We start from the raw sequence: 56,841 nt of genomic DNA on the forward strand, positions 1-56,841 counted from the left end.
TCTCTCAATGAACTTTCCGTGTTTTGCGGGGTGCAAATGTAACATCCGTTTTCTAATCTCACAAGCTTTTTTGAATCTTTTTTGAAAAAATTTTTTCAGTCTTAATTCGTATTGCTTGTCAGTAAATCAGGGAACGTGTGTCGTTGTTGCGGGTGCAAAAGTAGCACCTTTATTTACATTTACAAGGGTTTTTATTATATTTTTTTCATGTTTTTCCACGCTTTTTCTTAACTCACTGATAACAGATTCTTTACAATCAAACTTTTTTTGAGTCATTGTCAGTTTTTTCTTCATCAGGCTGATATTTCTGTATTTTAAGTCTTTTTCGAAACGACGTTTTTGCGGAATTTATAGATTTTTGCAGGAATTTGATTCATTCTGCCATCAAGGTGCAAGGTTTGCTTCTTCTTTTGGATTATGAATCTCAAAAGTTCTTTTGAAAACAAGTGTCCTAGCCCCGATAGAAGTGGAAATCCTTTTGTGTCTCGTTTCTTTAACGAGACACAAAAGATTGCAGCGGATAGCGGGAATAGCTCCTTATTAAAACTAAACTCCCTTTTTTAAAATTCAAATTCTAAACCAGAAAAGAGGCTTCGGCTTCGCTCAGCTGACAATGGGTATTTAAATCTGAAATAGAATACCAACCTATTCTACTCTTATATATTATAGTAAAGTTTTCTACTTATTATATAATAAAAGAATCTTGTACATATATATATTGTATGTGTTTTAGTAATCACTTATATTTGCATTCACAAAATTATAAACAATGATCAAGATTACTTTACCCGATGGGTCAATTAGAGAGTTCGCTTCGGGCGTAACTCCAATGGAGGTCGCTAAAAACATTAGCGAAGGTTTTGCAAGAAATGTTATTTCTGCATCTTTTAATGGTACAACTATTGAAACCGAAACTCCATTAACGACCGATGGTAATCTTATATTATATACTTGGAATGATGCTGAAGGTAAAAAGGCTTTCTGGCATTCGACTTCGCACGTAATGGCTCAGGCTCTTGAGGAATTGTACCCAGGGATTAAATTAACTCTTGGACCTGCAATTGCTAACGGGTTTTATTATGACGTAGATTTTGAAGACCAGAAGATTTCTGAAGCTGATTTTAAAAAGATTGAAGATCGTGTTCTTGAGATTTCGAGAGGTAAACATGAATTTAAAATGCGTCCGGTTAGTAAAGCGGAAGCATTGGAAATGTATAAAGACAATGTTTACAAGACTGAATTGATTTCTAATCTTGAAGATGGGACTATTACTTTCTGCGACCACTCTACATTTACTGATTTATGTCGTGGTGGGCATATCCCGAATACAGGGATCATCAAGGCTTTTAAAGTTATGAGTGTTGCGGGTGCTTACTGGAGAGGTGACGAGAAAAACAAACAGTTGACTCGTGTTTACGGAACTTCTTTTCCTAAACAAAAAGACTTAACCGAATATCTTGAACTTCTGGAAGAAGCTAAACGTCGTGATCACCGCAAACTTGGCAAAGAGCTTGAATTGTTTGCTTTTTCTCAAAAAGTTGGACAAGGTTTGCCTTTATGGTTGCCTAAGGGAGCTGCGCTTAGAGATCGTTTAGAACAGTTTTTAAAGAAAGCTCAAAAGAAAGCCGGATACGAACAAGTTGTTACTCCTCATATTGGTCAAAAAGAACTTTATGTAACTTCTGGACATTATGCAAAATATGGCGCTGATAGTTTTCAGCCAATCAATACTCCTGCTGAAGGTGAAGAGTTTTTATTGAAACCTATGAACTGTCCTCACCATTGTGAGATTTACAATGTAAGACCTTGGTCGTATAAAGATTTACCAAAGCGTTATGCTGAATTTGGTACTGTATATAGATACGAGCAATCCGGGGAATTGCATGGTTTGACTCGTGTGAGAGGGTTTACTCAGGATGATGCACATATTTTCTGTACTCCGGAGCAGTTGGATGAAGAGTTTAAAAAAGTAATTGACCTTGTACTATATGTATTTGGTTCTTTAGGATTTGAAAACTTTACTGCTCAAATTTCGTTGAGGGATCAGGAAAACAGAGAAAAATATATCGGTTCTGACGAAAATTGGGAAAAAGCAGAGAATGCAATTATCAATGCTGCGAAAGATAAAGGATTGAATACTGTAGTAGAATATGGCGAGGCTGCTTTTTATGGTCCAAAGCTTGACTTCATGGTTAAGGATGCTTTGGGAAGGCAATGGCAATTAGGAACTATTCAAGTGGATTATAATCTGCCTGAGCGTTTTGAATTGACTTACAAAGGTGCTGATAACGAATTACACAGACCTGTAATGATTCATAGGGCTCCTTTTGGATCTATGGAGCGTTTTATAGCAATTTTACTGGAACATACAGCTGGAAATTTCCCACTTTGGTTAATGCCTGAGCAAGCTATAATATTGTCTTTGAGCGAGAAATACGAAATTTATGCTAAAAAAGTTTTAGATTTGCTAGAAAATCACGAAATTCGCGCCCTAATTGATAACCGAAATGAGACTATCGGTAAAAAAATCAGGGATGCAGAAATGCAGAAAATACCATTTATGCTGATTGTAGGGGAGGAAGAAGAGAAAAATAATACTATTTCAATTCGTCGTCACGGACAAGAAGGAAAAGGGAATATTACAGTTACAATTGACGAATTTGTCAGAATTGTAAACGAAGAAATAAATAAAACATTAAAAGTTTTTACAGTTTAACTTAAATTATAAAGTCATAGCAATAAGAAGCAACAGAGGTTTTCAACCTCGCGTAGAAAAAAAAGATGCACACAGAATAAACAACAATATTCGTGGTGTACAGGAAGTAAGACTAGTTGGTGAAAACATCGAGCCTGGTGTATTTAAACTAGCAGATGCATTACGTTTAGCTGATCAGTTCGAATTGGATCTAGTTGAGATTTCGCCGAATGCTGAGCCGCCGGTTTGTAAAATCATGGATTACAAGAAATTTGTTTACGAACAAAAGAAACGTGATAAGGTGTTGAAAGCTAAATCGTCTCAGGTTGTAGTAAAAGAAATTAGATTTGGTCCACAAACCGACGAGCATGATTACGAGTTTAAAAGAAAGAATGCTGAAAAGTTCCTTAAAGAAGGTGCCAAACTAAAAGCTTTCGTTTTCTTTAAAGGCCGTTCTATCATCTATAAGGATCAAGGTCAGATTTTGTTATTACGTTTAGCTACAGATTTAGAAGAACATGGTAAAGTAGAAGCTATGCCAGTTTTAGAAGGTAAGAGAATGATTATGTTCATTGCTCCTAAGAAGAAAAAGTAATCAGTTTGCAGTTTCAGTAATCAGTCTTGGAAACCTGAAAGTTGTAACCTGAAACAAAATAAGTAAGTAAGAATAAATTAAAACACTAGGAAAAATGCCTAAAATGAAAACAAAATCTAGCGCCAAGAAACGTTTCAAAGTTACTGGTTCTGGAAAGATTAAAAGAAAGCATGCTTTTAAAAGTCACATCTTGACTAAAAAATCTAAAAAACGTAAGTTAGCTTTGACACACTCAGCGCTAGTTCACTCTACAGATATGAAAAGCATTAAACAACAATTAAGAATTATCTAATAATTCTTTAGGTTAAAAAATTATTTATATAACCTTGGAGTATGGCTTTTAAGTTCCTTTGATTCAATTCAGGACGCCTGCTACAAAAACACATTAAAATTATGCCAAGATCGGTAAATTCAGTTGCTAAAAGAGCAAGAAGAAAAAAAATAATGAAGCAAGCCAAAGGTTTCTTTGGCAGACGTAAAAACGTTTGGACAGTTGCTAAGAATGCAGTAGAGAAAGCAATGTGCTACGCTTACCGCGATAGAAAACAAAACAAAAGAAATTTCCGTGCATTATGGATTCAACGTATCAACGCTGGAGCTAGATTGGAAGGAATGTCTTATTCTCAATTCATGGGGAAAGTTAAAGCTAACGGAATCGAATTGAACCGTAAAGTTCTTGCAGATTTGGCTATGAACCACCCAGAAGCTTTCAAAGCTATTCTTAATAAAGTAAAATAAACGTTTTATAAACTCAATTTAAGATTACTTACTTATCATAGAACCCAGTCAAACGACTGGGTTTTTGTTTTGTGATAGTTTGTAAAATCATGTTTAAGAAATTGAATATAAAAAGTACATTTGTATAGCTAGTAAATTAAATGATGTATAAATCTCTTTTTGATCATATAGAAAAATTTGTAACGTTAGAATCTTCAGAAATTGATATACTCGAGTCATGTCTTTCTACATTTACAATAAAAAAGAAAGAACATGTCTTACAGGAAGGACAGGTTTGCAACACATTATATTTTATTATAAAAGGTTGTATGAGGCAATACATTATCAATTCTAAGGGAACAGAACAAACACTGCAATTTGGTATTGAAAATTGGTGGATAACCGATTATCTGAGTTATCATAATCATACTCCTTCTCATTTTTATATTCAGGCTGTAGAAAACTCAGAAGTTATTGCTATAGAAAAATCAAGTCTCGAGACTATCTTACTTCAAATCCCAAAACTGGAGCGATATTTTAGAATTGTTTCTCAAAAATCATTTGGAGCTGCACAAATGCGCATCAAGTTTTTATTTACAATGTCTGCAGAAGAAAGGTTTCATCATATGAACAATCTGTTTCCTGAATTTGTACAGCGGGTACCACAATATATGCTTGCCTCCTATTTGGATTTTTCTGCTGAGTTTATGAGTAAAATCAGAGCCGGAAAAGTCTAGGAGTATTTCTTGAAGCAGTTCAAGTTTTTTAAGGCAGATATACAAGAACTTTGTATTAAACTTTAAAAATATAAATAAAATGAAACCAAGAATTGTTATTCCGAAAGTAGCTCCTGAAGCGTATCAAGCCATGCTAAGTTTAGAAAAATACATTGCTACAACATCAATTACTCCTGTCCTTAAAGAGCTAATCAAAATCAGAGCATCACAAGTTAATGGTTGTGCTTATTGTATTAATATGCATACTGCAGATGCTCGAAAATTGGGTGTTACAGAACAACGCATCTATTTATTAAGTGCATGGCGTGAAGCTGATGTATATACAGAAGAAGAAAAAGCTGTTTTGGCATTAACAGAAGAAATTACTTTAATTAGTAATCATGTCTCTGAAGAAACCTATGAGAATGCAGCAAAATATTATGATGAAAAATCCCTTGCTGAAATTATAATGATGATTATTACAATTAATGCGTGGAACAGAATTGGAATTGCTACAGGAATGAGAGCTGTATAAGCTTCCAGATCTTTTTATACAAACAAACCGTAGAAACCCTCCCAAAAGAGGGTTTTGCTTTTGCAAGCAATTTTAAAAATAAAAGTCTTTGATTTAAATCCTATAAAAATACCGTATTTATACCCTGTTTTCAAGTTTTACTATTCTTTACTTTTGGCTTGTGAGATATAAATGATATTTTAATTTTAAATATCATCCAGATTTTACAAATAAATAACCACATCGGACAGATAAAAAAGTTTCTAATTAATTTAGTATGTTACGAATTTCGTACACAAAAACTTTTTAAGAAGTCTATTTTAAAAACTAATTAACAAGACCAGATGAAACCAAAATACGAAATATCATTACAAAAGAACCACAATCGAAAATTCTCTTCAAGAATTAATACTACTCACAATAAAATTATAATAAAAACAATGTTACTTTGCCTTTTCCTATCTATAAGTTTTGTTTTCGTATCCGAGAAAACAGGCTGGCTAGAAGTAAATTGGAATGTTATTTTCATCCCTGCGCTTCTGGTTTTGCAAATAATAATTATTAGCACAGCATTGAAAAACAGATATAGAAAACTTTAAAATAAGTTATTGAAATTTATTTTTTAGCATAGATTGCCCAGTTTTGAAATGCATATATTTGGCAATTTAAATATTGCATGAAAAATATTCTTAGTTTTTTTATTTTATTATTTACTGTCAATTCTTTTTGCCAGATTAGGATTCTATCATGGAATCTTGAAAACTTCGGTAAATCCAAAACAGAATCTGATCTCAGTTTTACTGCCAATATTATTCAGGAATATGATATTATAGCTATTCAGGAAGTTGTTGCGGGCTATGGTGGGGCACAGTCCATAACAAAATTAGCCGGAATCTTAAATAAAAAGGGGACAAAATGGGATTATAGTATAAGTAATCCGACAAGCAGCAGCAGTTATAAAAGAGAACGTTATGCTTTTTTATGGAAAGTGAGCAAAGTTAGCCTACAAGGAAACACATGGCTAGAGAAAAAATACAATTTGGAGATTGATCGTGAACCTTATTTTGCAACTTTTAAAATTGATAAGAAAACAATCACTTTGGTAAACTTTCATGCTATCACAAAAAGCAGGCAGCCTGAAACCGAGATAAAATATTTCAAGTTTTTACCTCAGGAATATTCTAATCTAAACTTAATTTTTGTCGGAGATTTTAATTGTCCACAATCGCATACTGTTTTTAATCCACTTAAAAAGATGGGATACTTTCCTGTTTTTCAAAATCAGAAAACAACATTGAAACAAAAGTGCAAGGATGATAATTGCTTAGCATCTGAATTTGACAATATATTATATAAAACAACAACTATAAACTATATTAATTCTGGTGTGGTTTCATTTTATAAAAAATTCAATTCTTTAAAAGAGGCAAGAAAAATTTCCGACCACATTCCTATTTGGTTTGAATTTTCGATTAAATAATTATGTTTTAAGTTTTTTCTTTTTGGCTGCGGGAAATAAAACATTATTAAGAATTAGTCTGTATCCCGGAGAATTAGGATGCAAATCCAAAACTGTTGGAGGATCTCCTACCTGATGTTGAAAATCTTCGGGATCATGTCCTCCAAAAAAAGTAAACATACCTTTTCCTTTTTCTCCATGAATATACCTTGATTCACCATTAAGTTCGCACACGCCCATTACTAAAATATTTGATTTTATCAGCGATGAATCAAATGATGTAGTTTGTCCCATAAAGCCTTTTACTAATTGAGTATGATTTTGACACAGCATACTGGGAATCGGATCCCATTTTGCAGAAAATTCCATTAGAGAAAAATAATCTTTTTCCATTACTATTCTGCGTTTGGTGGTCATATCTATATCAGAAAACTCATATACATCCGGTTTTCTTTCTAATGTAAAATTTTTAAACGCAAATGAATTCGCAAAATTCAATTTTGACTGGTAATTTGATTCACTAGGGTCTCCATCAAACATAGCCTCACAAATATCCACTCCATCTGCTGCAAGCGCTATGTCAAAACTATCAGTCGCTGAACACATGGCAAACATAAACCCGCCGCCAATAACAAAATCCCTGATTTTTTTTGCAACTGCGCCTTTTTCTTGTGAAACTTTAGAGTAACCTAATTTTGAGGCCAATGCTTCTGCATCTTTTTTCTGGTCGATATACCAGGGTGTATTTTTATAAGCAGCATAAAATTTACCATACTGCCCTGTAAAATCTTCATGATGCAAGTGCAGCCAATCATACAGAAGCAATTGATCGCTGAGAACTTCTTCGTCGTAAATTGGTGTAAAAGGGATTTCAGCATAAGTGAGAACTAATGTTACTGCATCGTCCCAAGGCTGTTTCCCTTTTGGAGTATAAACAGCAATTTTTGGAGCTTTCTCAAGAATTACCGATTCCATATTTTGTGAAGGACTTGAGATTTCATTTAAAATTGAAGCTTCTTCACTATCAGAAATTATTTCAAAACTTACACCACGAATTTTACATTCTTTACGAATTTCCTCAGCATCCGGCAATAAAAATGAGCCTCCACGATAATTTAATAACCAGCTTGCCTTATAATCTTTGCTTAAACACCAATAGGTAATTCCGTATGCTTTAAGATGATTTTGCTGTGTAGTTTCGTCCATTGGGATTAAAAGAAACGAAGCTTTGGCTGTGAAAGAAAACAGAAGTATGAAAATATATGCTAGCCCTTTATTCATTAGAAAATTATTTTAGTAAAGATATAAAGGAACCTCCAAAAAACACAATTGGCTGACTATTTTATTATTTAAAATCTATTATAAATTCATACCGAAAATATTTACAAAAAAACACGTATAAACACTTGGTATGTAAAAGTGGATTCTAATTAAATTTGTTAGTGAAATAACCAATTATATAATCAATGAAAATTTAACCATGAAAACAAATGAAAGCAACAATGAACCAAAGGGCTTAAAATTAGTACAAAAGATAGGAATCTGTTTACTTGTGTTAACTATAATTTTATATTACGTCTTATCAATACAGTTTTTAGCCAGCTAAAATTAAAATGTCAGTACAGCTATATCATTTTGAATCGCATAAACTACTAATCCGGCAATATTTCTGGATTCGGTTTTAAGTAATAAATTATTACGATGACCTTCTACTGTCCTAGGACTTAAAAAAAGTTGATCAGCAATTTCTGAAGTTGTTTTTTGCTGACAAATGAGTTGAAGAATTTCTATTTCGCGAGGGGACAGAAAACCGGTTTCTAAGTTTCCTTTGTTATTTTTTAATGAAATAATGGTATCCTGAATAGTTTTTAAAACTGTCTGACTGTAATAAAATCCTTTTCGGGATACTTCATTTATTGTATGAATTAAATCTTTTGGAGTTGTATTTTTTATTAAATAAGCAACGGCTCCTACCTGAATCATATTTGCTACAAATGATTTTGTATCGTAACTTGTCAAGGCAATAATTTTAATGGCAGGATACGATTTTCTTATAATTTTGGTGGCTTCAACACCGTTTAAGATCGGCATCTTCAAATCCATAACAATAATATCGGGCTTTATCGGATTATCATTGAGCTTCACAATAAGTTCTTCTCCATTTGATGCCTCAAAAATAATTTCGATATTCTCCTCCCGTTGTAATAAAAAAGAGATTCCTTTCCGAAATAAAACTTCGTCATCGACTAAAGCAATTTTTATGGCGCCACTCATTTTATTTTGTGTATTTGGTTTTTGGATGTTTCGAATTTACAAAATATGCTTTACAAAACAGAAAAAACATTTTATTTTATTAATAATTTTATTTTCTTAATAAAATTATCTAAACGCTAAAAGGTGAACATGACATCAATACCATGATTTATTTCTGAATTTATTTTTATTGTTCCGTCCAAAAATAAGATTCTGCTTTCAATATTTTTCATACCAAGTCCTTTTTGATTTTCAATACATTTAGCATCAAAACCAACTCCGTTATCTTCATAATTACAACAATTTACGCCATTCTGATTTTTAAAAGCAATCCAAATTTCACTTGCTTTTCCGTGTCTTAGAGAATTATTCATCAATTCCTGAAGAATTCTAAAAATATGTAAATGTCTATCAATTTCGTTTTCATGAAAATCAATCTCATTTTTATAATACACTTTTACAGCTTTAGAACTTTCAAATTCTTCACATATTTCTTCGATAGCTGCATTAAGCCCAAATTTCTCAAAAACTGGTGGCAATAAATTATGCGCTATTTTCCTTGAATTTTCTAAGGCTTTTGTAGTGAGATTAATAATGTTATCCGTTATTTCTGCTGTTTCGCTTTCTGTTAAGTTTGGCGAGTTTAACAAATGACTGTTTAGTGATACTATATTCAGTTTAGAACTGATATCATCATGCAAATCCTGAGCAATTCGTTTTCGTTCTTCTTCCTGTGTGATTATTACGGCGTATAATTGCTCTTTTTGGTATTGCAAGATCAAATCTTTCTTTTCGAGTTCTTTTTCTATAATTTTTTTTCTGGAAAAATAGAAAAAAACAACCAATACAATAGCCATAACCACAAAAAAAAGAGAGGTATATAATATTATTATAACAATTTCTTTTTCAGGAACTGAATGTATGTTCATAAACTATGGTATTAATTAAGTTATAGATTCAAATCAAATATATTGTTTTTCTATAAATCTAAGTATAATATTAAAAATTCTAAAAAGTAAAATCTCTATCAAAATTAATTTCGATAGAGATTTTTATTAAAAATACTTGCTTTTTTTAAATATTAATATGGTGGAGATGGACGAGTTCCATCTAAAACATCATCTAAAACATTTTCACCGTCGTCTTTTGACGTGGCTGATGTTTTTTTGATTGAATTATTTTTATCCAAACCAATCAAAATTGTTGTTACTTTTCCTTTAGGATTAAGTCCAAAAAATACGCCGATGTTTGCTGTATTTGCTTTATTAACCATAGTTTCGATAATAGAAGATTCTAAACTAAAATGACGAAAACGTAATCCATTATAAGAAGTTACTTCATCTAAACCTGTAACAGAATTCAGTTTTTCCTGCCAACCTAAAATTCCTGCATAAGCATCTTTTGGCAACAATAAATGTTCGGTTACTAAAGGTGTCCTTTTATTAGTCTTGCTAACTGATACCTCATTTAATTTACTAAGTTTAGCCGCGTAATTTGACTCTTTAAGTATTTTAGAATTAATCTTTCCAAGCTCTTTTCCTGATTTGTCAACCCCAACTATACTAACCTGTATAGTGTTATTTTCGTAACCGAGAACAAAACGAACCTCTTTGATATTTGGTGTTTTCACTAATTTGGACATTTCATCATTTGCAAATAAATAAGCCGAAACTTGTTTTTGCGAATTTGCAAATTTTGAATCTAAATCAGCTGTCAACCAATTTTCTTTTTGGGCCGCAGATACTGCCCCACTTTCTTCTTGCGAGTTATCTTTTTGGCATGAAATCATCGAAAACATCGCTGCAATAGCGCATAAAATAGTTTTTTTCATAGTGATTTATTGATTAAAGTTATATAAATATTTTAAAAGATGTAGACGGACAAAGAAAATCTATTCATCTGTTTCAGGATCACCATTTGGCGGACATGGGCGCGTAGCGTCATAAACATCTGACGTTGCGGTTTTTGAAGCTAAAGATGTTTTTTTAATTGTATTACTTTTATCCAGGCTAATCAAAATTGTCGTAACCTTACCTACAGGGTTAAGCCCTAAAAACAAACCAATGTTTGCTGTACCAGACTTATCAACCATTGCTTTTACGATATCCGATTCTAAGCTAAAATAACGAAAACGTGATCCTTCATGAGAAGTGATTTCATCAAGATCAGAAACTGAACTTAGTTTTTTCTGCCAAGCCTCAATTCCTTTGAAAGCATCTTTTGGTGATAACAAATGCGCATTTAATAATGCTGTTCTTTTATTGGTTGTACTTACAGATACATCGTTAAGTTCGTCGAGTTTTTTACTGTAATTTGAGTCCTTTAAAATTGTTGAACTAACTGTGCCCAGTTTTTTTCCGGATTTATCCACACCAACAACGTCTATTTGAATTGTATTATCAGAATAACCAAGAACAAAGCGTACTTCGTTAATGTTTGGTGTTTTTACTAATTTTGACATTTCATCATTGTCAAACAAATAAGCGGTAACCTGTTTTTGCGAGTTTGCAAATTTTGAATCTAAATCAGCTGTAAGCCAATTTTCTTTTTGTATCGCTGATACTGAGACGCTATCTTCCTGCGAGTTATCCTTTTGACATGAAAAGATCAAAAACATCGCCGATATTGTTGCGTATAAAATAGTTTTCTTCATAGTTGGTTTGGTTTTATCAATATTTAAAAGTGCTTTTTTTATTGCTTCTTATTTTCTAAAAAGATTCTTTTGCATTCATACAAATACAAGGACTGCTGTAAAATAACTAAAAGTGCATTGAGTTGCCATGAGATATATTTAAAATCATCGCTCAAATTCTTTGTCAAACTACCTACCAAATACAAAACAGCACTAGATAACATGTACATAATAATAGCTATAGTTATAAAATAATACATTTTTTCAGTAGTTAGCTGATTATATAAATTCATTAAAGCATAACAAACTAATAAAAGTGAAGTAAGTGTGATTACAAACAAATTAAATTCAAACAATAAATGATAATCATAGGCACACTGACAAACAATTAAAAACAGCGCTAAATACATACTAAATTGTATATATTTTATTTGTTTCTTATTTGAAAAAAGCGATTTAAAAAACAGTCCTAACAAAATAAATTGTCCGAGAAAAAAGAAATTTACAAGTAATAAATTATGAATACTTAGTCGATATAAAATTTCCATAGAAAATTGCATACAAAAACTAAAGACAATATATGACACAAAAAAAGCATTAGCTTTTTTCTTTTGAAAAAAGCTAATGCTGTAGAAAATGAGATTTAAGAATAAAATTGCATAAACTAAGTATATTAAAAAATTATCCATATTTATACGTATTCTTTTAAAAATCAATAAGGTGGACTAGGGCGTACTCCATCATAAACTATATCATCAGTCGCAGCCTCAGATCTTAGTAGTGTCGACGGTGCTCCGTAAACATCATTATATGTACCCGTTTCTTTATCATACCCTGCTCCAACAAAAAAAAGAGTCTTTTCTTTTTTGTCATTAATACCAATATAGGCACGAACGGCTTCGGTATTAAGTTGCAAAACTGCTTCTAAACTTTCTCGTGGTATTAAAAAAGATTTTACTTTAGTCTTACTGTCTTCAACAGTATTTTCATCCTGATACCTTTTCTCCCATTCTTTAGCAGTCGCTAATGAAATTTGGAATGGTCCTGGAAATGTGTCTTCGCTCATAGTTTAATTTTTTTTTTTGAATTAGTTAATAGTATAAATTTTGTTAATGGTTTTGCTAAACTACCGAATTAATTTTACATAAAAGATATAATGCATAAAATTACTTATGAAATTTAAGTTATGATTTTAGATAAAAAAAAATCTTCATCAGCTTATGCTTATGAAGATTTTTTTGCTTATTCAGTTTTTATTTAATTAAAATGGAACATCACTGTCATCATCGTCATCATTGAGATTACTGCCAAAAGCCTCATTTGCTGACGGCAGGTTTTTGGTGATAAACGGATTGTCATCATGATTCATTTTTGATGGTAAGTCATCATAACCTCCGGTAAAATCTTCAAGATTATCAAATTTACCTAAATGACCTACGAATTTTAGACGAATATTCTCCAAACTACCATTACGGTGTTTTGCTATAATAAATTCAGCCTGTCCTGCAGTTGGCGATTGTTCATCATCATCCCACTCTTCAATTTTATAATATTCAGGACGGTAAATAAACGAAACGATATCGGCATCCTGCTCAATAGCTCCAGATTCACGAAGGTCAGAAAGCAAAGGCCTTTTACTGGATCCACGCGTTTCAACGGCACGGGATAACTGCGAAAGTGCAATTACCGGAACGTTTAACTCTTTTGCTAAAGCTTTTAAGTTTCGGGAAATGGTAGAAATCTCCTGCTCACGGTTTCCTCCCCCTTTACCGTTACCCCCAGCTGTCATTAACTGCAAGTAGTCAATAATAATCAATTTAATTCCGTGTTGTGAAGCCAAACGACGGCATTTTGCACGTAAATCAAATATCGAAAGCGAAGGCGTATCATCAATAAACAAAGGAGCTTTTTCTAAATCTTTAACTTTAGTACTTAGCTGCTCCCATTCATGTTTTTCAAGTTTTCCTGTTCTTAATTTTTCTGATGACAATCCTGTTTCTGATGAAATAAGCCTCGTAATTAACTGAACTGACGCCATCTCAAGTGAGAAAACTGCCACTGCATGTCCAAACTGAATAGCAACATTTCGTGCCATAGATAGTACAAAAGCCGTTTTACCCATACCAGGACGAGCTGCAATAATAATTAAATCCGAAGGCTGCCACCCAGAAGTTACCTGATCCAACTTCTCAAAACCAGTAGCAATTCCGCTTAATCCCTCTTTACCTGCAATTTCTTCAATACGCTTTTTTGCCTGAAGCACTAAACTCTGTGCAGTTTCAGAACTACGTTTAATATTTCCCTGCGTCACTTCATATAGTTTTGACTCAGCTTTATCCAGCAAGTCAAACACATCTGTAGTTTCATCATAAGATTCTTCAATTATTTCAGAAGAAATTCGAATCAAACTTCTTTGAATAAATTTTTGAAGAATAATACGTGAGTGGAATTCGATATGCGCAGAAGAAGCAATTTTTTGCGTAAGCTGAATCAAATAAAAATCTCCTCCTGCTAATTCAAGCTTTCCATTTTTCTTTAACTGACTAGAAACTGTCAATAAATCAATTGGCTGTGTCTCAGTAAAAAGCTGCAGAATGGCTTCAAAAATATGCTTGTGTGCGTCTTTGTAAAAAGCATCTGGCTGTAAAATATCAATTACATCATCTACTCCTTTTTTATCAATCATCATCGCTCCAAGAACGGCCTCTTCCATATCTATTACCTGTGGAGGTAATTTACCTTTTTCCAGGTTTATAATAGTGGTTTTATCGACTTTTATAGGGTTTACGTTTTTGAAATTTTCCATATAGCGAAAGTAGCGAATTTTAAAAAAAATAAGCTATCTAGTTATAACTAATAATTGTTTATAAATATGACTTTTTTGTTCATAACCAAAAAAAAATCCGAAACGGTAAGGCTTCGGATTTTAATTCATTTTTTATGAATTTATTCTTTATACTCACCCATATTGCTGTATTTGTCCATTCTTTGGGCAATTAAGTCAGCTGTTGATAAGTCTTTTAACTCATTATAACCTTTGGTAATATATTCGGCAACTGTTTTAAAAGTAGTTTCGCGGTCATAATGCGCCCCACCAAGTGGTTCCGGGATTACATCATCAACTAATTTTTGTCTTTTCATGTCAGATGAAGTCAATTTAAGTGCATCAGCAGCACGTTCTTTGTACTCCCAGCTTTTCCATAAAATAGAAGAACATGATTCTGGAGAAATTACAGAATACCATGTATTCTCTAACATATAAACTTTATCCCCAACACCTATTCCCAAAGCTCCACCAGAAGCACCTTCACCTACAATAATAGTAATGATAGGCACTTTTAAACGAACCATTTCAAAAATATTTCTGGCAATAGCTTCTCCCTGTCCTCTTTCTTCAGCTTCTAGTCCCGGATATGCACCTGGAGTGTCTACAAGAGTTAAAACCGGAATTCCGAATTTCTCTGCCATTTTCATCAAACGCAAAGCTTTACGATATCCTTCCGGGTTTGCCATACCAAAATTTCGGTATTGACGTGTTTTAGTATTATAACCTTTTTGCTGGCCCACAATCATAAAAGATTGTCCGTTAACTTTTCCTAAACCACCAACCATTGCTTTATCATCTTTAAAACCTCTGTCTCCGTGAAGTTCTAAGAATGTTTCACCGCAAATAGCTCTGATATAGTCTAAGGTATAAGGCCTGTTCGGGTGTCTTGACAATTGTACTCGCTGCCAAGCCGTAAGGTTTTTATATATATCTTTTTTAGTTTGTTCTAATTTCTTGTTGATTTCCTTGCAAGTTGGGCTTACATCAACGTCAGATTCTTTTCCAATTATAACACACTTTTCTAACTGTTCTTCAAGTTCTTTTATTGGAAGCTCAAAATCTAAATATTCCATGGATTTTTGAATTTTGTTTGTAAATCGAACCGCAAATATAAAAATATTATATCATTGGCGAAGTTAATTGTTATTTAAAGTATAAAAATGCAATTTAAAAATAAGGAAAATATTACACTTTCTTCTTGTTTTGATAATGCTTGAAAACACCATTTAAAATAACTGTAATTACAATTATTACAGCTCCTATATAAAATTCTGTACTCATTTTTTCTTTTCCGCCAAGAATAAAATAAGCCAGAACAATTCCATAAACAGGCTCCAGATTAGTCGTTAACATAACCGTGTAAGGAGTCAGTCTCTGCATTACTTTTACAGAAGCAGTAAAAGCATATGCCGTACAAACTGAAGCTAAAACCAACAGTAAAACCCAATTATTGAGAGACATAGAAAAGAAATCAGCATTAAATTTTCCCTGAAATAAAAAATAAACAGAAATAAAGAAAACCCCGGCGGCGAACTCATAAAAAGTAATGACCGACGGCTCGTGATCTGCAATTAATTTTCCATTCATAAGTGTAAACAAAACTCCAAGTATAATAGAAGCTAATGCAAAATATACACCATTCAAATATTTAATTTCTACATTTAAAATTAATGCTAAACCACCGATTATTATAAGCCCGAAAAAAACTTCATACCATAATATTTTTCGCCCGTAAAATATAGGTTCAAGTAAAGACGCAAAAAATGCACCAAGCGAAAAGATGGAAAGCGTAATAGAAACATTAGAAATATGAATCGCCTTGAAAAAGAAAATCCAATGTAAGGCAATTAGCAAACCCACAAAAATAAGTTTAAAAAATTCTTTTACAGGAACCTTAAAAGACTGCTTCTTAAAAACAATAAAACCTCCCAGAAAAATTCCGGCCAGAAGCATTCTGTACCATACCAGGTTTTCGGCATCAATAGTGATTAAGGCGCCTAAGATTGCTGTAAACCCCCAGATGAAAACAATTAAATGAAGGTTTAAATAACTTTTTAAATTATCGTTTCGCATTTCGTAATAAGTAAACTGCCAGTATTCCAAAAACTATATTAGGAAACCAAACTGCCAGTAAAGGTGAGAAAGTAGATTTTTCGGCAAGTGTACCAAATATTTTATCAAAAAACACAAAAGAAAAAGCAATTGCAATTCCAATCGCCAGATTTGTTCCCATACCGCCACGACGCTTCATAGAAGAAACCGCAACAGCAATAATTGTAAGGATAAAAGCAGAAACAGGAACACTATACTTTTTATAAAGTACGACCAAATAAGTATTAATATTCCCAGATCCGCGTTTTCTTTCTTTCTCAATAAATTTATAAAGCTTTGGCAAACTTAATGTCTCAGCGATATAGACCACAGGAGTTAAGTCTTCCAATTCAAATTTAAAAGCAGTATTTTTTTCCGGAGCCTTTTCAATTACATCATTCAGTTCACCAACAGTTCTCTTAGTGTAGTCATACATAGTGTAGACTTTTTTCTTCGGGTCCCATTTAATACGGCTAGCCGTAATTTTATACTTCAATTTATCTTTTTCAAAATGTTCTAACGAAAAATTAAAAGCTGTTTTAGATTCCTCATTAAAACTGTTAACAAAGATAAAATCATGGTCATTAATCTGTCTGTAGACATTTGTATTTTCACCACGCATCAATTGCTTTCCATTTCCTTTCAGATAGGTGTACCTAAAATTGTTAAACCCTTCACTTGCTGCCGGAACAATAAAAAATCCCATTAATAATACAAAAACAGAAACTATAGAAGCACCAATAATATAAGGCCTTAAAAATCGCGTAAAGGAAATTCCCGAACTTAAAATCGCAATAATTTCAGTATTATTTGCCAATTTTGATGTAAACCAGATTACGGATAAAAATAAAAATATCGGAAACAATGAGTTCGCAAAATAAACCGTAAAATTGTAATAATAAATAGCGATTTGAGTAAACGGAATCTTGTTTTCAAGCATTTTGTTTACCTTCTCTGATACGTCAATTACAATTCCGATTGGAATAAATAACAAGATCATTACCGAGAAAGTCGCCAAATATCTTTTTAAAATATATTTATCTATTATCGTTAACATAGATTTTTGCTTTTTTTGTTTCAGGTTTCAAGTTTCAGGTTCTATGCGAACTTGAAACTTGAAACCAAAAAAACTTGAAACTCTTTTATAGTCTTTGGCTCATATTTTTAACCATCATTTCTTTCCATGGTCTGAAATCTCCTGCTAAGATATGTTTTCTTGCTTCACGAACCAACCACATATAAAAACCAAGGTTATGAATTGTAGCAATTTGTTTTCCTAAATATTCGTTGGCTGCAAATAAGTGACGCAAATAAGCTTTTGAATATTCTGTATCTACAAAAGTATGCCCCATTTCATCGATTGGAGAAAAATCAGCCTCCCATTTTTTATTTTTAATATTGATTGTTCCGTTTGACGTAAACAGCATTCCATTTCTGGCATTACGTGTTGGCATTACACAATCAAACATATCAATTCCTAAAGCAATATTTTCCAAAATATTAATCGGAGTTCCAACACCCATTAGATAACGGGGCTTATCCTCAGGCAGAATTTCACAAACCACTTCCGTCATTGCATACATTTCTTCAGCAGGCTCCCCTACTGACAATCCGCCAATTGCATTTCCTTGTTGGCCTGAGTTTGCAATATATTCTGCAGACTGGCGACGAAGATCTTTATAAGTACTTCCCTGAACAATCGGAAAAAATGTCTGTTCGTATCCGTATTTATAAGGAACTTTCTCCAAATGATTAATACAACGGTCCAGCCAGCGATGTGTCATATGCATTGAGCGTTGTGCGTATCTGTAATCGCAAGGATAAGGCGTACATTCATCAAAAGCCATGATAATATCAGCTCCAATTGTACGTTGAATTTCCATTACATTTTCAGGTGTAAAAAAGTGATAAGAACCATCAATATGCGATTTAAACTTCACTCCTTCTTCTTTAATTTTTCGATTGCTCGAAAGCGAATACACCTGATACCCGCCAGAATCCGTCAAAATATTACGATCCCAGTTCATAAATTTATGCAGTCCACCGGCCTTTTCAAGGATTTCTGTCTGCGGACGTAAATATAAATGGTAGGTATTTCCCAGAATGATATCCGGATTAATATCTTCTTTCAGCTCTCTTTGATGAACACCTTTTACTGATGCAACGGTACCAACAGGCATAAAAATAGGCGTTTCAATTACGCCGTGATCTGTAGTAATACTTCCCGCTCTTGCTTTCGACTGCGGATCTTTTTGTAATAAATCAAACTTCATCTGTTTCTTTTTTCTCCCGATTGTTCGGGACGGCAAAGATAAGCTAATTTAAGGGAAATTTAATTAATTAGGTAATTTGTCAATTAGAAAATTAGATAATACCTAAACAGTCCTAAAAGCGAACCTGTAACTTGAAACATGAAACAAAAACTTCTAACTTTTAACTTCTCACTTTCTTTTGGGCGTTCCCTACGGTCGGGCTATCCGCTGCAAGTCCTCGCACTTCCTTCGTCAGGCTGTGGGCTTTTCACTTCTATCCCTAACGCAAAGATGCGACGGCACTTCGATAAAATATAAATAGACTAATGTAAAAGTTACAATAACGACAGTAATAAAGTATAACATAACAACAATACTAATTTGCTAATTTTAGACTATATAATTAGGTAATAATATCAATTAAAATATAGAAATCATGATAAATTCAGAAAATAAAAACACGACCACTGAAGAGCGAATTGAAAGAAATCTTGATAATTTGGATTATCCTGCAAACGAAGACATTTATAATCAGGAAGAAAAACTGGAGGATATAGATCCTGAAGGAATTTCAGGCGAAAGAATAGTCATTAACAACGACAATTATGATAATGAATGGAAACAAAACAGCGACAAACTAGGAAATGATTTAGACATTCCAGGCGCTGAACTTGATGATGAGCTGGAAGATATTGGTTCCGAAGATGAAGAAAATAATTTTTACAGCGACGCAGATACAGAATAACCCTTTTTTGCCACAAATTTCATTTTTGCCCTGGATTAAGATTAATAAAGATTTAAATCAAATTAATTTTAATCCAGGGCAACTTTCATTAAGTACTTATTAGGTTTATTTTTTTTTCTACATCAATAAAAAAAGAAGCATAATTTAACAATTACAGCAAACTAAAGCAAAAAATCATTTGCCTTACCGCAAAATAAAATTTACTTTTGCTTCAGTTTAACTTTTACAAATAAAATGAAGCCTAACACACAACAATTAAGCGATTTAACTATCCAAGTAAGAAGAGATATTCTTCGTATGGTACATGCTGTCAACTCAGGTCACCCAGGTGGATCACTAGGTTGTACTGAATTTTTGGTAACATTATACCAAAATATAATGGACCGTAAAGAAGGTTTTGATATGGACGGAATCGGAGAAGATATTTTTTTCCTTTCAAATGGTCATATTTCTCCAGTTTTTTATAGCGTACTAGCACGTAGCGGATATTTCCCAATTTCAGAATTGGCAACTTTCAGATTATTAAATTCTCGTTTACAGGGACATCCTACAACTCACGAAGGTTTACCTGGTGTTCGTATAGCTTCTGGTTCATTAGGACAAGGTTTATCGGTTGCCCTTGGTGCTGCTCAGGCTAAAAAATTAAATGGAGACAAACATTTAGTTTTTACATTACACGGAGATGGTGAATTACAAGAAGGTCAAAACTGGGAAGCTATCATGTATGCTTCTGCAAAAAAAGTGGACAATATCATCGCAACAGTTGATGTTAATGGAAAACAAATTGACGGAACAACTGACGAAGTTTTGGCAATGGGAAGCCTGCGTGCAAAATTTGAAGCTTTTGACTGGGATGTTATAGAAATTGCCCAAGGAAATAATATCGATGCTATAATTGCAGGTCTGACTGACGCTAAATCGAGAACAGGAAAAGGAAAACCGGTTTGTATTTTATTACATACTGAAATGGGTAATGGTGTTGACTTTATGATGCATACACACGCTTGGCACGGAAAAGCGCCAAACAATGATCAGTTAACAGCTGCGTTGGCTCAAAATTATTCTGCAGATCAAATCGATTATTAAAAAGCGTTCAGTCTCAGTGAAAGTTTCACTTTAGAAACTTAACCACTTAGAAACTTAGCATCTCATAAAAGACAAAAATGAAAAAATATACAAATACAGGAAGTAAAGATACTCGTTCAGGTTTTGGAGCGGGAATGACTGAACTAGGTCAAAAAAATGAAAATGTTGTTGCATTATGTGCAGATTTAATTGGATCATTAAAATTTGATGATTTTAAAAAAAATCATCCGGAACGCTTTTTTCAAATCGGAATCGCAGAAGCTAATATGATCGGTATTGCTGCAGGTTTAACAATTGGAGGAAAAATTCCTTTTACAGGAACTTTCGCTAACTTTTCTACAGGAAGAGTTTACGATCAAATTCGTCAATCTGTTGCTTACTCTGATAAAAACGTAAAAATCTGTGCTTCTCATGCTGGTTTAACACTTGGAGAAGACGGAGCAACACACCAGATCTTAGAAGATATTGGTTTAATGAAAATGTTACCAGGAATGACTGTAATCAATACTTGTGATTACAATCAGACTAAAGCTGCTACTTTAGCATTAGCTGATCACCATGGCCCTGCTTATCTACGTTTCGGACGTCCGGTTGTGCCTAACTTCACTCCAGCAGACGAACCATTCGTAATCGGAAAAGCAATTTTATTAAACGAAGGAACTGACGTAACTATTGTTGCAACAGGACATTTAGTCTGGGAAGCTCTTATTGCTGCCGAAGCACTTGAAGCAAAAGGAATCTCTGCCGAGGTAATCAACATTCACACTATTAAACCACTTGACGAAGAAGCAATTCTTAAATCATTGGCAAAAACAAAATGTGTTGTAACTGCAGAAGAGCATAACATTCTTGGAGGTCTTGGAGAAAGTGTTTCAAGAGTATTAGCTTTAAACACTCCGGCTCCACAAGAGTTTGTAGCTGTAAACGATAGCTTTGGTGAATCTGGAACTCCAGAGCAATTAATGGACAAATACAAACTAAACAATCAGGCAATTGTTGAAGCTGTAGAAAGAGTAATCAAAAGAAAATAATTTCATTTTTCTTACTTATAAAAAAACCTCGAAATTGAATTTCGAGGTTTTTTCTTTTATTAATAACCAGTACCGGAATGAATAGTTTTATCAAGATGTAATCTTAATCTGGAAGGATCTTCATAATCCTCTTTCGTTCCAGTTTTTGGATTTGTTGCAGATTCCGGCTTTGTAGGATCAACAAGTGGTCCTGTAAATTTCCTAGGGATACCACGCGTTTCTGTTTCGTCAACATTTGGAGTTTTTGGATTATCTGCAATTGGGTCAAACGGATAATATTTACTTATTCCATAATTAATTCCGTTTACAATACCTACCTCTCCTGCTGGTTTTGTAATTTCATAAAAAGTTGTATATCCATCACCATCATCATCAACATCTATAAAATCTGCTATTTTATCTCCATCTGTATCATCAAACAGGTTAGTCGGCGGGTTTGGATATTTTTCAGTATTTCTAAAATCATACAGGTAGCCGTCTTTATTTAGGTCTTCTTCAAAATCATAAACACCGTCAAAATCATGATCTAATCTTTGAAGATCATATAATTTAAAACTAAATACCAATGGAGAGTAAGCTGGAATATCATCTTGTGCAGTACCATAATATCCTAGTCCTGATGGTAAAAACATTACTCCTGCACCATAATTATCATATGTGATTACACCACTATTACTTGTTGTAGAAGTTCCAGTCTTAAATTGAGGGAAAATTTCTGACCATCCTTCGATTACTGATGTAGCTAAATAAGGCTCTAAATTAAAAGTCCTTGCCACTCCATAAGATGTATCAAAATATTCAGTTGCATTTAATAAATTACCTGTATAAGAAGCAGAAATTTTATCATAATTACAAGGTGATTGTCCTGTTCCTTTTCTCAAAGTAAGATAATATACTTTATAATTTACATCATCACTATACACATCTCTGGATTGTAAAGGATAATCAGTTTGATCCCATATAGATATTTGTGTTCCTCCTGCAGGGATTTTAGCAATTGTAATATCAAAATTAGCAGTGACTTCTTTAATATAATTTGTTTTTAAATATTTGACAATCGAATCATTATCTGCTTTATACTGCTCTTTATAATCTCTTAGAGGAACTACCACAACATCATCATCGTCATCCTTATTACAAGAAACTATAGCAATACCTGCCAATAATAAAATAAAATAATATTTAAATTTGTTCATTATTCTTAATTTTTTAGGTGCGCAAGATACAATATTGATTTATTTTTGTAAAGATTTTAACTTCTATTTTAGAAAAATTATGAGAATAGATAAATACTTATGGTGCGTGCGTTATTATAAAACCAGAAACATGGTTACTGAGGCCTGCAAAAAGAACCATATTACCGTAAATGGGCAGGTTGCCAAACCATCAAAAGAGGTTTTTCCAACTGACAAAATTACCTTTAGAAAAGATCAGATTACGCAAATTATAACCGTTTTGGATATTCCCGAAAGTCGCGTTGGAGCAAAACTTGTCGATATTTATCGAAAAAACGAAACACCCGCAGAAGCTTATGCACATTTAGAACTATTAAAGTTATCTAAAGAACACTACCGTAAAAGCGGAACGGGAAGACCAACTAAAAAAGACCGAAGAGATATTGACGAGTACGGAAATGATATAATTGATGAAGATGAGACGGAATAAAATTCAAAAATTTCAAAAATTAAATTCCAAATTCCAAAAAGCTAAAATAAACCTCAACATTGGAATTTGGAATTTTTATATATTGGAATTTCAAAACCTAAATTTGTACTTTAGCAAAAAATAAAATCATGAACAAAAATATCATCTTAACGAATCAGGAAATCGAACACAAAATAAAACGTATCGCATACCAAATTTACGAGACTTTTGTTGATGAAGAAGAAGTTGTGATTGCTGGTATTGCTACAAACGGTTCTGTTTTTGCTCAAAAAATCGCAGCTGCCCTAGAAAACATTTCAACACTTAAAGTATCTATATGCGAAGTCAGGGTTGACAAGCAAAATCCTCAATTACCTGTACAAACTTCTTTAACAAAAGAAGAATATTCAAATAAGGGATTAGTGCTTGTTGATGATGTATTAAACTCCGGTACCACATTAATATATGCAGTACGTCATTTCTTAGACGTTCCGCTTAAGAAATTCAAAACCGCAGTACTTGTAGACCGAAATCATAAAAAATACCCTGTAAAGGCCGATTTTAAAGGAATATCGCTTTCAACATCATTATTAGAGCATGTTCAGGTGATATTTGATGAAAATGGCGACAACTATGCTTTCTTAAGTTAGGCCAAAATTGCCAAAATATCCTGAACCGTATCTTCAACAGTTTTGTCATCAACCGAAACTTTGTACTTGGCGTTGTTATAATAAAAACTTCTGTCAAACAAATGTTTTGCAATAAACTCTTTCATTTCCTCTTCATTCATATTAGCAATAAGAGGCCGCTTGCTTTTATTATTAACCAGTCTGTTAAATAACGTTTCTATTGAAGCTTTTAAATAAATCGAAGTAACATCTTCTTTTTGCAATAATTCATGATTATTTGCATAACAAGGTGTTCCTCCACCCAAACCAATTATATTATTTTCTGGAGACTGAAGTAATTCTACAAAAATTTCGTGTTCTAATTTTCGAAAATAAACTTCTCCGTGTTGCTCAAAAATTTCATTTATCGACAAATTTGCTTTTTTTTCGATGCATTTATCCAAATCAAGAAACGGAATATTTGTAATTTTTGACAAATTTTGGGCGATTGTTGACTTTCCGCAACCCATATAACCTAATAAGACAATTTTTTTCATTTTAATAAAACCTTATAAACTAAGACGTTGAGAACTTTTCTCAAAAAAAGACAAATTTATAATAAAAATGCTTGGAAACTTCGAAAATAACTCCTTATATTTGCACCCGCATTCAAGAAATTAAATGACTCGATAGCTCAGTCGGTAGAGCACATCACTTTTAATGATGGGGTCCTGGGTTCGAGCCCCAGTCGGGTCACAAATTTTGTGATAAACAAATTAAATTTCTTGATAGCAATGACTCGATAGCTCAGTCGGTAGAGCACATCACTTTTAATGATGGGGTCCTGGGTTCGAGCCCCAGTCGGGTCACAAAGGTCGAGTAATTTATTACTTGACCTTTTTTATTTTAGGCCATGTGGAGAAACGGTAGACTCGCCATCTTGAGGGGGTGGTGCTCGCAAGGGCGTGAGGGTTCAAATCCCTCCATGGTCACTATAAAAATAAAAAGCCTGCAAAATTTAAATTTTGCAGGCTTTTTATTTAAATTTTTTCAATTCCTCACAGACTTTTTTTCCAATAAAAAATCATAAAAATCTCAATTTTATTTTTCAGATTGTTTTTTAGAATTTTTAACCAGATAGTAAACAGAGAACACAAAAACAACTAAATAAACAATCGCCAGTGCTGGCTTCTCAAACTTTAAATTTTCAAAGTCAAATTGCTTATACAATGTTATACCTAAAATGATAGCTATAACCCAAAAAACAAATAATAGTGGTTTTTTACTTTCCATAGTTCTAATGTTTTATAGGTGAATCAATATTATTACAATTTCAAAAGGCAAAATATCGTTCGGGGCATACAACGAATATATGAAATTATTATACTAAAAGTTTATTTGCCTTAGAATTTCAATCCATAGAATACTTTGGGGCTTCACCATTTTTTTTAAAAATCTTCTAACCAAAATTTCATAAAAGAATTTCTCTCACAAATAAATCTTTCATAAATTCGTCTGGAAATTAATTAACCCTACTAATCCCAAATTAGTTTATGAAAAACCTACTACTAGTATCATTTTTAATGATTACCTGCCTTACATGGGCACAATCTGCAACAGCTTATTTTGACAAAGCGATGAAAAAGGCTGAAGCCGGAAATACAAAAGGTGCCATTCTTGATTACACAAAAGCGATTAAAATGAATTCTCATTTTGTAGAAGCGTATCAAAACAGAGGCGTAGCAAAATACAAACTCAACGATCTACAAGGAGCTCTTGCTGATTTTACTAAAGCAATCGAATTAGACACAATGAATTCAGATGCATTTACAGGAAGAGCAAATGTTAACTACAAATTAATGAATTACGATGCCGCCATCGAAGATTGCTCCTATTGTCTTATGATGAATCCCAAAGATTACATAGCCCTAAACTTAAGAGGCCTTTGCTACAACAAAATAGGAGACAAAAAGAAATCCTGCAAAGACTTCACACAAGCTATAGAATTAGGAAGCCAAAGCGCTATAAAAAACAGGGCAACTTTCTGTAAATAAAAAGCATACTCAAAATTAAAAGTAAGCAATCTGCAAAATCTAGATCTTGCAGATTGCTTTTTTCGTTAATGACAATACAAAATCCTATATCAAAGATATTGCTACATTTGCTCTTTAAAACATATTTTAATGGTACTTCTTAAAAATCTAAATAATAAAGCAAAAACAGATGAAAATTCAGGCTTTGGAACAAATGCAAACAGCTATGGTGGACGTTTTGTAAACAAGAACGGGACTGCCAATATTGAAAAAAGAGGAATGAATTTGTTGCAGCGCATTAGCTGGTATCATACTATGATCGAAATGCCAAACTGGAAATTCATGCTCATTTTATTTTCTTTTTATATCATAATCAACTTCATTTTTGCCATTATTTATTATGCTATCGGAATTGAACATCTTGATGGAATAAATGCGTCAGGCAGCTTTTTGACACAATTTGGACAGGCATATTTCTTTAGTGCACAAACTTTTACCACTGTAGGTTATGGACATATTAGCCCGACAGGTTTTCTAACAAGTGCTCTTTCTGCTGCAGAAGCATTAATTGGACTATTATCTTTTGCCATTGCAACAGGTTTATTTTTTGGAAGATTTAGCAAACCAACCGCTTTCCTGAAATTTTCGCATAATGCTTTGATTTCGCCTTACAAGGGAAACAAAGGATTGATGATACGTCTCGTACCTTTTAAAAACACCAATTTTACAGATGCAACAGCAAAAATAACACTCGGAATGAATGTTGAAGAAGAAGGCCGGCAAACTATAAAATTCTATAATTTAGAATTAGAGTTAAGCAGGATAAATGCCCTCACACTTAGCTGGACATTAGTACATCCCATCACAGAAAATAGTCCGTTATATAATTTTACCGAAGAGGACTTTAAAAAAATACATGGTGAAATTTTAGTTTTCATTACCACTTTTGACGATATGTTTAGCAACACTGTCGTTGCCAGGACATCTTATACTTTTAGCGAGATAATTTATGGCGCAAAATTCCGTGCCATGTACAACAGAAGTAAAGATAATACTAAAACTATCTTACATCTGGATAAATTAAATCAGTATGATACTACAAACTTTTAATATTCAATCATTTTGATACGGTTTTAGATTTAATGTGATATTTTGTTCTATTTTTGTTTACCAAATTTTAGAAGAATGATAAACAATATCAAGACTGTTTTCAGCATTAAAGACTTAGAAAACTTATCTGGAATAAAAGCACATACCATACGTATCTGGGAAAAGAGATACAACGTTCTTGAACCGATGAGAACAGATACCAACATCAGACTTTATAATTTACAAAACCTTCAGAAACTTTTAAACATAACCCTATTACACGAATACGGCTATAAAATTTCTAAAATTGCTACTTTTCCGGATGAAAAGATTCCTGAACTAGTGCGGGAAATTATTTCTAAAAAGAATGCACAGAATTACGCTATAACTTCATTCAAAATGGCGATGATGAATTTTGACCAGGAAATATTCTTTAACACCTTTGACTGGCTGATTTCAGAAAAAACATTCAAGGAAGTTTTTAGGGAACATTTTCTTCCACTCCTGAAGGAATTGGGACTATTATGGCAATCGGAAACCATAACTCCTGCAAATGAACATTTTATGAGTCATTTGATAAAACAGAAAATTTTAATTTATACCGAAAGCCTTCAAATTCAGAAACCAACAAAAACCGATAAAATATTTGTTCTCTCATTGCCATTAAACGAAATTCATCAAATCGGATTACTATATCTTCAATATGAGATTTTATCCAAAGGATACAAAACTATCTATCTTGGAGAAAGTATGCCGATAGAAAACCTTCATGATCTAACTAAACATTTTGAAAATATCGTTTTTGTTTCCTTTATGACTGTACAACCGGATCGTGGAGTGATCAACCAATATGTAAAATCAATGGGCCAGAAATTACTTCTAAAGAATAATGAAATCTGGCTAATGGGCAAAATGGTAGAATATATTGAACTTAAAAACTTACCCGAACGAATACATATTTTTAGTTCCATGGATGAAACTATAGAAAGAATATAAAATTTTGTTTAAAGTTTTTGTATATTTGTTAAACAAATGACAAAAACTATCATCATAATAGGTTCCGGCTTTTCTGCATTAGCCGCTTCATGTTACCTTGCCCAACAAGGAAACGATGTGACTATTTATGAAAAAAACGAAACAATTGGCGGCAGAGCCAGACAATTTAAAAAAGACGGTTTTACCTTCGACATGGGGCCAAGCTGGTATTGGATGCCTGATGTCTTTGAGCGCTTTTTTTCTGATTTCAATAAAAAAGCTGCTGACTATTATGAACTGATTAAGCTAAATCCTGCCTATCGGGTTTATTTTGGAATTGATGATTTCATAAACATCTGCGACAATTTAGAAGAAATAACAACTACTTTTGAAAGTATAGAAACCGGAAGCGGCAAACAACTCAGGGCTTTTATAAAACAAGCAAAAAGCAATTACGACATTGCTATAAAAGATTTGGTTTACCGTCCTGGCGTTTCTCCTTTAGAATTAGTTACGCCTCAAAGCATATTAAAACTAAATCAGTTTTTCAGTACCGTAAGCCGTGATATCAGAAAGAATTTTAAAAACGAAAGATTAATTCAGATTCTCGAGTTTCCCGTTTTATTTCTTGGAGCAAAACCTTCCAAAACGCCTTCATTTTATAATTTCATGAATTATGCCGATTTTGGTTTAGGAACCTGGCATCCAAAGACCGGAATGTTTGATGTTGTACGTGGAATAGAAAAACTGGCGACCGAACTTGGAGTAACCATAAAAACCAATGCATCAATAGAAAAAATAGTTGTAGAAAATAAAACTGCAACCGGAGTTATTATAAACGGGCAATTTGTTGCTGCTGATATTGTGTTAAGCGGCGCCGACTATCAGCATACAGAAACATTACTGGATATAAAATATCGTGCTTACTCTGAAAAATATTGGGAAAGCCGTGTTTTTGCACCTTCTTCACTTTTGTTTTTTGTAGGTTTTAATAAAAAAATAGCGAACATAACCCATCATGCCTTATTTTTTGATGTTGATTTTAACCAGCATGCCAAAGATATTTATGATGATCCCAAATGGCCTGATGAACCATTATTTTATGCCAATTTTCCATCTAAGACAGATCCTACCGCAGCGCCAGACGGAATGGAAAGTGCTTTTTTTCTTATCCCACTGGCACCGGGAATCGAAGATAATGAAACACTTAGAGAAGATTATTTTGAAAAAATAATCACTCGTTTTGAGGAACTTACACAACAAAAGATTAAAAATAATATTATATTTAAGAAGTCCTTTTGTAAAAATGATTTTGTTGCAGATTATAATGCATACAAGGGAAATGCATACGGAATGGCAAATACGTTACTGCAGACTGCTTTTTTAAGGCCAAAACTAAAAAGCCCAAAAGTTCGTAATTTATATTTTACAGGACAATTAACTGTTCCCGGACCGGGTGTTCCTCCTGCCTTAATTTCAGGAAAATTGACCGCTGAGTTAATTCACAAATCAATTAGATCGCAAAAAAATGAAATCACTATTTGACACCGTTTCTTTTAAATGTAGCAAGTTGGTTACCAAGAACTACAGCACTTCTTTTTCGCTTGCCGTACATATGCTGGCACCAAGTATTCGTGAAGCCATTTACAGCATTTATGGTTTTGTACGTTTTGCTGACGAAATTGTTGATTCGTTTCATGATTATGATAAAGAACAGCTTATCAACGATTTCGAAAAAGAATATTACAAAGCAATAGAAATGGGAATCAGCCTTAACCCTATTCTCAATTCTTTTCAGCATACAGTAAAGCAATACAATATTACAGATGATCTTATTCAGGCATTTCTCAAAAGCATGAAACTCGATCTTATAAAATCAAATTACAATACACAAACCGAGTACGAAGATTACATTTACGGTTCTGCAGATGTTGTTGGCCTGATGTGTCTTAAAGTTTTTGTTTCGGGGAAAGAAAAAAAATACGATCAGCTAAAAAGTGAAGCCATGCGACTAGGGTCAGCTTTTCAGAAAGTAAATTTTCTTAGGGATTTAAAAGATGACAATCTTGTTCTTAACCGAAATTATTTTCCGGGAATCAACTTAAATTCTTTTGATGAAAATGCCAAAAACACGATTATTGCCGAAATCGAAGAAGACTTCAGAATTGCCTATCAAGGAATTATAAAACTTCCTATTGAAGCTAAATTTGGCGTATATACTGCTTTTGTATACTACAAAAAACTATTAAAAAAGCTAAAAAATACGCCATATCACCAAATTGGAAGTTCCAGAATCAGAGTTTCCAACTATACTAAAGCAGGACTTTTAGCACAATCTTTTGTAACATACAAACTCAAGCTTGTCTGATATTAAGTTACTCTTTCGTTAAAGTTATTTTTATAATTATTTAATTGACAACTTTATACATAACACACAAAATGATTTCTTTTTTAATATTTATAAGTGTATTTCTGTTTATGGAATGTGTAACCTGGCTTACGCACAAATACATAATGCACGGATTGATGTGGTATTTTCACGCAGATCATCATCAGCCAAAATACGAGCACACTTTTGAGCGCAACGACATTTTCTTTGTCATTTTTGCAATTCCGAGTATTCTTCTTTTTTATTTTGGAGTTCAGGGTGGGTTTAATTATTTGTTTTTTATAGCCTGTGGGGTTACTTTATACGGCATCTGCTATTTTTTAATTCACGATGTTTTAATCCATCAACGCTTTAAATGGTTCAAAAACACCAAAAACAAATACCTCATCGGATTAAGAAAAGCGCATAAAATGCATCACAAACATTTGGGGAAAGAACATGGAGAGTGTTTCGGAATGCTGTTTGTTCCTTTCAAATATTATAAAATGTAAATTCATTTATGAAAGTATATAAAATAGAAACCATTCAATATATCAATGCTTCGATCGAAGAATGCTGGGATTTTTTCTCAAGCCCAAAAAATCTTCAAACCATTACGCCCGACGATATGAGTTTTGAAATCCATGATTTTGATGGTAAACGCATGTATCCCGGACAAATTATCACATATACTTTGAAACCTCTTTTTGGAATCAAAATCAATTGGGTAACGATTATTACTGTTTCTAAAGAAAATGACTATTTTATAGACGAACAGCGTTTTGGCCCTTATTCTTTTTGGCATCACAAGCACTTTTTTGAACCAACTGAAACGGGTACAAAAATGATTGATATTGTGCATTATGCATTACCTTTTGGTTTTTTGGGCCGAATTGCAAATCACATTATGGTCAAAAACAAACTGAAAGATATTTTTGAATATCGGAAAAACAAAATAGAAGAATTATTCAATTTAAAATAATTTTTGCCCCAGATTTCTTCGATTTTTTGTTCACGCAGATTTTTTATTACAATTTAAAATCTGTTAGATCCGCAAAATCTGCGTGACAAAAAATCTATAAATCCTTTAATCTGTGGCAAATAAAAGAATTTCATGACAAAACAAAAGGCTAATTTTTTCTGGTTCAGACGCGATTTGCGTTTAGACGACAACATCGGATTATTTCATGCTTTACAATCTGATTTTCTTGTAATTCCTCTATTTATTTTTGATGAAGATATTCTGGAAAATCTTCCAAAAAACGATCCTCGCGTCAATTTCATATATGATAGCTTACAGGAAATAAACAAGCAGCTTTTAGAAATTAACTCTTCTGTTTTAATAAAAAAAGGAAAATCTTTTGAAATCTGGAAATCACTTTTAACTGAATTTGACATACAAGAAGTTTTTTTTAATAAAGATTACGAGCCATTTGCCATAAAGCGGGATCTTGCTATTTTTTCTTTATTACAAGAAAACAACATTAAGGTTTCTTCATTTAAAGATCATGTTATTTTTGAAGAAAAAGAAATCGTTAAATCAGACGGACTTCCTTATACGGTTTACACTCCTTATAAAAATAAATGGCTTGAGAAATATCATCTTTCCGGGCAAGCTGCAGAATACGATACTAAACCTTTATGGGCTAATTTTTATAAAAACCATTTTCAATTTCCCGAATTGTTAGAAATTGGTTTTGACAGAAGTGCTATAAAAGTGGTTCCTCATAATTTATCTCAAATTTCAAATTATAAGGAAATACGTGATTTCCCAGCCTTAGACGGCACTTCTTATCTTTCTCCGCATTTGCGATTTGGAACTGTAAGTATTAGAAAATTGGTCAATTGGGCCAACAGAAAAAATCAGACATTTTTAAGTGAATTAATCTGGCGTGAATTTTTTATTCAGATTCTGTTTAGTTTTCCGAAAGTTGTTCATCAGAATTTCAAATCCAATTATGACGGAATTCAATGGCGCAACAATGAAGCAGATTTTGAACGCTGGTGTTCCGGAACAACAGGATATCCAATGGTAGATGCAGGGATGCGCCAGCTAAATGAAACAGGATATATGCACAATCGCGTGCGCATGGTTGTCGCGAGTTTTTTATGCAAACATTTGCTTATAAACTGGCAATGGGGAGAAGCCTATTTTGCAGAGAAATTATTAGATTTTGAACTGGCTTCCAACGTTGGAAACTGGCAGTGGGCCGCAGGAACGGGTTGCGACGCTGCACCGTATTTCAGGGTTTTTAATCCGGATATTCAACAAAAGAAATTTGACAAAGATGGAATTTATATTCGCAAATGGATTCCTGAGTTTGATCTGGGTTATAATGAACCTATGGTAGATCATGCTTTTGCAAGAGATCGCGCGATTACAACTTATAAAGCAGGAATTTTGAAATAGTTTTTTGTTTCAGGTTCACAAAGTATGTCATCCTGAGGAACGAAGGATCACACTCGGAACTCTACAAAGATGATGAATTTCTGTGCGGAACTTCTATTGTGATCCTTCGTTCCTCAGGATGACATACTTTGTGTAACCTGAAACCTGAAACAAAAATCTAATATTTCAAATAATTATTAACGATAATTTTAGTCTTCAAATCAAACATTAAATTATAAAGACCAAAGAAAGTTCGGTTCATATAAATTAAGTGCTTAGAACCGCGATTTCCGTTCATTTTTCTAAGATTTGTATCATTTGAGAAACGTTCTCCTAATTTTGCAATGCTGTCAAAGAACGTCACATCTGCAAAATCGAAAGTTTCTTCTTTGAAAGGTTTTGTAAACAAATACAGCAAATCATGAAACATGTCGGTAAAATATTCAATTTCTGAAGGTGAATCATCCGGGCGAAGAATTTCCAGCTGAAACAGTTTCTCATTAAAAAGCTTTGGATCTGTAATGACATTTTTGTTGATTAATTCAAAATAAGGAACATAAAAATCCTCAGGAATTTGTTTCATGCAGCCAAAATCAAGTGCAATCAATTGATTTTTATCATTTATCAAAAAATTACCGGGATGCGGATCGGCGTGAACTTTTCTTAAGACATGAATCTGGTACATATAAAAATCCCAAAGGGCCTGACCTATTTTGTCCGCAACTTCCTGATTATTATTGATTGCCGTAAACTCAGAAAGATGAATTCCTGTCATCCAATCCATTGTGATGATTTTCTCTGAAGAGAATTCAGGGTAATAGTTCGGAAAAAGTATATTTTCGATTTTACTGCACGCCTCTACAACTTCCCTGCTTTGTTTTAACTCCAGCAAATAATTGGTCTCTTCGATAAGTTTATCTTCAACTTCTTTAAAGTATTTATCAGAATCTTTTCCCTGAAGGTTAAACATTCTTATTGCAATTGGTTTTACCAAAGCCAGATCTGACGAAATACTATTGGCAACTCCCGGATACTGAATTTTTACGGCCAGTTTTTTATTGTCTTTTACAGCCAGATGAACCTGACCAATACTGGCGGCATTTACAGAATTGGCATTAAACTCATCAAAAATTTCATAAGGTGTTTTACCAAAATTTGTTTTAAACGTTTTTAAAACCAGCGGAGCTGAAAGCGGCGGTACAGAAAATTGAGACAAAGAAAATTTTTCTACATACGCCTGTGGCAGGAAATTCTTGTCCATGCTTAGCATTTGTGCTACTTTGAGTGCGCTTCCCTTCAGGCTTTTTAAACCGTCATAAATATCTTCGGCATTGTTTTCATTCAGTTTGTCGCGGGTCAAATCCGGGTTAACAATTTTTTCGGCATAATGCTTAACATAATTCACTCCTATTTTTGCTCCGGTCTGAACCAGTTTTCCGGCTCTTTCTATTTTTGATGTTGGTATATAATCGATTGTTTTCATTATTTACTGTAAATTTTTTCCTTAAAGAGAAACTTTCCTAAATCTATAAGATGGTTCAGTGGCGCTACGTTCATTAATTCAAATGAAGCATGAACTGATTTTTCGATAAAAATATCTGTTTTTTCAAACGCAGGAGAAGAATCATCTGCCCAGAATTTTATCGTCATCATCAATTGCAGCCAGGCCGTTTCCTGAATAGTTTTTTCCTGATATTTTTGCAATTTTTCCTGTTCTAGTCTGTAATCATCAGTCAGGATTTCAGAAACATATTCTTTGAAGCTTTCACGCAGTAAACTTAATTGCGTCAAATTTCGAATTGGATTCTGGTGTGATTTCAGGCTTTGCAAAACATAACTTCTGTTGGCAGTTAAAACTTCAAAAAAAGTAAAATAAAAACTCAGCATTTTATTCTTCATGGTATATTCGGGATAGTCTGTGTTTTTGTGCAGCAAATCGACCGTATTTGCAAAAAACATTCTGAAAATTTCTTTCTCCAGACCTTCGAGCGTTCCAAAAAAGTTATAAAATTCAGCTTCGGTAAAATCTTTTCCTTTTACAAAATGAAAAACAGAAACAGGTTTTTTTTGCGTTTCCAAAACCTCATCCATGTACAATGAAACGATATACTCTTTGGTAATTATATTTTTTTTTACTGCCATCTTATTGAAATTTAAAATTTGCCTTAAAGGTAAGCAATGTTTAAGTATCTTTATTAAGCGTTAAACATAACACGATGTTAAATAAATTATAAAACAAATGGCTGAAAATGTACTAATTACTGGCGGCACAGGATTTATTGGCAAATGCTTAACAGAAGTATTAATTGCGAATGGTTTTTCTGTATCTGTTTTGAGCCGGAGAGAAAGAAAAAACACTGAATTTATTACGTATTACAAATGGAATTTAAAACAGAATTATATTGATGAAAATGCAATTTTAAATGCTGATTATATCATTCATCTTGCGGGCGAAGGAATTGTAGAAAAGCGATGGACAAATAATCGAAAAAAAGCAATTTTAGAAAGCCGTACAAAACCAATTGAGCTCATTTATTCTATTCTGCAAAAAAATAACGAAACACTAAAAGCATTCGTTTCCTCTTCGGCAGTTGGAATTTATGGTGCTGTTACCAGTCAAAAAATCTGTACCGAATTTACGCTTCCTGCCAATGACTTTTTAGGAATTACCTGCCAGATTTGGGAAGACACTGTCGACAAAATCGGGTCGTTAGGAATCAGGACTGTAAAAATCAGGACCGGAATTGTTTTAGGAAAAGATGAAGGCTTCCTGAAAAAAGTAGCTCCGAGTTTTAAAGCTGGCTTTGGCTCAGTTTTAGGATCAGGAAAACAATATTTGCCCTGGATTCATATTAAGGATCTGGCTAATATTTATTTAAAATCAATAACAGACACCCAAATGCATGGCCCTTATAATGCAGCTGTTACAGATAATACCACAAATTTGACTTTCTCCAGAATACTGGCCAATTTATATGGCTATTCAATTTGGCTTCCAAAAATTCCTAAATTCATCCTTAAAGTTGTTTTGGGCGAAATGAGTGTCGCCGTTCTGAAAGGGCAAAGGGTTTCTTCTGAAAAAATAAAAAAAGAAGGTTTTGAGTTTCAATTTACAGATATCGAAACAGCACTTTCTGACTGCATAAAGTAAATCCCTATTTCATTATCCCGCTTAAATCTGTCTGGACTGTTTTTGAAATTTTATTGGCTACCATATAAGGAATTTCGATATTAAAATCAGATACTGATAACGGAAAATTAGACAGAATTTGTATTCCTTCAGGCACTTTTTTAATCTGCGCTTTTACAGAAATGACTTTGTATTTTCCATGAAGGTAAAGTTTTCCCTTTACATCATATTCTTTTTCAACTTCATTAATATCTTTCAAATCAAACTTTTCAATTTTTCCTTTAAAAACTGCTTTTGGATAGCGGTTGCTTTCAATATAATTATCATTAAAATGTTCCTGCATTAAGTCCATTTTAAAACGAAAATCTTTGATTACAGCACTACAGATAAGCATACTGGTTTCAGGTTCTAGAATAATAGTTCCGAGTTTATTTACTGCTTTTACTTCTTCAAAAAAAGGAACAGAGGCTTCAAAATTTATAATTGCCGAAGTGGTTTTAAATTTATCCTGAGCCAGTATAGAAAATGCAGTAAAGAGTAAAATAAATAAAGTAGTTCTTTTCATAATCGTCAGTAATTAAACAATTATGTCATTTGATTATTTTATTTAAGAGAAGAAAAACTAAATTTAACCAGGTCTGAAAAAAAAATCAAATGGCAATACTCCGTGAAAGTTTTAAGCAAATGCCTAATACTTAAAATTACGAAATTATTGCCATTTGGGTTGCGGTTTTACTGCTAAATATTTGTGAAAATTTTCAAATATCAAATACCAAATTTTGATTTGAAATCTGATGCTGCAGTTATTTCATTTCGGTACAGATTTCGATCAAAAAACCATTCAGGTCACGAATATAGGACACTATTTGTCCCCATGGTTTCTGAGTTGGTTCTTTTACCAAAACTGCCCCAAAAGAAGTTGCTTTTTGTACTGTTTCTGTAACATCTTCTGTAATAAAACCAATTTCTATTGCAAAAGGCTTATCTTCTAAAGTACTTTCTATAAAACCATCTTTTAGATTTTGAGCGGCTAGTTTCTTTGATGCAAAAGAAAGCGTTGTTTCTCCTGTAACTAATTCAGCATAATCATTTTCGGGTGTTATGAATTTTCTTGAGAATCCGAATGCATTTTCATAAAATGAAATTGATTCTTCGACATTCTCTACATATAATATTGTATATCCGAATTTTACCATTTTTAAAATTTTAAAATATTATAAATAATTTTAAACTAAAGATACTATTTAGAGAAGGATTATCCTATTTCCAGCAGCACATTATATTTATCCAGACTTGCCAGATCTTCAATAGAATTTACAGTGGTAATTTTAGCATGTTCTTCTATTTCTTTTTTAGCTTCTATCTGTTTAATACATTTTCTAAAACGGCGCACCTCATCAAGGCTCGAGAGTATAAGTCCCGGAACCTGTACACTCTTCCCTTCTTTATCTTTGGCAACCATCGTAAAATACGAGGAATTACAATGTTTTATTGCTCCGGTCTGAATGTTTTCTGCCTCAACGCGAATGCCAACAATCATAGAACTTCTCCCCACATAATTTACAGAGGCCTTCATGGTTACTAATTCTCCAACTTCTATTGGCTTTAAGAAATTTACTGTATCAACTGAAGCGGTAACACAATAATTTCCGGAAAACTTTGAAGCGCAGGCAAAAGCTATCTGATCTAATAAAAGCAGGATATATCCTCCATGAATTTTTCCACTAAAATTAGTGTGTGAAGGCAGCATTAGCTCAGAAATACTTACTTTGGATGAAGAAACGGGTTTAAAATCGGCAGTCATGTTTTTGTTTTTGGGGTTTGTTTTTATTTTAATCTAATACTTGATTTTCCTCAGAGTTTGAAGCTCTGGCCAGAATATTTTCGGGAAGTGCTTTTTTTGCCTTTGCTCCCATTTTTTTTAATTTTTCAACGCTCGAAATTAAATTTCCGCGACCATCCACCAATTTACTCATAGCGTTTTCATATTCGGTTTTTGAGTCTTTAATTTTATTGCCAATCCTTACTAAATCGATCACAAAACCTTCAAATTTATCATACAGTGCACCCGCCTGTCTGGCAATTTCAAATGCATTTTCCTGTTGTTTTTGGTTGGCCCACATACTGTCGATCGTTCGCAGAGTTGCTAATAAGGTACTTGGTGTTACAATTACAATGTTTCTGTCGAATGCTCTGTTGTATAATGTAGAATCTTCATTTAGTGCAATGGCAAAAGCAGGTTCTATCGGAATAAAAAGCAATACAAAATCAGGGCTTTCTATTTGGTACAGATCATGGTAATTTTTATTTCCAAGCTGTTCTACATGCCTTTTTATAGAGTTAACATGTTCTTTTAATAAATCAATCTTTAAAATATCTGATTCTTCGTTGATCCATTTCTCATAAGCTACCAGAGATACTTTAGAATCAACAATCATTTTTTTCCCATCCGGCAGATTGATTACTACGTCCGGAAAAACCCTTGCTCCTTCTGAGTTGGTAAAACTTTGCTGTACTTCATATTCGCGTCCTTTTTCGAGGCCGGATTTTTCAAGAACACGTTCCAACACCAGCTCACCCCAATTGCCCTGCATTTTGCTGTCGCCTTTCAACGCTTTGGTTAAGTTTAATGTTTCCTTGCTCATTTGCGCATTCATTTCGCTCAAACCAACAATCTGTTGGCGCAAAGCTGCATGATAATCGATGCTTTCTTTGTGGGTCTGCTCTACTTTTTGTTCAAAACCATGAATTTTATCCTGCAGGGGCAAAAGGATATTTTTCATGTTTTCGCTGTTTTGTTCTGTAAATTTTGCCGATTTTTCTTCGAGAATCTTATTGGCTAAGTTTTCAAATTCTTTGGTGAATTTTTCCTGTAATTCGGTGATTTCGTTTTTTTGTTCCTTATGTCGTTCCCATAAATTTTCAAAATCTACTTCTTTTTTAGAAAGCTGAATAGCCAGACTGTCTTTTTCTGTCCTGATATTTTCTTTATCCGTATTATTTAGCTGAAGCTGTTTTTCAAAAATAGTTCTTTCCTTGTCAAACTGCTCTTTCTGCAATTCAAATTGATTTGCCATTGCTGTCAGTCTTTCGTTCAGGCTCACTTTTTCGGCCTGTGACTTAGCAGAATACAAAAGCTTTCCTAAATAGATCCCCAGGAATAATGCTACTATAAAAACCAATAAAAACGGAAGAAAATCAAACATAACTAAGTTTATTTTTAAGTAAAAGTACGCAATAATACGTAGTTCGAAATTTTAAAATTCAAATATCACTAATTTCCAAATTCACTAAGATTTTGAAACATTTTTTTAATATATAAATATTCGTCTTACGCAACCATTCAAAAAGAACAACATCTTGTAAATATAAACTAATAAAAAAAATATCATGAAAAAATTAATACTAGGCTTATTTATAGCTTTTGGAATTAGCGCTTGCTCCCTGAACAATGATGATCTTAATGTTGATTGTGGATCTAATGTAGATGTAGCTTTTACTGGTTTTCCGCTTTTGTGTAATTATAGTGTAAAAACATTACCAAATAATCCTGTTGCAATACAAATTAAATCGGAACAGGAACTACTTGCCGATTTTACAAAACATGCCAATACATGTCCAAATCCGAGTGACCCTACAATCGATTTTACCAAGTACCACCTGGTAGGAATATTTGCTGGAGCAAAACCTACCAGCGGATATGCGATAAAAATAACTTCTATAGTAGAAAACGGTTGCGAAATGGTTATTAACTTTTTTGAAAAAGCACCTCAGACCGGAGAAGCTATAACCTCAACTCCTACGTATCCTACAGATTTTATTTTGATTCCTAAAACAGCTAAAAGATTGTTTTTTAACAGAGTTCAGGCAAGTCCTGACAACATCGTGATCGGTAGTTTTGCAAGTCAGTGTACGGGAGCTGATTGTCAGAAATTCTTCCAGCTGAATGATTATAATATTTTGAAATTTCAAAATGTGGTAGCAGGAAGTTACGATTTTGGCCAATACAAATATACTGCAAAAACCAAAATTGGTGAATATACTTTATTTTCAAAAAGTATCACTGCTGAAATTGCTGCACTAAAAGGACAAACTAAAACATACGGTAATCCGAATACATCTGAGCAGGGTGGTGTTTATTTTGAATTACACCAGGGTTCAAGTGTTACCAAAATCTATATTGATAATGCAGATACTGCAGATCAGACTTCTGAAATAAAAGCATTCAAAAAAGCAATTAAGGATAAAATTACTGCTTTAAATAACAACTAACAACATCTCTGATTTGGATTCATGACATACTTCATGCATTCGGAAGATATTGATAATCAAAATTTAAACAGTTAATGTCTGATTCTAAACTATTCACAAAAAATAGTTTTATGAGTTAAAAAAACTAATTTTGCCAAAACAAATCTAACCACTTTTTTGAAAGACGATTTAGAAATATATATTAAGCAATGTATGCAAAATGAAAGAGCAGGACAACTCAAAATTTATGAGTTGTTCTCTCCCATTTTGTATGGTATCTGTTTGAAATATATGAAAAACGAAGATGATGCCAAAGATGTTTTTCAGGAGGCCTTTGTGATAGTTTTTCAGAAAATAAGCCAATACAAATTTGAAGGTAGTTTTGAAGGCTGGCTAAAACGTATTTTCATTAATAAGCTTATTGAAACTCTTAATAAAAAGAAAAAGGAAAATTTCTTTTTGGATGTCTTTGATCCTGATACTGATTTTGTAGAAGAAGAGGAATTGGATATCGCCCCGATTCAGCAGGAAAAATTATTAGAGTTTATTCGTGATCTTCCCGATCAGTACCGGACTGTTTTTAACCTGTATGTTTTTGAAAAAATGAAACACAAAGAAATAGCCGAATTACTAAAAATCTCTGAGGGAACATCAAAATCAAATTTAAACCGAGCAAAGCGAATTTTGCAAAAAAGAATTTTGAGCATAAAAAATTTTAAAACAGCATGAAAAAGCAAAACATAGAAAATATTTTTTCATCAATGGAAAACTTTTCCAATGTTCCGCCACCGGAATTGTGGGATAAGATTGAGGAAAAATTAAACAAACCTAAAAAGAAAAAGAGAGCAATTCTTTGGTGGTCGGCTGCTGCATGCTTATTATTAGGACTTATGCTGCCTTCTGTTCTGTATTTTAATTCAGTATCATCTGATATTAAAAATAATGCCCCTTTAGAAAACAACAGTGTTGTTCTTGATGAAAATAAAATAGATATAAACCAAACCAGAACTATTCCCGGGGATGAAAATAAAAGCATTAATCAAAAATCAAACAATCAAAATAAACCTTTAGAAAAAAACCCGGTTACGACTAATACTGAAAAAATTAATCAAAGACAGGAAAATGCTGTTGCTGATGCTTCAAACATAATTGAAACAAAAGTTTCGGCAAAAAAATCAAGTGTTGGAAATAAAAATACAAATGAAACTTTGGCTGAAAAATCATCAATTTCAGAAAAAGAAAATTCATTTAATACTTCATCAAAAGAAGGAAATGCAAATGATGCTGTGGCTGAGAAAACATCACCTACAGGAAATCATAATGCATTCGATTCATCATCAAAAAACCAACTGTTAAATTCTAAAAAAGAAAATATAAATCAGGCTGCAACTGAGAAAATATTAATTTCAGGAAATCATAATGGGTTCAACTCATCATCAAAAAATCAAATTGCAGATGTTGAGAAAAAGAATGCGAATAAAATCCTGGCAGAAAAAACATTTAGTTCAGGAAAACAAAATCCATTTAATTCAACTTCGAAAAATCAGGTAGCAAATTCTCTTTTTGAGTCAAAACCGAATACAAAGAGCAATAAAACCAATACTAATTTAGCCTTAAACTCTTTGTCTCAGATTGTAAGCACTGAATTAAATAATAAAGCAAAGAAAGATACAGGTATTAAAACGAACGAAAACGAGTCTGTAAACGCTGAAAAAACCATTGCTGATAATCTGCAAAAAAATTCGAAATTTATTGATGTACTCAGCAAACAGGATTCTGTACAACTGGCAGAACTTCAAAATTTAGAAAAAGGAATCACGAATCCTGAGGATAAAAAAGAAAAAGAAACCAAACCTAAATCTGAAAGTGAAAAATGGGCAGTTCAGGTTTTTGCCGGAGTTGCTAATTCTGATAATTATAAAAATGACAAAACCTTAGGCCACGTAAACGATTCTAAACAGAGTACTACATACGGTGTAAAAACGAAATACAAAATCAATAACAAATGGGCTGTGGGTTCGGGGTTAAAGATTAATGAATTAGGTCAAAGTATTGCTAATGTTTCGTATATGGATGTGAGTGAAAAAAATAGTGCTTTTTTTAGTCCGTCAGCGTATTTTGTCAAAAATGTAGCAGCACCTCAGATCGCCAATAACAGAAGCTATGTGTTTGTTTCTAACACTACAAAAGATGCTTTGGTAAGTGAGAATGTTCAAACCGGTAATCTGGATCAAAGTTTGCGTTACATCGAAATGCCGTTGGAAGTTTCTTATGCAGTTTTTAACAAAAACAGAACGAATATAAGTCTGAACACAGGAGGTTTTGTAGGGAAACTGATTTCTAATAATGTAGCTTTGGACGGTACCTCTATAGGAAAAAATCTTGATGCCAATGATTTTGTTTACGGGTCTGTTTTGAGCAGCACGGTACAATACCGCATTTACAAAAAGACAAATGTTTTTGTTGAGCCTGCTATGAATTATTATATAAATCCTTTAAACAACCAATCTTTTAATCAGCTTCAATGGGGATTGAATTTTGGATTAAATGTTTCGTTTTAATCTTTTATTTGTTGTAATTTTCCAAAAAAACAACAGAATAATTTTATTAAATGAGCATTCAAAACAACTGGAATATCAATTCAATTCCAAAAGATTTAATTACAGCCAAAGAATTGGTGTATGACTTACTGAATTTTAATTTTACAAAACCAGAACCGGAATTAGAAAGTGCAGAATATAGTGCTTATCGTTTTCAACTGAACAATAAGCATATTTGTTTTCGCGAAGCTAAAATAACACCCACCAAAACAGGTCAGTTTGTAACTTTATGGAAACGTAATTCGTCGTCCAAAACTATTGAACCTTTTGATGCTTCTGACAAAATTGATTTCGTCATTGTAAACGTTCGAAAAAAGGATGTTTTTGGACAGTTTATTTTTCCGCAATCTGTTTTGTTTGAAAAAGGTGTTTTTTCTACTCCAAAAAAAGAAGGAATAAGAGCAACAAGAGTTTATCCGCCGTGGGATGAAACCACAAGTAAACAAGCTCAAAAAACCCAAAGCTGGCAATTGAATTATTTTTTTGAGATTAACGACTCTTTGGATTTGAGCAAAGTCAGAAAAATATTTGAACTACATTAAATTTTTTATATAAAAAAGCACAGGGAGCTTATTGCTGCCTGTGCTTTTTTAAAGAAATCATTTTATTTTTTAATGATTTTACTGCTGTAAATAACTTTATTGTTTTCAGTTAAAGTGTAAATATAAACTCCGGTTTTAAGGCTGCTTATCTGAATTATTGAGTTGCTTCTGTCTTGTGTATTTTTTATATCAATCGGATGTAGAACTAACCGTCCTGACATATCATAAAGTCTCAATTTCAGGCTTTTGTCCTGATTTGTTTTCACCGCTACATTTACTACATCCAAAGCCGGATTTGGGTATGCTTGTATAAAGTATCCGTTTATTGTTTCAAAATCATCTGTTGACAAATTATCCGCTTTTAATTCAAAACGGGCAATTACGGGTCCGTGATCTGAAGTTGTTGTTGTGTAGCCTGGAATATCTGCTCTCGGATCGTAAACCGCAATAGAATTAGGAATATAATCATCTGTAAGTTCATTTGAAATAACAATATGATCCAGGAATCCGCCTGAACTTAAAAAGCTGTAAGCGCCAGCCTGGCTAATGCCCAGAGTAATTGGATTATAGCGGTCTGTATCTTCTACAATTTTTTGGTAAGAAGAGAGCTGTCCGGCAATAACCGATTCTTTGACATCATCATTAAAGTCGCCCAGGATCATAAAATTTGAATTTGGGTAATGAACGTCTAAACTATCCTTCAATAGCTCGGCATCATATTTACGCATATTATATCTGGAGATATCACTTCCGCTATTGGCACGTGCATGAAGATCAATCAGGTTAATCTCTTTTTTGATTCCACCGATATTTGTTTCTATTTTAACCAAATAAGGCAAACGTCCTGATGAGAAAAAGCTTGCTCCATTGCCTCCGGGATAATTTGGTAAAGTTGCTGTCCCGGCACGAACATCATCATACAATTTCTTAAACATGACACGGGTACTTTTTACCGTTGTTGTTTGTGTATTATAAAGCACAACCAGTTTTTGAGGCGGAAAATTAGGATCCGGTTCTTCAAACGAATATGACCAGGATGTTGAAGTTGTTTTATCAAATGTTTTTCCATTAATATTTATTTTCTGAATTAGAAGATCAATAGATGGATCGTCTGAAACTTCCTGAACCACATAAACATCGGCATTTAGTTTATTCATTACTTTGGCAACATTATCAATTTGCAAGGCATCGTCTGTTGGCCCAAACTCAGCTCCGTCTGTTCCTTTTACATCTGATCCAAAAAACTCCAGATTATAACTTACAACATCAAAAGTATCTGCTTTTGGTAATGAAGATCCGGTAAATGTTCCTATTTGCTTGTTTAATCCAGTTCCTGTTACGGTTAAGGAACCAGAGATTGTTAAAGCTTTTACAGAAGGTACAAATCTGGCATAAAGCACTTTTCCTGCCAATGCATCTGCGGCACTGACAACAACAACCGACTGAAATGATACATTATCCAAAGAGATCTGATAATCTGCAGGCGCTGTAATGGCTATATCTCCATAACCGGCAGCTTTAAAATTAAAAGACTGACTTACTGATGTTGTATTAGGGTTTACATCTCCAAAATCCAGAAAAGGATTTGAAGCCACATAACCCATTTCATTTGTAATGGCAATATCATCTATTGACCATTCTGATGCATTATTTGTTCCGCCTACTGTTGTTTCATAAACCCATGCCAAATAGGTTTGATCCGTTTTATATGCGCTTAAATCTATATATTGCGACTTTGCATACGTTCCGGTTGTAACAGGAAAATCACCATTTATTTCTGTCCATGTTGCTGTTTCCGGATTGCTTTTACCGTCATAATTTACAGAGACCATTAATTTTAAACCTGGACCTGTATAAAATTTACGTGAATAAAAAGACAGTAAAGGAAACTGGTTAAAATTGTTCAACCTCAATCTTGGCGATATCAGCCAGTCTTTGCTTGCTCCCGTATCAGAATAACCATTCATCAGCACGGCACCTGTTCCTGTATTTACATTTCGGGCAACACTTGTATATCCCCATTTATTTGTAGTTCCGGAAACATTGTATTGAGTCCAGCCGCTGTTTGTCAAAACATTTGGATCGTTAAAACCTTGTATGTACGGATTTATCCCTGTTCCGCTAAGAATCACAATTTTACTCGTTGCGCCAGTTGATTCGTGTGTTATTTGTCCTGAAAATATCGCTGCTGCATTTGGAGTAAACTTTACATAGATTGTTGGTTTTGCGTTTGCAGCAAAATCAGACATCAGGAAAGTCAAAGAAGATGCAAAGGAAATATTGTCTTTGGAAATTGTGAAATTACTTGAAGCCGTAACTATAACATCGCTGGTAAGATTATCTCCCTGAATCTGATAACTTAAAACTTCTGAATCAAAATTTGTTTCGGAAAATCCTAAATCAACTAAAGCAGTTGATGTCATTAGAGAAGGAATCGCAACATCTGAGGTTGTAACATCAACTTTATTAATTACGGTCTGAATATTTCCGTATAAGTCTTCAGAAACAGAAAAAACAGAATATGCAGTATTAATTACCAAACCGGTAAAACTTTTTACATATATCTGAGAAGGATCTGTAATATCCAGAAATCCTGCCTGCAAAGCTGCGTTTCCGTTTGCATCGAGACCAGATTTTACCTGAGCTGCTGAAGGTGTGGCACTTCCTGACGCCAATAATACATAATAGGTTTTGCCTGCCTCATTCAGTTTATCAGAAAAGTCAAAAGCTTCGGATAAAATATTATCTGCTTTTGGATAACCGGCTTCACTAACCGGTGCTATTATATCGCTTCTGATGTCAATATTGTCAATGGCAAAAGAAGGACGTGAACCGCCTCCTGAGTTTTGTTTAGAAATCCATCTGATCTGAACAACAGGCTGATTATTACATTCAGCAGGCAAAGTTACTTTTATTGTTTTAGGATTTTGAGGATCTGTAACTGCTCCTGTCTGCTGTATTGTATTGTTTGTATAAGCTGTTGCAGGTATTGATGTAAATGCTGTTGCAGTACCAACGCGATATTGTAAAATCATCTCATTGATACGTTCAGACGTTGTGGCTCCCGAAACTAATCCATAAGGATTACGAATCGTAATAGCATCATATTGAACCTGAATAGCAGTTTGTCCTGTAGTGGAAAAAGCAAAACCAATAGCCAAATCAAGCGAGCCTGTATTTAAGAAACCTATTTTACCATTATAGTTGTGAACGTTACCACTGGTAGTGGCTGCTGTACTACTGGCCACCAAAGGTCTGTCGGCAACCATAGTTGCACTTGTGTTATAAGCAGATCCGGGTGCTGTAGAAGCAGTCCATCCCTGAAATCCTGCGGGATATATAGTAGCAGTATAATCAAGTCCATCAAAATTTTGTGCATAAGGCAAACTTTGTACAGCCGGCATTGTCTGTGCACTACTACTTATCGAAAAGAAATAAAAAAAACTTAAAAAAGCCATTAAATGGCGTAGAGAGTAAATGTTTTTCATAAGTTAAAAAATAGAGTTTTTAGAAACTAAATTTATGACCTTTAAAGTTAAGGCAGTATTATGAAATTATAAATTAATTCTTTCATATTTTATTTTGCACAGCTTATAAAAACAAAAAATTCTCACATAATATTTAAAACCTCAACAAATATAGTATTTCTAGAAGGTTTTTAAGTCTTGTCAACTTTCATAATTATGAAGAAAAAACTTATTTAATATAACTAATAAAAAAGACCGACTGAATCCAGACGGTCTTAAAATCTTATTTTTTTAATTTTTTTACACTGCACTATCAATGTTATTTTCATTACTGTGGCCGGCTAAAAATTTTGTATTGTAAATCAATCTTCCTCATCTAATTTCATATTACCGCGGTCTTTATGGTTGTCAGGGTGTGAGTTTGGATAACGGTTTGCGGTTATATCAGAATTCCTGTCTTTATTTTCTACCGTTTTTTCTGCTTCTTCTTCTGTCACAACACCGCGGTTGCCACTTGCACTATTTTTTCCTTTTTGATCTGATACTTCCGTTATTTTCTCATTTTCGTTTCTTGCTCTGTCCACAACCTCTTTGTTTCCTTCCTGGTCTGTCACCACTTCTTTTTTGAGTTTCAAATCATCCGGATTTTTATCGTGCGAAACATTTTTCCCTTTAGATTCATCTATATTTTTTTGTACCCCATTTATCTTTTTAGAGCCTAAATCATTAGTTTCCATAGTAGTATTTTTTTAAATTTCTATTATAATATTACGAATTTTCAGACCAAAAACTAAACCATTTAACATAGCTTTTGGATAATAAAACAAAACTATCTTTGCACAAAATAATTGGCATGCAACATCACTTTATTCTTTTTAAACCTTATGGCTATTTAAGCCAGTTTATTTATGAATTAAAAAGAAAGAAAAAACTTTTGGGAGAATTACATGATTTCCCCAAAGGCACTATGGCTATTGGACGTCTGGACGAAGATTCTGAAGGTCTGCTTCTGCTTACTACAGACGGGAAAGTGAGCGAACAGATAAGAAGCAAAAAAGTTGATAAGGAATATTATGTACAGGTCGACGGAGTAATTACGCCTGAGGCTATCGAACAACTGCAAAAAGGGGTTGAAATTGGTTTTGATGGCGGAAAATACAAAACCAAACCCTGCAAAGCATTTATTGTTACTGAAATTCCTGATTTTGGGCCAAGGGCAAAAAAAATAAGAGATGAACGTCACGGACCAACTTCGTGGACTTCTATAACGGTAAATGAAGGCAAATTTCGCCAAGTGCGAAAAATGACAGCCGCAGTTGGCTTTCCGACCCTGAGACTGGTTCGTGTTCGGATAGGAAATGTATATTTGCAAAATCTAAAAGCGGGAGAAGTTCTTGAAGTACCCGATTTTAAATTGGATAATTAGTTAATGTGACAATTTGATAATTTGATAATTTTTTAAATTCGCTGACCCTAACTTAACTCTTAACTCTTAACCCTTAACCCTTAACCCTTAACTCCTAACTCCTAACTCCTAACTCCTAACTCCTATAAAAATGCTGAACGTTGTTCTTGTAGAACCGGAAATACCAAATAATACCGGAAATATCGGGCGCTTATGCGTGGGTACCGAAAGCCGATTACATTTAATCCATCCTTTTGGATTTGTAATTAATGACAAAAACCTTAAACGTTCCGGATTGGACTATTGGGTTCATCTCGATGTTACTGAATATCAGAATATCGAGGAATGGATAAAACAAATTCCAGATCAATCTCGTGTGTTTTTAATGAGTTCCCATGCTGAAAAATCTTATCTGGAAACTGATTTCCAAGATGGTGACTGGCTGGTTTTTGGCAAAGAAAGCGTTGGTTTGAGCAAAGAAGTACTCGGACGTTTTGAAAACCATTTAACAATTCCGATGTCAAAGCTTATCAGAAGTTTTAATATTGCCAATTCAGTTGCTTTTGTTGTTGGTGAAGCTAAGAGGCAAATTGCATTGAAGATTTAAATTACTTCCTGCAAGGTTTCAAAAACCTTGTAGGTATTGTGCCGCCTTCTTGATAACTTACTATTTAAACCTACAAGGTTTTTGAAACCTTGCATGACAAGAGTTTCTTATAAAATAAATATAGCTTAAAATGATTCAAAGCGTACTATTCAATTCCGAATTAATATTGTTGGATTTCTTTTCTGCATATGGCTTAACTACGATATTGTTTTTAATTCTTTCCCTATTTATAAAAAAGAACTTTCTAAAAAAAGTTGATGTCCATTCAAATCATTTTATTTCGTTTATAGGTATTGTTTATCTGATTGTCTGGATTATTGCTACAATTGTTGAATTATATTTTCGGGAAGAAGAAAGCAGAAATTATCTTCTGAATAGAATGTTTGGAAAATATTGGTTCGGATTTTGGCTTCAGCCACTAATATGGTTTTCTATTACTCAACTTCTGCGATTTAAAACGATTCAAAAAAATATTCTCTTTCGATTAATATTTAGTTTTTTGCTTATCATATCAATTGAAAAGATGGTAATCATTTTTACATCTTTTCATAGAGATTATTTACCAAGTTCCTGGACAATGTATAATGATTCAGGCATTTACCCTTCAAATATATTTCTCGTATTATTAATGAAGATTTCTATTTACTTGCTTTCTGTTAGAATCTATTTCGCAATTAGTCAAAAAATAAAAGAGTTAAAAGCAAGAAAAGCTAATTTACAATAAACTTCCCTTTTTCGGCATCAAAAATAATATGTTCGTCTTTGAATAAATTGGCAAAACTGCCTTTTGAAATTAAATTACATGGCTCGTCCTGAATTACACTTTCAGGTGTCATAATAATCATTTCGTCACTGAGCTGAATTGCCAGATCTATATCGTGCGTAGAAAACAAAATACATTTTTGGGTTTCCTGAGTCAGCTTTTTTAATAATTTGAAAAGTGAAACTTTATGCAGCAAATCAAGATGAGTTGTGGGTTCATCAAGGATAATTAGTGGCGTATCCTGTGCCAAAGCGCGTGAAATTAATACTTTTTGTAATTGTCCGTCGCTTATTTCAAAATGTTTTTTTCGGGCTAAATGAGTAATTTGAGTAAGTTCCAACGCTTCATTTACTTTTATGATATCTTCTGGATTTAAAGTTCCGATCCAGTTCGTATAAGGCTGACGGCCTAAAGCAACCAGCTCAAAAACAGTAAGGTTGCTCGGTGGAAGCTTTTCGGTCAGCACCAAAGCTAAATTTTGGGCCAAATCCAATGGTTTAAAAGTCGTAATATCTTTATCGTTCAGCAATACATTTCCTGACAATGGTTTTTGAATTCCTGTAATCGTTCTCAGCAAAGTCGATTTTCCGATTCCGTTTGCACCTATTAAGGAAACAAGTTTTCCTGCAGCCAAATTCAGATTCAGGTTTTCAGCAATAGTTGCAGTGTCTTTCTTGGACTTATAGCCAATACTTAAATTTGAGGTGGTCAGGATATTTTTCATATTAAAGTTGCCAGGAGAATGATGTTTAAGCTTCTGAGTTTTTTTATAATTACTGAAAATTTCTTTTTTTCATTAACAGCCATACCACAACCGGAGCCCCAATAATTGATGTAATTGCATTAATTGGCAGTGTGGTATCTAATCCCGGTAATTGTGAAGCGATATCGCAAAACAGCATAATTATTGCACCGTAAAAAAAAGTACTCCAATATAAAATTGCATGATTACTGGTCTGGAAAGTCAATTTTGCAATATGAGGGACCGCTAAACCAATAAAAGCAATCGGGCCGGCAAAAGCCGTAATGCTTCCTGCCAGAATACTTGTGGCGAAAATAATAAGGAGTTGCGCCTTTTTATAATTTAAACCCATACTTTTAGCATAATTTTCTCCCAAAAGCAATGCATTTAAAGGTTTTACACTACTGATGCTTAAAAACAAACCAATACCCACACAACCTGCCAGGACAAAAATGGATGTCCAGGGAAGGTTCCCAAGATTTCCTAACGACCAAAAAGTAAATCTCTGTAACTGTTCTGCTGAACTAAAATAGGTCAGAACCCCAACAATAGCACTTGTAAAACTACCAAACATAAGTCCGACAATCAAAATTGCCATTGTATTTCTTAACCGTTGTGCCACTAATAAAACCAATAGTAAAACAGAAATACTTCCTAAAGTAGAGGCCAATACAATTCCATAAGCTGATAATACTATTTCATTTAAAAATGACGGCAGCAAACCGGCGCCCAAAATTACAACCGCCACAGCCAAAATAGCACCTGAACTCAAACCCAAAACATCAGGTCCGGCTAAAGGGTTTCTAAATAAGGTCTGCATCAGCAAACCGCTTATCGATAATCCGACTCCGACTAAAACTGCTGTAATGGCTTTTGGCAGTCGATAATTTATAATAATATATTCCCATGTCGATTTACTGGCATTTCCTCCGGTCAGGCTTGTACAAACTTCCTTAAACGGAATTGTCACCGAACCTAAACTAATATCCAGAAAAAACATTAATAAAAGAACTAAGCCGAGTAATGAAAACAGAATTATATTTCGTTTTTTATTTATCAAGTATTCTTAATTTAATTTAGATGCAAAAGTAAACTCATAACTTGGTAACAGATCAGGGTGAAAAATTTTGATGAAATCCTTCAAAACCAAATCCGGACGGCTTGGAGCAAGTTCGTAATAAACTATTCCTCCCGTTGCGCCAATCTTTCCTTCAAAAGTGTATACGTTTTTGGATTTGAAGGCATCAAACTGAGTATAATGAGGATTACTTTTCCCAAATTCATCCAGTGATTTAAAAGAACCAGCAGCAATCCAGAAATCGGCAGATTTTGCTTTTACCAATACTTTTTCAAAAGACAAACCTTCACTTCCTGTTCCTTTTAGATCTGACCATAAATAATTTGCTTTGGCATCCTTCATAAATTCAGCCACCCAGCTGTTTCCTTTTGCAACATACCAAACATCTTCGTACATAGAACCATACAAAACTGTTGCCGTTGCAGGTTTGTCTGCAATAAGTTTCTGGGTTTGCTTATAACTGTCTACAATCTTATCAAACAAATTCTTTGCTTTTTCTTCTTTACCAAATAAAGCACCATATAACTTTATCCATTCTGCTTTTCCAAGTGGAGATTGTTCCATCCAGTCGGCTTGTATAAAAACATTTAGGCCGCTTTTCTTCAAATTATCCAGCATCGGATTGTTATTGTCAACGCCAAAAGTTACAATAAGGTCAGGAGATAATTCTATAAGCTGTTCGATGTTTAATTTTTCGTTCTGTCCTACATTTTTTACAGCACCTTTATCAATCAAAGCTCTTGTTTTTTCAGAAGAAACATAATCTGTATGAGGAAATCCAACAAGCTTATCTTCTACTTCTAACATTTCCAGAAAAGGAATGTTTGTTGTCGAAGTTACCACAACAGATTCCAGCGGAACATTTATACTGGCATAACTTAGCAAACTATCCGGAACTTTGGCATTTTTTTCTTTTAATACATACGTATAACTTTTATTGGCATCTGGCCACGGATTAGAAACCGTCACCACCGAATAGCCTTCATGTTTTACTATAGAAAGTCCTGAAGCATACTCTATACTGTTTTTTGCAATCTCAGGTTTTTGCGTTTCTGCCTGTTCATTTTTTTTACATCCGACAAGAACAAAAAATGGCAGGATAAAAATAAACTTAGATAATAAATGTCTCATAAGTAGGTTATATTGTTTTTAAGGTATGGTATTTGCCGTTTCAAAATTACGTTTTCAGTAAAAACAAAGGTAAACCAATTTGCACTTTTTTTGTCTACCTTTATTCTTACAAACTTAAACAAATATTATCTTTATCTCATGAATACCACAAAAACAAAAGTTTGCTCCGGCTGCGAATCTTCTTTTAGTTGCGGAGATATTTCTGCTGAAGAGAAATGTTGGTGTAATGATTTCCCTCCTATTTTTAATCTTTCTGATGGTGGTGACTGTCTTTGTCCGGTTTGTTTTAAAGAAGCTTGTGAAGACAAAATCGATGCTTATGTAGAAACCTTAACTCCCGAAAAAGCAATCAACAATAAAGCTGCAACATTGCCAAAAACAGAAAAGCTAATTGAAGGAATCGATTATTATATAGAAAATGAAAAATATGTATTTAAATCCTGGTTCCATCTAAAAAGAGGAAGCTGTTGCGAAAATGGATGCAGACATTGTCCTTATTAAAAAGTTATAAAGTTAAAAGTTAGGAGTTAAGGGTTAGAAGTAGAAATGCTTGATAATATTCACTATTAACTGCTAACCCTTAACTCCTAACTCCTAACTCTTAACCCTTAACTCCTAACCCTTAACCCCTAACCCCTAACCCACCAAAAAAATGATTTACTTAATTACTGGCGGCGAACGATCCGGAAAAAGCAGCTATGCCCAAAATTTGGCCTTATCGCTTTCAAATTCACCAATATATGTAGCAACAGCCAGAAAATGGGATTCCGATTTTCAAAACAGAATTGACCGACATCAGCAGGAACGCGATGAACGCTGGACCAATATAGAAAAAGAGAAACAGCTTAGTGAAATTGATTTTACAGGAAAAACTGCTTTAGTAGACTGTGTGACACTTTGGCTAACAAACTTTTTTGTTGATACTAAAAATGACGTTTCATTGTCTTTGGAAGAAGCAAAAACCGAATTTGAAAAAATAGCCGTTCAGGAAAATACAAATTTGATAATTGTTACCAACGAAATCGGAATGGGTGTTCATGCTGAAACTCATATCGGCAGAAAATTTACCGAACTGCAAGGCTGGATGAACCAGTTTTTAGCTTCAAAAGCAGATCAGGTTGTGTTGATGGTTTCGGGAATTCCAGTTAAGATAAAGGGTTAAAATATAAAACAAATTCCAAATTTTAAAATTCCAAATTCCATGATTTGATAGTTTTGGATTTATTTTTGAAATTTCATATTGAATTTAAATATCGTAATTTTATCAGATGAGCCATTTAGATGATATTTTAAAATCGCGTCGCGATACGCGCCACTTTACAACCGAAGAAGTTCCTGATGAAGTAATCCAAAAAGCTTTGCAGGCAGGGCATTGGGCACCTTCTGTTGGTTTGACGGACGCTACAAAATATTTCATCATTAAATCTCCTGAAGTAAAAGCTGCCATTAAAAATTTGTTTCTGGATTATAATGAAAAAGCTGCGGCCCTGACTGATAATCCTGAACAGCAGGAACATTATAGATCATTGAAACTTGAAGCGATTGAGGAAGCTCCAATCGGACTTATTATAGCGTATGACAGATCGGTCCTGAACCAGTTTACGATTGGGACCGTAGGAAGCAATGAAGCGGTTAAATTCAGTTCGGTTTGTGCAGCACAAAACATTTGGCTTTCACTAACTGAACAAGGTTATGGAATGGGCTGGGTTTCTATTTTGAATTATTATCAATTCAAAAAAATAATTGACCTGCCCGAAAACATTGAGCCGCTGGGTTATTTCTGTATCGGGAAACCGGCTACTAATTATAACAATCAGCCAATGTTACAGCAATTAAACTGGAAACAGAAATCGGAAACTCCGGATTGCAGGGAAATAAAAAATATAATAAAAAGTGAAATTTCAAACCTTTCATTAAATCCCGCAATTCAGCCTGAGGAAAAAGATTTCAGGCAGTTTTTACAGGAAAAAATCGATTCTAAAACCAAACCGATTGGTGCTTTGGGTATTTTAGAAACTTTGGCTTTACAGATGGGAACTGTTTTTGAAACCGTAGACCCAAAAATAAAAAATCCCAATATCGTTGTTTTTGCTGCTGATCACGGTATTGCGAATCATGGTGTTAGTGCATATCCGCAGGATGTTACCCGACAAATGGTTGGCAATTTTCTCGATGGCGGCGCTGCAATAAACGTTTTTTGCAATCAAAATAATATTGCGCTGTCTATTGTAGATGCTGGTATAAATTATGATTTTCCGACAAATGCCAAATTAATAAATGCCAAAATCGCCAAAGGGACCCAATCTTTTCTTTATGCACCGGCAATGAGTGACACCGAACTGCAATTGTGCTTTAGTAAAGGAAAAGAAATTGTTGATGATATTGCCAAAAACAATTGCAACTGTATTGGTTTTGGCGAAATGGGAATCGGAAATACCTCAACAGCTTCTGTTTTAATGAGCGTCCTCACTAATTCGCCAATTGAAGAATGTGTTGGAAAAGGAACTGGTGTTGAAAATGAAAAGTTAATCCAAAAACAAATTTTACTTCAAGAAGCAATTCAAAATTATTCCGGTCAGGCCGAATTAATGCAGCAGCTTGCTTATTTTGGAGGTTTCGAAATTATACAAATGGCAGGTGGCATGCTGGCAGCTTATGATCATAAAATGCTCATTCTGGTTGATGGATTTATTTGCAGTATTGCTTTTTTGATTGCTTCAAAAATTAATCCCAATATAAAACAAAATGCTGTTTTTTGCCATGTCTCGGCAGAAAAAGCGCACCAAAAATTATTAGATTATTTAGAGGTAAAACCTATTTTAAATTTAGATTTGCGCCTGGGAGAAGGAAGCGGCTGTGCAGTAGCTTTTCCAATTTTAAAATCAGCAGAAGCTTTTTTGAATGAAATGGCTACTTTTGAAAATGCCGGAGTGAGCAAAAAGTAATCTTTAGTATATGCCGTTTATTAAAATTTATATTCATTTTGTATGGAGTACCAAAAATAGGTTTCCATATTTGGATTCTATTGAATTGAGAGAAAAAGTCTGGAAACATATTAGTGAGAATGCAAAAGAAAAAGGGATTTTTATTGATTTTATAAATGGATATACAGATCATTGCCATTGCCTGGTATCCTTAGGAGTAGATCAAAATATTCAAAAAATCATGCAATTAATCAAGGGAGAATCTTCGTATTGGATTAATAAAAACAAATTAACTAAGACAAAATTTGAATGGCAAGATGATTATTTTGCCATATCTGTTTCAGAATCTGTTGTGAACAAAGTGAGAGATTATATTAAAAATCAGGAATCGCATCACAAAAAGAAAACATTTCAGGAAGAGTATGATGAAATTATTAGCAAATTTGGGTTTCAAAAAACAACTTAGAATTTTGGCTAAAGCCCTTTCTGCTAATAGCTATGTAACCTCCAGATAAATCTGGAGGCAATTAAATAAAAATTAGCTATTAATACATTTTCACTTATGTAATTATGTAATCTCAAGATAAATCAGATTTAAACAAACATAGCATATATCAATATTAAAAAATGAATTGCCAACATCTTTAGATGTTGGTAAAAGAATACTCACCCACAACAGGCTTTAGCCAAATAACTCGCAATACTTAAATGAAAAAAGAACTACATATATTTTTTACTGCCTTAATGTTTTATACCCGTATTCCATGTCCTAAAAACATTACACATCATCCTGACTATTTAAACAAAGCCACTCGGTATTTTCCTTTAATTGGCTGGATTGTCGGAAGTATTTCTTTTTTAGCATATTTCCTTTTTTCTTTTTTCCTTTCTGTAGAAATCGCTGTTATTTTGGCAATAATTGCTTCGATCCTTATAACCGGAGCTTTTCACGAAGATGGTTTTGCAGATGTTTGCGATGGATTTGGTGGAGGCTGGACTAAAGAAAAAATCCTGATGATTATGAAAGACAGTGCCATTGGCGCCTATGGAGCAATTGGTTTGGTTTTGCTTTTTTTATTAAAATTCAAATTGCTTTCTGAGGCTGTTTTATATTATCAAACAAATTACGCTCTTTCATCTTTCCTGATATTTTTGTTGTTTGTATCGGCCCATGCTTTGAGCCGTTTGACTGCAATCAGTATTATTTTTACACATGAATATTCACGTGATGATGCTACCAGTAAAAGCAAACCGATAGCCAAAAGTAATACCTGGAAAGAAATTATCGGTGCTTTTATTTTTGGATTAATTCCGCTGTTGGCGCTCTCCTATTTTAAATATCAAATCCTTTTGGTTTTGATTCCGGTTTTCCTGACGCGATATTTTTTAGCACGCTATTTTCAAAAATGGATTGACGGTTATACAGGTGACTGCCTTGGTGCAACACAGCAGGTTTGTGAAGTAGTTTATTATCTAAGTCTT

General features: G+C 33.5%; 59 protein-coding genes and 3 tRNA genes (1 of these 62 only partly in view). 35 read left to right on the forward strand and 27 right to left on the reverse strand.

Annotated elements, in window-relative coordinates; translation table 11 throughout:
* Positions 1–126: 126 nt before the first annotated feature.
* The gene (locus tag JOD96_RS15805; RefSeq protein ID WP_209565204.1) at positions 127–294 is read right to left on the reverse strand and encodes a hypothetical protein; all 168 of its coding nucleotides are present in this window, start codon (positions 292–294) and stop codon (positions 127–129) included.
* A gap of 475 nt (positions 295–769) precedes the next feature.
* Here JOD96_RS15805 and thrS point away from each other — a divergent pair, with 475 nt between their 5' ends.
* The 7 genes from thrS (at position 770) to JOD96_RS15840 (ending at position 6,717) form a co-directional block, all read left to right on the forward strand.
* Positions 770–2,716, forward strand: a complete 1,947-nt coding sequence (thrS, locus tag JOD96_RS15810; RefSeq protein WP_209565205.1) for a threonine--tRNA ligase — start codon at positions 770–772, stop codon at positions 2,714–2,716.
* Positions 2,717–2,738: 22 nt separating this feature from the next.
* Entirely contained in the window at positions 2,739–3,290 is a 552-nt protein-coding gene (gene infC / locus JOD96_RS15815; RefSeq protein ID WP_110348982.1) for a translation initiation factor IF-3, read from the forward strand.
* A 94-nt stretch (positions 3,291–3,384) separates the two neighbouring features.
* Positions 3,385–3,582 (forward strand): 50S ribosomal protein L35, encoded by a 198-nt coding sequence (rpmI, locus tag JOD96_RS15820; RefSeq protein WP_007810722.1) that lies wholly within the window; start codon positions 3,385–3,387, stop codon positions 3,580–3,582.
* Positions 3,583–3,683: 101 nt separating this feature from the next.
* Positions 3,684–4,028 (forward strand): 50S ribosomal protein L20, encoded by a 345-nt coding sequence (gene rplT / locus JOD96_RS15825; protein WP_007810721.1) that lies wholly within the window; start codon positions 3,684–3,686, stop codon positions 4,026–4,028.
* Between the two features lie 140 nt (positions 4,029–4,168).
* Positions 4,169–4,744: a Crp/Fnr family transcriptional regulator gene (locus JOD96_RS15830; protein ID WP_245188425.1), complete on the forward strand. Its 576-nt coding sequence runs from the start codon at positions 4,169–4,171 to the stop codon at positions 4,742–4,744.
* Between the two features lie 79 nt (positions 4,745–4,823).
* Entirely contained in the window at positions 4,824–5,258 is a 435-nt protein-coding gene (locus JOD96_RS15835) for a carboxymuconolactone decarboxylase family protein (protein WP_209565206.1), read from the forward strand.
* Positions 5,259–5,913: 655 nt separating this feature from the next.
* Positions 5,914–6,717, forward strand: coding sequence for an endonuclease/exonuclease/phosphatase family protein (locus JOD96_RS15840; RefSeq protein WP_209565207.1), 804 nt, complete (start codon positions 5,914–5,916; stop codon positions 6,715–6,717).
* Here the strand turns inward: JOD96_RS15840 and JOD96_RS15845 are convergent, their stop codons facing one another.
* The 12 genes from JOD96_RS15845 to tgt form a co-directional block, all read right to left on the reverse strand.
* The gene (locus tag JOD96_RS15845; protein ID WP_209565208.1) at positions 6,718–7,977 is read right to left on the reverse strand and encodes an asparagine synthetase B; all 1,260 of its coding nucleotides are present in this window, start codon (positions 7,975–7,977) and stop codon (positions 6,718–6,720) included.
* A 327-nt stretch (positions 7,978–8,304) separates the two neighbouring features.
* The gene (locus JOD96_RS15850; RefSeq protein WP_209565209.1) at positions 8,305–8,970 is read right to left on the reverse strand and encodes a response regulator transcription factor; all 666 of its coding nucleotides are present in this window, start codon (positions 8,968–8,970) and stop codon (positions 8,305–8,307) included.
* 116 nt (positions 8,971–9,086) lie between these two features.
* Positions 9,087–9,878: a sensor histidine kinase gene (locus tag JOD96_RS15855; RefSeq protein ID WP_209565210.1), complete on the reverse strand. Its 792-nt coding sequence runs from the start codon at positions 9,876–9,878 to the stop codon at positions 9,087–9,089.
* Positions 9,879–10,030: 152 nt separating this feature from the next.
* Positions 10,031–10,780 carry a hypothetical protein gene (locus JOD96_RS15860; protein ID WP_209565211.1) on the reverse strand — a complete coding sequence of 250 codons (750 nt, stop codon included), beginning with the start codon at positions 10,778–10,780 and terminating at the stop codon, positions 10,031–10,033.
* A 60-nt stretch (positions 10,781–10,840) separates the two neighbouring features.
* A complete protein-coding gene (locus JOD96_RS15865) occupies positions 10,841–11,602 on the reverse strand; it encodes a hypothetical protein (protein ID WP_209565212.1) in 762 nt (253 codons plus the stop codon).
* A gap of 38 nt (positions 11,603–11,640) precedes the next feature.
* Positions 11,641–12,270: a hypothetical protein gene (locus JOD96_RS15870; RefSeq protein ID WP_245188426.1), complete on the reverse strand. Its 630-nt coding sequence runs from the start codon at positions 12,268–12,270 to the stop codon at positions 11,641–11,643.
* Between the two features lie 23 nt (positions 12,271–12,293).
* Positions 12,294–12,647 carry a hypothetical protein gene (locus JOD96_RS15875; protein ID WP_209565213.1) on the reverse strand — a complete coding sequence of 118 codons (354 nt, stop codon included), beginning with the start codon at positions 12,645–12,647 and terminating at the stop codon, positions 12,294–12,296.
* 195 nt (positions 12,648–12,842) lie between these two features.
* Positions 12,843–14,387: a replicative DNA helicase gene (dnaB, locus tag JOD96_RS15880; RefSeq protein ID WP_209565214.1), complete on the reverse strand. Its 1,545-nt coding sequence runs from the start codon at positions 14,385–14,387 to the stop codon at positions 12,843–12,845.
* A gap of 140 nt (positions 14,388–14,527) precedes the next feature.
* Positions 14,528–15,481 carry an acetyl-CoA carboxylase carboxyltransferase subunit alpha gene (locus JOD96_RS15885; RefSeq protein ID WP_209565215.1) on the reverse strand — a complete coding sequence of 318 codons (954 nt, stop codon included), beginning with the start codon at positions 15,479–15,481 and terminating at the stop codon, positions 14,528–14,530.
* Positions 15,482–15,593: 112 nt separating this feature from the next.
* Positions 15,594–16,481, reverse strand: a complete 888-nt coding sequence (locus JOD96_RS15890; protein WP_209565216.1) for a DMT family transporter — start codon at positions 16,479–16,481, stop codon at positions 15,594–15,596.
* Complete coding sequence (locus JOD96_RS15895) at positions 16,468–17,556, reverse strand: LptF/LptG family permease (protein WP_209565217.1); 1,089 nt, start codon at positions 17,554–17,556, stop codon at positions 16,468–16,470. Before JOD96_RS15895 ends, JOD96_RS15890 begins: the two co-directional genes overlap by 14 nt.
* An 85-nt stretch (positions 17,557–17,641) precedes the next feature.
* Positions 17,642–18,772 carry a tRNA guanosine(34) transglycosylase Tgt gene (tgt, locus tag JOD96_RS15900; RefSeq protein WP_209565218.1) on the reverse strand — a complete coding sequence of 377 codons (1,131 nt, stop codon included), beginning with the start codon at positions 18,770–18,772 and terminating at the stop codon, positions 17,642–17,644.
* A gap of 415 nt (positions 18,773–19,187) precedes the next feature.
* Between tgt and JOD96_RS15905 the strand changes: the two genes are divergently transcribed.
* The 3 genes from JOD96_RS15905 to JOD96_RS15915 all read left to right on the forward strand — a co-directional run bounded on the left by JOD96_RS15905 (position 19,188) and on the right by JOD96_RS15915 (position 21,613).
* Positions 19,188–19,496: a hypothetical protein gene (locus tag JOD96_RS15905; RefSeq protein WP_209565219.1), complete on the forward strand. Its 309-nt coding sequence runs from the start codon at positions 19,188–19,190 to the stop codon at positions 19,494–19,496.
* A 234-nt stretch (positions 19,497–19,730) separates the two neighbouring features.
* Positions 19,731–20,582: a transketolase gene (locus JOD96_RS15910; RefSeq protein ID WP_209565220.1), complete on the forward strand. Its 852-nt coding sequence runs from the start codon at positions 19,731–19,733 to the stop codon at positions 20,580–20,582.
* 77 nt (positions 20,583–20,659) lie between these two features.
* Positions 20,660–21,613, forward strand: coding sequence for a transketolase family protein (locus JOD96_RS15915; RefSeq protein ID WP_209565221.1), 954 nt, complete (start codon positions 20,660–20,662; stop codon positions 21,611–21,613).
* A 59-nt stretch (positions 21,614–21,672) separates the two neighbouring features.
* On the opposite strand, the gene JOD96_RS15920 is transcribed toward JOD96_RS15915, so the two are convergent.
* Positions 21,673–22,809 carry an FKBP-type peptidyl-prolyl cis-trans isomerase gene (locus tag JOD96_RS15920; RefSeq protein ID WP_209565222.1) on the reverse strand — a complete coding sequence of 379 codons (1,137 nt, stop codon included), beginning with the start codon at positions 22,807–22,809 and terminating at the stop codon, positions 21,673–21,675.
* A 79-nt stretch (positions 22,810–22,888) separates the two neighbouring features.
* Here JOD96_RS15920 and JOD96_RS15925 point away from each other — a divergent pair, with 79 nt between their 5' ends.
* Entirely contained in the window at positions 22,889–23,278 is a 390-nt protein-coding gene (locus tag JOD96_RS15925) for an RNA-binding S4 domain-containing protein (protein ID WP_209565223.1), read from the forward strand.
* Positions 23,279–23,406: 128 nt separating this feature from the next.
* Complete coding sequence (locus JOD96_RS15930; RefSeq protein ID WP_209565224.1) at positions 23,407–23,907, forward strand: phosphoribosyltransferase domain-containing protein; 501 nt, start codon at positions 23,407–23,409, stop codon at positions 23,905–23,907.
* On the opposite strand, the gene JOD96_RS15935 is transcribed toward JOD96_RS15930, so the two are convergent.
* The gene (locus JOD96_RS15935) at positions 23,904–24,422 is read right to left on the reverse strand and encodes a shikimate kinase (RefSeq protein WP_209565225.1); all 519 of its coding nucleotides are present in this window, start codon (positions 24,420–24,422) and stop codon (positions 23,904–23,906) included. The two genes, JOD96_RS15930 and JOD96_RS15935, sit on opposite strands and share 4 nt — an antisense overlap.
* A gap of 126 nt (positions 24,423–24,548) precedes the next feature.
* Between JOD96_RS15935 and JOD96_RS15940 the strand changes: the two genes are divergently transcribed.
* From JOD96_RS15940 to JOD96_RS15950, 3 genes are all read left to right on the forward strand, one after another.
* A tRNA-Lys gene (locus tag JOD96_RS15940) sits at positions 24,549–24,621 on the forward strand.
* Positions 24,622–24,661: 40 nt separating this feature from the next.
* Positions 24,662–24,734, forward strand: a tRNA-Lys gene (locus JOD96_RS15945).
* A gap of 40 nt (positions 24,735–24,774) precedes the next feature.
* A tRNA-Leu gene (locus JOD96_RS15950) sits at positions 24,775–24,857 on the forward strand.
* Positions 24,858–24,966: 109 nt separating this feature from the next.
* On the opposite strand, the gene JOD96_RS15955 is transcribed toward JOD96_RS15950, so the two are convergent.
* Entirely contained in the window at positions 24,967–25,158 is a 192-nt protein-coding gene (locus JOD96_RS15955; RefSeq protein WP_209565226.1) for a hypothetical protein, read from the reverse strand.
* A gap of 260 nt (positions 25,159–25,418) precedes the next feature.
* Between JOD96_RS15955 and JOD96_RS15960 the strand changes: the two genes are divergently transcribed.
* The 8 genes from JOD96_RS15960 (at position 25,419) to JOD96_RS15995 (ending at position 32,740) form a co-directional block, all read left to right on the forward strand.
* Positions 25,419–25,919, forward strand: a complete 501-nt coding sequence (locus JOD96_RS15960) for a tetratricopeptide repeat protein (RefSeq protein ID WP_245188427.1) — start codon at positions 25,419–25,421, stop codon at positions 25,917–25,919.
* 129 nt (positions 25,920–26,048) lie between these two features.
* Complete coding sequence (locus JOD96_RS15965; protein ID WP_209565227.1) at positions 26,049–27,008, forward strand: ion channel; 960 nt, start codon at positions 26,049–26,051, stop codon at positions 27,006–27,008.
* 75 nt (positions 27,009–27,083) lie between these two features.
* On the forward strand, positions 27,084–27,983 hold the full coding sequence (locus JOD96_RS15970) for a MerR family transcriptional regulator (RefSeq protein ID WP_209565228.1): 900 nt from the start codon (positions 27,084–27,086) through the stop codon (positions 27,981–27,983).
* Between the two features lie 36 nt (positions 27,984–28,019).
* Entirely contained in the window at positions 28,020–29,507 is a 1,488-nt protein-coding gene (locus JOD96_RS15975) for a phytoene desaturase family protein (protein ID WP_209565229.1), read from the forward strand.
* The gene (locus JOD96_RS15980) at positions 29,491–30,330 is read left to right on the forward strand and encodes a phytoene/squalene synthase family protein (RefSeq protein WP_209565230.1); all 840 of its coding nucleotides are present in this window, start codon (positions 29,491–29,493) and stop codon (positions 30,328–30,330) included. The genes JOD96_RS15975 and JOD96_RS15980 overlap by 17 nt, the downstream gene beginning before the upstream one ends.
* Before the next feature lie 71 nt (positions 30,331–30,401).
* A complete protein-coding gene (locus JOD96_RS15985) occupies positions 30,402–30,842 on the forward strand; it encodes a sterol desaturase family protein (protein WP_209565231.1) in 441 nt (146 codons plus the stop codon).
* 8 nt (positions 30,843–30,850) lie between these two features.
* On the forward strand, positions 30,851–31,312 hold the full coding sequence (locus JOD96_RS15990; protein WP_209565232.1) for an SRPBCC family protein: 462 nt from the start codon (positions 30,851–30,853) through the stop codon (positions 31,310–31,312).
* Between the two features lie 132 nt (positions 31,313–31,444).
* On the forward strand, positions 31,445–32,740 hold the full coding sequence (locus JOD96_RS15995; protein ID WP_209565233.1) for a cryptochrome/photolyase family protein: 1,296 nt from the start codon (positions 31,445–31,447) through the stop codon (positions 32,738–32,740).
* A 157-nt stretch (positions 32,741–32,897) separates the two neighbouring features.
* On the opposite strand, the gene JOD96_RS16000 is transcribed toward JOD96_RS15995, so the two are convergent.
* Complete coding sequence (locus JOD96_RS16000; protein WP_209565234.1) at positions 32,898–34,202, reverse strand: ABC1 kinase family protein; 1,305 nt, start codon at positions 34,200–34,202, stop codon at positions 32,898–32,900.
* Positions 34,202–34,861, reverse strand: coding sequence for a TetR family transcriptional regulator C-terminal domain-containing protein (locus tag JOD96_RS16005; RefSeq protein ID WP_209565235.1), 660 nt, complete (start codon positions 34,859–34,861; stop codon positions 34,202–34,204). The genes JOD96_RS16000 and JOD96_RS16005 overlap by 1 nt, the downstream gene beginning before the upstream one ends.
* Before the next feature lie 97 nt (positions 34,862–34,958).
* Between JOD96_RS16005 and JOD96_RS16010 the strand changes: the two genes are divergently transcribed.
* Entirely contained in the window at positions 34,959–35,870 is a 912-nt protein-coding gene (locus JOD96_RS16010) for a TIGR01777 family oxidoreductase (RefSeq protein WP_209565236.1), read from the forward strand.
* 4 nt (positions 35,871–35,874) lie between these two features.
* On the opposite strand, the gene JOD96_RS16015 is transcribed toward JOD96_RS16010, so the two are convergent.
* From JOD96_RS16015 to rmuC, 4 genes are all read right to left on the reverse strand, one after another.
* Positions 35,875–36,414 carry a YceI family protein gene (locus JOD96_RS16015; protein ID WP_209565237.1) on the reverse strand — a complete coding sequence of 180 codons (540 nt, stop codon included), beginning with the start codon at positions 36,412–36,414 and terminating at the stop codon, positions 35,875–35,877.
* Between the two features lie 238 nt (positions 36,415–36,652).
* Complete coding sequence (locus tag JOD96_RS16020; RefSeq protein ID WP_209565238.1) at positions 36,653–37,045, reverse strand: VOC family protein; 393 nt, start codon at positions 37,043–37,045, stop codon at positions 36,653–36,655.
* 59 nt (positions 37,046–37,104) lie between these two features.
* Positions 37,105–37,653, reverse strand: coding sequence for an acyl-CoA thioesterase (locus JOD96_RS16025; protein ID WP_209565239.1), 549 nt, complete (start codon positions 37,651–37,653; stop codon positions 37,105–37,107).
* 28 nt (positions 37,654–37,681) lie between these two features.
* Positions 37,682–39,055, reverse strand: coding sequence for a DNA recombination protein RmuC (gene rmuC / locus JOD96_RS16030; protein ID WP_209565240.1), 1,374 nt, complete (start codon positions 39,053–39,055; stop codon positions 37,682–37,684).
* A gap of 184 nt (positions 39,056–39,239) precedes the next feature.
* Between rmuC and JOD96_RS16035 the strand changes: the two genes are divergently transcribed.
* From JOD96_RS16035 to JOD96_RS16050, 4 genes are all read left to right on the forward strand, one after another.
* Positions 39,240–40,121: a protease complex subunit PrcB family protein gene (locus JOD96_RS16035; protein ID WP_209565241.1), complete on the forward strand. Its 882-nt coding sequence runs from the start codon at positions 39,240–39,242 to the stop codon at positions 40,119–40,121.
* 192 nt (positions 40,122–40,313) lie between these two features.
* Positions 40,314–40,829, forward strand: coding sequence for an RNA polymerase sigma factor (locus JOD96_RS16040; RefSeq protein ID WP_262898524.1), 516 nt, complete (start codon positions 40,314–40,316; stop codon positions 40,827–40,829).
* Positions 40,826–42,661: a hypothetical protein gene (locus JOD96_RS16045; RefSeq protein WP_209565243.1), complete on the forward strand. Its 1,836-nt coding sequence runs from the start codon at positions 40,826–40,828 to the stop codon at positions 42,659–42,661. Before JOD96_RS16040 ends, JOD96_RS16045 begins: the two co-directional genes overlap by 4 nt.
* Before the next feature lie 50 nt (positions 42,662–42,711).
* The gene (locus tag JOD96_RS16050; protein ID WP_209565244.1) at positions 42,712–43,242 is read left to right on the forward strand and encodes a MepB family protein; all 531 of its coding nucleotides are present in this window, start codon (positions 42,712–42,714) and stop codon (positions 43,240–43,242) included.
* Between the two features lie 62 nt (positions 43,243–43,304).
* On the opposite strand, the gene JOD96_RS16055 is transcribed toward JOD96_RS16050, so the two are convergent.
* Entirely contained in the window at positions 43,305–46,730 is a 3,426-nt protein-coding gene (locus JOD96_RS16055; RefSeq protein WP_209565245.1) for a T9SS-dependent choice-of-anchor J family protein, read from the reverse strand.
* 341 nt (positions 46,731–47,071) lie between these two features.
* The gene (locus JOD96_RS16060; RefSeq protein ID WP_209565246.1) at positions 47,072–47,446 is read right to left on the reverse strand and encodes a hypothetical protein; all 375 of its coding nucleotides are present in this window, start codon (positions 47,444–47,446) and stop codon (positions 47,072–47,074) included.
* A gap of 116 nt (positions 47,447–47,562) precedes the next feature.
* On the opposite strand from JOD96_RS16060, the gene JOD96_RS16065 reads away from it, so the two are divergent.
* A complete protein-coding gene (locus JOD96_RS16065) occupies positions 47,563–48,135 on the forward strand; it encodes a pseudouridine synthase (protein ID WP_209565247.1) in 573 nt (190 codons plus the stop codon).
* A 130-nt stretch (positions 48,136–48,265) separates the two neighbouring features.
* Positions 48,266–48,721 carry a tRNA (cytidine(34)-2'-O)-methyltransferase gene (locus JOD96_RS16070; protein WP_209565248.1) on the forward strand — a complete coding sequence of 152 codons (456 nt, stop codon included), beginning with the start codon at positions 48,266–48,268 and terminating at the stop codon, positions 48,719–48,721.
* Between the two features lie 710 nt (positions 48,722–49,431).
* Here JOD96_RS16070 and JOD96_RS16075 read toward each other — a convergent pair.
* The 3 genes from JOD96_RS16075 to JOD96_RS16085 are packed head-to-tail and all read right to left on the reverse strand — an operon-like array spanning position 49,432 to position 52,435.
* Positions 49,432–50,208 carry an ABC transporter ATP-binding protein gene (locus tag JOD96_RS16075; protein ID WP_209565249.1) on the reverse strand — a complete coding sequence of 259 codons (777 nt, stop codon included), beginning with the start codon at positions 50,206–50,208 and terminating at the stop codon, positions 49,432–49,434.
* A gap of 49 nt (positions 50,209–50,257) precedes the next feature.
* The gene (locus JOD96_RS16080; protein WP_245188429.1) at positions 50,258–51,286 is read right to left on the reverse strand and encodes an iron ABC transporter permease; all 1,029 of its coding nucleotides are present in this window, start codon (positions 51,284–51,286) and stop codon (positions 50,258–50,260) included.
* A 6-nt stretch (positions 51,287–51,292) separates the two neighbouring features.
* Positions 51,293–52,435: an ABC transporter substrate-binding protein gene (locus JOD96_RS16085; protein WP_209565250.1), complete on the reverse strand. Its 1,143-nt coding sequence runs from the start codon at positions 52,433–52,435 to the stop codon at positions 51,293–51,295.
* A gap of 138 nt (positions 52,436–52,573) precedes the next feature.
* Here JOD96_RS16085 and JOD96_RS16090 point away from each other — a divergent pair, with 138 nt between their 5' ends.
* From JOD96_RS16090 to JOD96_RS16110, 5 genes are all read left to right on the forward strand, one after another.
* The gene (locus tag JOD96_RS16090; RefSeq protein ID WP_209565251.1) at positions 52,574–52,936 is read left to right on the forward strand and encodes a DUF5522 domain-containing protein; all 363 of its coding nucleotides are present in this window, start codon (positions 52,574–52,576) and stop codon (positions 52,934–52,936) included.
* Between the two features lie 151 nt (positions 52,937–53,087).
* On the forward strand, positions 53,088–53,597 hold the full coding sequence (cobU, locus tag JOD96_RS16095; RefSeq protein WP_209565252.1) for a bifunctional adenosylcobinamide kinase/adenosylcobinamide-phosphate guanylyltransferase: 510 nt from the start codon (positions 53,088–53,090) through the stop codon (positions 53,595–53,597).
* A 106-nt stretch (positions 53,598–53,703) separates the two neighbouring features.
* A complete protein-coding gene (gene cobT, locus JOD96_RS16100) occupies positions 53,704–55,380 on the forward strand; it encodes a nicotinate-nucleotide--dimethylbenzimidazole phosphoribosyltransferase (protein WP_209565253.1) in 1,677 nt (558 codons plus the stop codon).
* Between the two features lie 10 nt (positions 55,381–55,390).
* Positions 55,391–55,825, forward strand: coding sequence for an IS200/IS605 family transposase (tnpA, locus tag JOD96_RS16105; RefSeq protein WP_209565254.1), 435 nt, complete (start codon positions 55,391–55,393; stop codon positions 55,823–55,825).
* 242 nt (positions 55,826–56,067) lie between these two features.
* On the forward strand, positions 56,068–56,841 hold the 5' portion of the coding sequence (locus JOD96_RS16110) for an adenosylcobinamide-GDP ribazoletransferase (protein ID WP_209565255.1). 24 nt of this gene lie beyond the right edge of the window; 774 of the gene's 798 nt are visible here — the first part of the coding sequence; its start codon is at positions 56,068–56,070; its stop codon lies off the right edge, out of view.

This window comes from Flavobacterium sp. 1355 (assembly GCF_017833415.1).
Classification (GTDB): domain Bacteria; phylum Bacteroidota; class Bacteroidia; order Flavobacteriales; family Flavobacteriaceae; genus Flavobacterium.

What these genes read in the sequence shown, in the direction of transcription:
- JOD96_RS15805 (WP_209565204.1), bottom strand. Translation starts at nt 294, where the DNA reads ATGAAGAAAAAACTGACAATGACTCAAAAAAAGTTTGATTGTAAAGAA.
- thrS (WP_209565205.1), top strand. Translation starts at nt 770, where the DNA reads ATGATCAAGATTACTTTACCCGATGGGTCAATTAGAGAGTTCGCTTCG.
- rpmI (WP_007810722.1), top strand. Translation starts at nt 3,385, where the DNA reads ATGCCTAAAATGAAAACAAAATCTAGCGCCAAGAAACGTTTCAAAGTT.
- rplT (WP_007810721.1), top strand. Translation starts at nt 3,684, where the DNA reads ATGCCAAGATCGGTAAATTCAGTTGCTAAAAGAGCAAGAAGAAAAAAA.
- JOD96_RS15830 (WP_245188425.1), top strand. Translation starts at nt 4,169, where the DNA reads ATGATGTATAAATCTCTTTTTGATCATATAGAAAAATTTGTAACGTTA.
- JOD96_RS15835 (WP_209565206.1), top strand. Translation starts at nt 4,824, where the DNA reads ATGAAACCAAGAATTGTTATTCCGAAAGTAGCTCCTGAAGCGTATCAA.
- JOD96_RS15840 (WP_209565207.1), top strand. Translation starts at nt 5,914, where the DNA reads ATGAAAAATATTCTTAGTTTTTTTATTTTATTATTTACTGTCAATTCT.
- JOD96_RS15845 (WP_209565208.1), bottom strand. Translation starts at nt 7,977, where the DNA reads ATGAATAAAGGGCTAGCATATATTTTCATACTTCTGTTTTCTTTCACA.
- JOD96_RS15850 (WP_209565209.1), bottom strand. Translation starts at nt 8,970, where the DNA reads ATGAGTGGCGCCATAAAAATTGCTTTAGTCGATGACGAAGTTTTATTT.
- JOD96_RS15855 (WP_209565210.1), bottom strand. Translation starts at nt 9,878, where the DNA reads ATGAACATACATTCAGTTCCTGAAAAAGAAATTGTTATAATAATATTA.
- JOD96_RS15860 (WP_209565211.1), bottom strand. Translation starts at nt 10,780, where the DNA reads ATGAAAAAAACTATTTTATGCGCTATTGCAGCGATGTTTTCGATGATT.
- JOD96_RS15865 (WP_209565212.1), bottom strand. Translation starts at nt 11,602, where the DNA reads ATGAAGAAAACTATTTTATACGCAACAATATCGGCGATGTTTTTGATC.
- JOD96_RS15870 (WP_245188426.1), bottom strand. Translation starts at nt 12,270, where the DNA reads ATGGATAATTTTTTAATATACTTAGTTTATGCAATTTTATTCTTAAAT.
- JOD96_RS15875 (WP_209565213.1), bottom strand. Translation starts at nt 12,647, where the DNA reads ATGAGCGAAGACACATTTCCAGGACCATTCCAAATTTCATTAGCGACT.
- dnaB (WP_209565214.1), bottom strand. Translation starts at nt 14,387, where the DNA reads ATGGAAAATTTCAAAAACGTAAACCCTATAAAAGTCGATAAAACCACT.
- JOD96_RS15885 (WP_209565215.1), bottom strand. Translation starts at nt 15,481, where the DNA reads ATGGAATATTTAGATTTTGAGCTTCCAATAAAAGAACTTGAAGAACAG.
- JOD96_RS15890 (WP_209565216.1), bottom strand. Translation starts at nt 16,481, where the DNA reads ATGCGAAACGATAATTTAAAAAGTTATTTAAACCTTCATTTAATTGTT.
- JOD96_RS15895 (WP_209565217.1), bottom strand. Translation starts at nt 17,556, where the DNA reads ATGTTAACGATAATAGATAAATATATTTTAAAAAGATATTTGGCGACT.
- tgt (WP_209565218.1), bottom strand. Translation starts at nt 18,772, where the DNA reads ATGAAGTTTGATTTATTACAAAAAGATCCGCAGTCGAAAGCAAGAGCG.
- JOD96_RS15905 (WP_209565219.1), top strand. Translation starts at nt 19,188, where the DNA reads ATGATAAATTCAGAAAATAAAAACACGACCACTGAAGAGCGAATTGAA.
- JOD96_RS15910 (WP_209565220.1), top strand. Translation starts at nt 19,731, where the DNA reads ATGAAGCCTAACACACAACAATTAAGCGATTTAACTATCCAAGTAAGA.
- JOD96_RS15915 (WP_209565221.1), top strand. Translation starts at nt 20,660, where the DNA reads ATGAAAAAATATACAAATACAGGAAGTAAAGATACTCGTTCAGGTTTT.
- JOD96_RS15920 (WP_209565222.1), bottom strand. Translation starts at nt 22,809, where the DNA reads ATGAACAAATTTAAATATTATTTTATTTTATTATTGGCAGGTATTGCT.
- JOD96_RS15925 (WP_209565223.1), top strand. Translation starts at nt 22,889, where the DNA reads ATGAGAATAGATAAATACTTATGGTGCGTGCGTTATTATAAAACCAGA.
- JOD96_RS15930 (WP_209565224.1), top strand. Translation starts at nt 23,407, where the DNA reads ATGAACAAAAATATCATCTTAACGAATCAGGAAATCGAACACAAAATA.
- JOD96_RS15935 (WP_209565225.1), bottom strand. Translation starts at nt 24,422, where the DNA reads ATGAAAAAAATTGTCTTATTAGGTTATATGGGTTGCGGAAAGTCAACA.
- JOD96_RS15955 (WP_209565226.1), bottom strand. Translation starts at nt 25,158, where the DNA reads ATGGAAAGTAAAAAACCACTATTATTTGTTTTTTGGGTTATAGCTATC.
- JOD96_RS15960 (WP_245188427.1), top strand. Translation starts at nt 25,419, where the DNA reads ATGAAAAACCTACTACTAGTATCATTTTTAATGATTACCTGCCTTACA.
- JOD96_RS15965 (WP_209565227.1), top strand. Translation starts at nt 26,049, where the DNA reads ATGGTACTTCTTAAAAATCTAAATAATAAAGCAAAAACAGATGAAAAT.
- JOD96_RS15970 (WP_209565228.1), top strand. Translation starts at nt 27,084, where the DNA reads ATGATAAACAATATCAAGACTGTTTTCAGCATTAAAGACTTAGAAAAC.
- JOD96_RS15975 (WP_209565229.1), top strand. Translation starts at nt 28,020, where the DNA reads ATGACAAAAACTATCATCATAATAGGTTCCGGCTTTTCTGCATTAGCC.
- JOD96_RS15980 (WP_209565230.1), top strand. Translation starts at nt 29,491, where the DNA reads ATGAAATCACTATTTGACACCGTTTCTTTTAAATGTAGCAAGTTGGTT.
- JOD96_RS15985 (WP_209565231.1), top strand. Translation starts at nt 30,402, where the DNA reads ATGATTTCTTTTTTAATATTTATAAGTGTATTTCTGTTTATGGAATGT.
- JOD96_RS15990 (WP_209565232.1), top strand. Translation starts at nt 30,851, where the DNA reads ATGAAAGTATATAAAATAGAAACCATTCAATATATCAATGCTTCGATC.
- JOD96_RS15995 (WP_209565233.1), top strand. Translation starts at nt 31,445, where the DNA reads ATGACAAAACAAAAGGCTAATTTTTTCTGGTTCAGACGCGATTTGCGT.
- JOD96_RS16000 (WP_209565234.1), bottom strand. Translation starts at nt 34,202, where the DNA reads ATGAAAACAATCGATTATATACCAACATCAAAAATAGAAAGAGCCGGA.
- JOD96_RS16005 (WP_209565235.1), bottom strand. Translation starts at nt 34,861, where the DNA reads ATGGCAGTAAAAAAAAATATAATTACCAAAGAGTATATCGTTTCATTG.
- JOD96_RS16010 (WP_209565236.1), top strand. Translation starts at nt 34,959, where the DNA reads ATGGCTGAAAATGTACTAATTACTGGCGGCACAGGATTTATTGGCAAA.
- JOD96_RS16015 (WP_209565237.1), bottom strand. Translation starts at nt 36,414, where the DNA reads ATGAAAAGAACTACTTTATTTATTTTACTCTTTACTGCATTTTCTATA.
- JOD96_RS16020 (WP_209565238.1), bottom strand. Translation starts at nt 37,045, where the DNA reads ATGGTAAAATTCGGATATACAATATTATATGTAGAGAATGTCGAAGAA.
- JOD96_RS16025 (WP_209565239.1), bottom strand. Translation starts at nt 37,653, where the DNA reads ATGACTGCCGATTTTAAACCCGTTTCTTCATCCAAAGTAAGTATTTCT.
- rmuC (WP_209565240.1), bottom strand. Translation starts at nt 39,055, where the DNA reads ATGTTTGATTTTCTTCCGTTTTTATTGGTTTTTATAGTAGCATTATTC.
- JOD96_RS16035 (WP_209565241.1), top strand. Translation starts at nt 39,240, where the DNA reads ATGAAAAAATTAATACTAGGCTTATTTATAGCTTTTGGAATTAGCGCT.
- JOD96_RS16040 (WP_262898524.1), top strand. Translation starts at nt 40,314, where the DNA reads ATGCAAAATGAAAGAGCAGGACAACTCAAAATTTATGAGTTGTTCTCT.
- JOD96_RS16045 (WP_209565243.1), top strand. Translation starts at nt 40,826, where the DNA reads ATGAAAAAGCAAAACATAGAAAATATTTTTTCATCAATGGAAAACTTT.
- JOD96_RS16050 (WP_209565244.1), top strand. Translation starts at nt 42,712, where the DNA reads ATGAGCATTCAAAACAACTGGAATATCAATTCAATTCCAAAAGATTTA.
- JOD96_RS16055 (WP_209565245.1), bottom strand. Translation starts at nt 46,730, where the DNA reads ATGAAAAACATTTACTCTCTACGCCATTTAATGGCTTTTTTAAGTTTT.
- JOD96_RS16060 (WP_209565246.1), bottom strand. Translation starts at nt 47,446, where the DNA reads ATGGAAACTAATGATTTAGGCTCTAAAAAGATAAATGGGGTACAAAAA.
- JOD96_RS16065 (WP_209565247.1), top strand. Translation starts at nt 47,563, where the DNA reads ATGCAACATCACTTTATTCTTTTTAAACCTTATGGCTATTTAAGCCAG.
- JOD96_RS16070 (WP_209565248.1), top strand. Translation starts at nt 48,266, where the DNA reads ATGCTGAACGTTGTTCTTGTAGAACCGGAAATACCAAATAATACCGGA.
- JOD96_RS16075 (WP_209565249.1), bottom strand. Translation starts at nt 50,208, where the DNA reads ATGAAAAATATCCTGACCACCTCAAATTTAAGTATTGGCTATAAGTCC.
- JOD96_RS16085 (WP_209565250.1), bottom strand. Translation starts at nt 52,435, where the DNA reads ATGAGACATTTATTATCTAAGTTTATTTTTATCCTGCCATTTTTTGTT.
- JOD96_RS16090 (WP_209565251.1), top strand. Translation starts at nt 52,574, where the DNA reads ATGAATACCACAAAAACAAAAGTTTGCTCCGGCTGCGAATCTTCTTTT.
- cobU (WP_209565252.1), top strand. Translation starts at nt 53,088, where the DNA reads ATGATTTACTTAATTACTGGCGGCGAACGATCCGGAAAAAGCAGCTAT.
- cobT (WP_209565253.1), top strand. Translation starts at nt 53,704, where the DNA reads ATGAGCCATTTAGATGATATTTTAAAATCGCGTCGCGATACGCGCCAC.
- tnpA (WP_209565254.1), top strand. Translation starts at nt 55,391, where the DNA reads ATGCCGTTTATTAAAATTTATATTCATTTTGTATGGAGTACCAAAAAT.